Source organism: Microcoleus sp. S1D4, from assembly GCF_036700765.1.
Lineage (GTDB): Bacteria > Cyanobacteriota > Cyanobacteriia > Cyanobacteriales > Microcoleaceae > Microcoleus.
The window spans coordinates 550,819-608,489 of sequence record NZ_JAUBPP010000001.1 but is presented as its reverse complement, the minus strand read 5'-3'; the positions used below and the strand labels follow the sequence as shown (position 1 = coordinate 608,489).

Here is a 57,671-nt window from a genome sequence, read left to right as displayed (position 1 = left end):
GACGTGGGCTATCAAGCAAAAGCGCTCAGCCATCAAAAGTTGCTTCATGGGACTCCTCGAAAAAATATTAGATGCAGAAAGCATCCCCTAACAGTTTACAAATCTTTAACATCTTTAACAAAAAACAAAGACGAACTGGGAAAATCAGAATTTTCTGAATACACTGCGATCGCCCCAATCGCGAACCCGATTATACAGAATCCCCACCCCAATTAAAAATCAGCAACTGGGAACCCAGCCGGGCCAACCGCAGAGCGATCGCCAGCGAAGTCAATGGCAGCTAGGAGTTCGCTTTCCCCGACGATCCAGAATTTTGCCGATGCAGTGCGATCGTCCCGCCCGCGGCCTGTCAAATCATGTCAGGTCGATCGACAACAATAAATAAGGTTCGTAGTGCGGACGACCGTCCACCCAAAGTTCGTAGTGGGGACGACCGTCCGCCCTCATGCCCAAGACTTGCATTCGGCACAGATCAGTTTTTATTATGGTAATCAACCATAATATTTGAATTTCTGGTTTTCCCGAATGGATTATTGGTAAAGCCACCCCTCCAAATTTTTGGCATTAGTGCCAGATGTGGGTCAGGATTTAAAACCCTTAGAGCTTTTCTTTTTGTCCTGCGGTTTGGACTTTGACTTGTTAACTTCGCCTAAAGCTTGCTGAAATAAGTTGTTCAGGTGCAGGGGAACGCTGGCAATTTCCGGGAGTTCTGGTTCTAAGGGTTTTTTAAACTCTTGCAGTAAAGAATCTAAATCAGTCTCGATCGCAAAATCAGTCCGCTGCAACACAGTTTGCAAAATTTGTTCTAATTTCGCTGGATTAACTTTCGCTAACCGCTGCCAAATCCAGGCATTAATTGCAGCATCTTCAAGATAGCTGCGAACTAACTTTTCGTAACCAGGAATGGTTGAAAAGTCCTCTGCTGCCAGCATTTCGGTAAATTGAGCGTAGGTAGACAAAAAAGTTTGCCCCCAGCGAGGATGAGAAAGTGCTGTCACCTTTTCGGCTTTTTTGAAGCGATCGGGCAATTCGACTTTCGGCGTTACCATTTTTGAACTAGCATTGCTGTCGAGCATTACCTCAACGGCTTTAGCATCCGCGCCGGCTGCTGCGATGGCCGCGGCTTTGACCTCTTCTCGATCGACTCCAGCATCTTCCACCATATCCGCCAGAGATTTAGTTTCATCAACGCCGATCTCAGCTAGGTGTTTTTTAGTGATTACTTCCTGAAATTCAGCCAACTTTTTATTCAGGTGATATCCCGATAGCGTCACTTCGTCGCTACCAAAAAATTCGGTAAAATCTTCGTCGTACTTTTCTACCGACTTCCAAGCTTGTTCTAACAGTTCCGGCGCGTCACTGTACAGGTTATTTTTGTAATTTTGCTTGAAATTGCCGATCGCCACAGCCAACTTCGGCTTGCCCAATTTCCCCATCTGAATCGCAGGGCCCGAGAGTATCCACCAGTCATCGGTGAGGGGCGCAATCCGAGCCCGCAAGATTTCTCCTAACTTTAAGCGAGACATTTGTTCGAGGAAATTAGCGCTGTTGGGCTTGACAGCGTAGTGCTTGGCCGTCAGCCAGTTCATCAGTTCCAAGCTGTCGGGGGAAATTTGAGTAATCTCAAACAACGCAGGGAAGCTTCTGTGCTGCCAACTTTCTAGCAAACCGAGCTCGCTCTGGGTTAAATCCGGCTGACTTTCGATAAAAATGTCGATCGGCGTTTTATCTCCGACTTTACCTTCAACGGTAAAACTGTCAATCACTTGATTTTGCTGAGCAATATCATAGCGTTCACCAGTAGATCGAGCTGCTGCAAAAGCTTCCAAAGCTACTGCTAAATCTCCTTCAGCATCCATCACAAAGTCAATTAAATTTTGCTTGAGCGTCCAAGCTTTTTCCAACATTTCATCCACAAGTAATACCGATTTTGAATGAGAGGATTTAGATTAACAATTATGGGACTCGATTGCGATCGATCGCCCAGATTGCGAAAAATCGCAGAAATATGCGATCGATGCCCGGTATCGTGTCCGATCGATTGCCATCACAAAACGATTCGTTGAATTGCGTACAAGAGTACCAACTCTGGGAGCGGGCTAAAGTCCGCACTACGAACTTTAGGAGCGGACTCAAGTCCACACTACGAACGAATCTTAGATTTGTCAATCGATCCGAATACGATATGAGTCCTGAATTAGTTTAATTTTATGGCTAATAGTCAAAAAAAAGCGCCAATTTCCAACTCTGCTGTTAATATTTTTTTGGGCGATCCCAGTCGGAAAACCCGCCCTGGAAAAATTTTGCTGACAAATGGGATTTCAACGCAGCATAAAAATACCTCTCCCGCTCTAGAGATCAGCTAAAAATTCCCTATAAATTTGCTAAACTCGCGTTGAAAATAGTTTTTAATTTCAATGTTATCTTGCACCTGTGGCAAAAACTGGGAATAGAACCGAAAATCTAGTATCACAATCTGTATCTCTGGTTCAAAAACCCAGTTTTTATCAGTTGATAAACCTGGAGCGATCGAGTTTACGTGCATCTAAGACTGAAAAATACTTGCTGACTCGCAAACAACGGATACCGCGCCCCCGACGCTCCTCAGTAAATCTCCCAAAATTTTAGATTCTAGTTCCAGATTCCAGATTCACTGCGCTGCAAGTCAATCTAAAATCCCAAATCTAAAATCTAAAATCGATTGTGTTAGCGGCCGTCTTTGTCAATGTCCCCGGGAACAGCGCGTTCCACCCGATCCCAAGCGTCGCGCGTGGCGTGCTTAGCCTTTTCCCACTGTAGGTTCGACTTACCGCGATTTGTTTCGTAGTCGCGTTGCAAATCGTTTTCGATGTCGCTATAGCTTTTACCAGTACCGCCGTAACGGCTGTAACCCTCGTAGCCGGTGCGGTATGCAGGTTGATAATCTTCGTAAGTCGCGCTCGTGTCCGCGTAAGAACGGGTGCTGTAGTTGTTTTGCCAGTAAGTATCTTCTACTGTAGGGTCGATCGACTCTGCGACACCTTTACCCGCCAAACCGCCACCAAATGCGCCCACAACTGCGCCCACAACTGCGCCCACAGGCCCGCCGATCGCACCGCCGATCGCAGCACCCGCAGCACCCGCACTCGCAGCACCGATACCGGTTCCCACTGGATGAGCTCCTGTTTCCCCAGAAATCGGGTCTAGGTTAGCATCTGTTCCCTTCACTGTTTCTTTATCGTTGCTCATGATATTTTTTTCCTTTTATTTAACTGAATCTATGATTAAATCTACCTTTTAAACTTCTATTTATTCATCTTCCTTTGGGATGAATCTGCTAGTTTAAAAAGCCTGGTCAGCGCCACTAAAAAAGTGGTTTGAACGGAATAACTAAGTGGTTTCACAAGTTACTAAAACGACATAGGGTGCGCGATAGCACACCCTACATAGTTAGGTTCAAGCGATTTCAGAACGATGCTCTATTGTGTTCTCACCAAAGCTCCGTATTTACCAGCAACTTGAATTAGATAGATAGAAAATTGTTAATTTATTATTGACCCGTGACCTTTTCGATCAGCTCTTCAGCTTTTTGAACAATGTTTTCTTGCGGGTGCTCTTCGTTGTATTCCTTTAGACTTTCATCATAAACCTTCTCGACCTTTGCAGGATTTTGAGCTGTGTTGACGATATCTTCGTAAGCTGCTTGGGGATTGAGATCCTCAAATTTTTCTGCAGGGTCAGTAATTTTACCTGACTGCTGCGCCTGACTGCTGTATTGACCTGCTGCGTAAGCCGCCTGATTGGGTGCTAGCGCCATACCTGCTAAACCAATGAAAGCCAGCGTACAGATCAGCAAAATGCTTTGACTCAATGTTTGCCCGAGAGCTTTTAAAACCCGCTTCATATCGACATCTCCTGGTATTTTTTCGCAAAAACTATGGTGTTTGTTGTCCCGATCGGGCGATCGCGCGTCCAAAACCTTGGTTAAAGTGCAATCTTTGTTGCAGCTACCGTGTGTCGATCGATCCAAAAGGGCTATTTCTGATGATGTCCAATATATTAAACTCCTGCTTGCTATAATTACTTCTACCAAAAGATAGATTAGTTAAACAAGCAAAACTCATCTAGTTATGAGGGCCCGCAATTCGGCAAAACACTTGATCTAGCGGTTCTCCTACAATTATTGCAAACCCTCACTCTTCTCTCCTCTTCCTTCGCGATAAGAGCGCTTGCGCGCGGCGAAAGCCTAGCGCATCTTCGCGGTTCGTCAAAAAAAGCCCGTTCACCACACATCTAAAATTGCCATTAAAACCCGAACAAACTACACACACACCTGGTCTATGTTGAGGTTTCGACTCTGCATAGCTCTTTCAAATAGTTCGGTAGAAAGAGCTTGTTCTACCGACCAAACGCCAGGTTTTGCCAGTTTGCCTTCTAACATCAATTGAGCGATGCTGCCAGTACCGATGCCCGTAGCTGTAGCAGCATTTGGGTGTAGCGCTGTCGATCGAACTTTAGCCGGTTTACCGTTTTTGAGGCCGCTCACTTGCGATCGCACAGCCACGCCCACACCGCTAAAATTATTGCTAACAGCAGTCATCCCGTAGCTGACATAGGACAAAAATTCAATCACCGAAGGATTTTTCAGCCAGCTATCGGGCCAGTATTTGGCAACAAACCAAGTCAGGTGATTGTAAAGGTCTGGAGACGTACCGAATTTAGTAATAACTGTTTTTACTGGGAAAGTTTCGGGCAAAGTAATTGCTTCCGGCATATCGAACCAGTAAACCCCTGTTTTGCCGTAAGGTTCGGGAAATTCTATCGTTTCGCGATCGGTGTATGGCTTGATTTCCTGCATTTTGCCATCAATCAAAGCCTCAAAAGGAGTTTGCAAACCTAAGAAAGTAGTCCGCATCACCGTGACGCCAGCACCGCCAGAACCGCCGACAACGTAACTCAAATGCACCTGTTCGGCTGTATCTAATTTTTCGATATCTCGGCGCACCATGCTGTTAGAAACTCCCGGAAAAATTCCCGTGTTAATAATCGCTGTCACCCCAGCATTCTTAGCTGTTTCGCGCAATTCTAAAGCTCTGCGAGTAAAACTGCGGCTGTCGCTGACATCAGCATAATTAACACCAGCTTCGATGCAAGTTTTCAATACGCTAGCATCTCGGTAGTGAAATGGCCCGGCACAGTGAACTACGAGGTTAGAGGATGAAACAGCTTGTTGCAAAGCGGCGCTGTCTGCTAAATCTAAAGCTTGATACTGCACCCTATCCGGCGGCAATCCAGGGCTAATAGAGCCTTCAGGGTTGCGCCCAGTAAGAGTAATTTCTGCGTCGGTATGGGTAACAAGGTCTTGAGCAACGCTGCTGCCAATTCGGCCCCGCCCGCCGACAATTAAAACTCGGTTTGTCATCGCTAAAAATAGGGTAACGCTAATCTGATTTTCTCATTGTTCTAGTCATATTTTCCATCTGCACAAAGGATGAATTTTTGATAAACAGTCGATCGTTAATAGTTGACAGTGACAGTTGGTAGGGGCCGGTGCCTGTGAGTGTCAGCCCGTTTTGAAAGAGCGCGAACCAGCTCCAAGTTTGGCAAAAAATGCTCCCGATTTAGAGAAGGTGTTAAGTTCGATCGCCCTTCGTTTTCCCTTGATGCGTCATCATGCTGAAGAAATTATCTCGCAATAATTATTCTGGCAAATCACTAACTTTATCAGCTCGGAGGAATAATATATTTCCAAGAGGTAACTCTCACTTTTTCTAGCCCTATGCTTTTAGCAATTTCCAAAACTCGATCGTAATCTTTTGCTTCCACGTAGCTTTTAGCCAGATGCTCCAATGCGACATATTTGATTGATTCATCAGTTGCAGAGCGAGCAAATTTGATAATTTTATCTGAATTATTTTCGGTATTTGCATATTGATAAATAATCGACCTTAACAACGCTCTTTGGTCAAATTCGTTCTCTAAGGTTTTAGTAATTGCTATAATTCGATCGCATTCTAATTCTTGGGAGACCATCAATTCCGCGATTACCGCTAATGGATCGTCACCGGCAGAAATAGAAGCTGGAGCCATTTTAATAATCGACTCAAATTGTCCTAGTTCAGCATAGCGGTAAGCAATTGCCCATAACGCTTCGTCTTTGTGATATTCGTTCTCTAAATTTTCTGCAAATTCAAGTGCTTTGTCAAATTGCCCCGCTTTAGCATAACCGCCAGCTATATCGCTCATTGCCTCCCATTTCCAATCATTCTCATCCTCATCATCTGGATCTTTTATCATTCCTGCAATTTCCTTGGCCTGTTCAAATTGTCCGGATGCGACATAATTTTTGACAATTTGAATTAAGGGTGAGTTTTTCCAATCATTATCTATGGTTGCAACAATTTTCAAGGCTGCATCCGATTGTCCGGCTTTTGCATATTCATCAGCGATCCAAGCTAGAGCTAATTCTTTTTCCTCATTGTCTATTATTATTTCAGCAATCTGGATGGCTCGATCGAATTGCCCTATTTTAGCATATTTTCTGGCGAGCCGATTTAAAATCCAGGCTTTGTCACTGTCATTTTCTACCAGTTGGGCAATCTCAAAAGCTGTATCTAACTGTCCTAATTTTTCCTGGACATAGTAGGAGAGATGAGTTAACATCCAAGCTGGATATGGATCGTTTTTGATGACCCAAGCAATTCTGATGATTTGAGTCAATACCTCAGCAGCTTTGCTCGTTTGTTCTGTGTTACCGTAGCTGCGAGAAATAGAAATCAAAGCCATAGCTTTATAATAGTTACTTTCTATTGTTTGGGCAATACTGAGAGCCGAGTCAGCTTGTCCAGATGCTGCAACTTGAGACGCGATCGCACTTAACGCACAAGCTTGAAAATCCTCATCTTCTATGCCTCGTGCCACCAGAACAGCAGAACCGTAGTTTTCTACTTGAGCATAGCTGCGGATGAACGCATTTAACACTTGCTCTCTTACAGAAACTGAGCATTGAGGCAAAGCTTTAGGAATGTCATTCGGGAATGTTTGGGCTATCTGAAAAGCTCTCGCAAAATTTTCTTGAGCTTGCTCGATTTGTCCCAACTTTAGATGATTGTCGGCGATTTCAACCAACTCCAGAGCCTGAAAACGATCTTTTAAAAGTTGGGATGACATTACCTGCACTTCCTCTTGATTTGCTAACTATACAAAGTCATAAATAGGGACTTCCAGCGTGCGACTTGGCTGTTTTCCTTTCCAGATGATTTGCTGTAGTCGCTCTACAGTTTCTGGTGAGAAAAAACGCTCTCCTGTTTCTACACACAATCGGGCTGGCACATTTTCAATAATGATAAAATTTCCATCCATTTCAAGAGTATAGTTAACTCTTTGTTCAATCATGGTTTCTTTCCAGACTTCATTGCTCATTTTGAGTTCTCCTAACTTTGAAATTCATCCACAGTTCAGCGCTCGGTTCGTATAGGGTAATAATTTTTATCAAAGGGCGGGATGGATAACTACACTGGATGTGCAAAGGTCGAGCTGCTAGGGTAAAACCCAGTATCAGGCAGCTTGGACCATATTTGTCGTCTGGATAATCTTCGATAACTTCACCGCTTGAAATAGCGTCGCGCAGTTCTTGCACCCCGATCTGGCGGACGATGCTTTGATTGAGAGCGTGCTGTGAGAACTCAAACTGGCTTTGAACAATTTTATTGCGGATTTCTTCAATCATTACCAGGGTGCATAACAGCTTACGGATTTCCTTTTGATCTAAAACTTAACATTTAATTATACATAAAATCACCCTATTTTTCAACTAAGCTTACCAAAAACAGTCAATCAATAAGGGCGGGGAATGCCCGCCCCCTTAGCTTCTAATTACTCCGAAACACCGACTTAGCCTTCGATTTCAGAGAATTAGCTGCATCAGCCAAAGTCTGCGCGATCGGCTGCTGCGAGTGCATGAAAACGCGAGCCGTATTGCGTCCGGGCATCCCCGAAATCGAGCCGCCAGGGTGCGTACCCGCACCAGTTAAAAACAAACCGTCGATCGGCGTTTTGTAATTGGCCAACTCCGGTAAAGGACGGAAAAATATCATCTGATCCAGCGTCATGTCAACGTGGTAATAATTCCCCTTCAGCGCCCCCAAACGCTCTCCCAATTCGGCCGGACTTTCCACCCGGCGGCCGATAATTGAATTCTTGATATTCGGCGCGTATTCTGCTAATTTGTCAATGCAGCGATCGGCAACTTTGTTTTTCAGCTCGTCCGTCCAACCCGTACCGTGCTGACCGGTTCCCTCAGCATTTTCGATTTGGTAAGGAGCAAAAAATTCAATCCAAGCCGTATGGTGTCCGGGAGGAGCCATTGACGGGTCTCTTACCGTCGGAAACACGACATACATCGACGGATCGGAATCGGGGATTTTGCCGATCGCAGGTTCGTTGTGGGCAATTTCGACGTGTTTCACCGAGTCAGCAATTAAAACAGAACCCATTAAATATTCATCGCGATGGTTCCAGCGATCGAACTTAGGTACTTCGTTGAGAGCTAAATCTATTTTCAGAATAGTCTCGTTGTTATTGACAATTTTGCGATCCAATCTTTCCCGCAAATTCGGATCTGCACTGTCAACATCACTCTCATCCATTAAATGCAGAAACAGACGCTTCGCATCAATATTAGAAATGACACCTTTGGTAGCTCGATATTCTGTGCCGCCTGCAACTCGAACACCGACAGCGCGGCCGCTATCAACTAATATTTTCTCAACGTGCTGGTCGGTCAGTATAACACCCGCATAGGTTTTCACTAAATTGACCAGCGCTTGCACCAATGCACCAGTTCCTCCACGAGGCCGCGCCATGCCGGGATTGTGGCGCATTGCCATCATAATTGCACCGATCGCAATCGTTTTTTGCGAAGGAGGCGCGCCCAATTCTGAAGCGAGTCTCGCTAAGGGTGCTTTTAGAAATTCCTCATCAAACCACTCGTTGAGAATGTCTTCAGCGCTGGTAATCATCGTGCGAATAAAGTCCAGCGTTTTGTCGGGGGAACCGATGACTGAAAATAAGTCTTTGAGTTTGGCAATATCGTAGTTGCCGGCAATATCTATAATAGATTTTGGCGGCGCGTTGAACATCGGCACCATTGCACCTAAAGCGCGCTGCCAAAAGTCTGTATATTCGGCATATTTTTTCGCGTCGCGCTCGTTGTAGCGGGCAATTTCTGCACAAGTTTTTTCTACGGAAGTGTGTGCTAAGAAATATTTGCCGTCTGGATGCGGACAAAAAACCACTGGATCGCAGTAAAGATATTCTAAACCGTATTTTTCCAGTTCTAATTCTTCTACGACCGGCCCTAGATGGATAAATTCGTGGTCGATCGCGCACAAGTTGAATTTAAAATCGGGTAATTCAGGAATCGCAGCTTCGGTAGTCGCCGCGCCGCCGGGAACCGAACGTTTTTCTAACAAAAGGACTGTATATCCGGCTTTGAGGAGATAAGAGGCACAGACAAGTCCGTTGTGACCCGCTCCGATGATAATTACATCATAGGTTTGCATAGATGAAGCTCTGGGGATAGGATATTTTGTTTGATTTTACAAATGTTAACAAGTTGGCAGTCTCTATCAATAGAAATAGATTCATCTTCAGAGATTAGTTTTAGTATCTTACAAAAGATGGAGTTTTTGTTAAATGCTGTTGTGCGATCGCCTTCTTATTTCTTGAATTGACCGATCAATTGTTTGCTTTCAACTGTCAATTGTTGAACCTTCGATCGCTCCTGCCAACTTGCCCATGCATCATACCACAGATTTTGCGATTTACTTGCGTCACACAAAAAATTAATTATCAGTACGATTTCCCAAATAAACTCTTGTTTTGTAAACTAATGAAACAAAGCCTCGATCGCCGCAGTGAGCTTGATAAAGCTCGGTTAAATCCGAGATGATTTTCTGCAAGTGAGGCCCGGAGTTGGGAATGTACGACGCGCTTTTGGCCCGCCCGATCAAACCTGCTAAATCTACATTTTGTCTGTGAGCAAATTCGATCGCGCGCACGTCACTAAAATCTGGACTCGCAAGCAATGGCTCGATCGCGCGAGCTCGCTTTTCGGCCGGATGGCTGTTAGAAGCGCTTTTAACAATTTGAGTGTAACCTAGTGTCAGCGCATCCGCGCGATCGCGCAAATTCCAAACTACAGCCAACCTTCCCGACGACTTGAGAATTCGCCGAAATTCTGGTAAGCTTAAAACAGGATTAAACCAATGAAAAGACTGGAAACACGAGACTAAATCGAGGGATGAGTCGGGCAAATTAGTAGCTTCAGAAGTGCCTTCTCTAAACTCTACCCGCTCGTGAGGTGCAGCCGCTTGTCTCATTTCGGCATTAGGCTCGATCGCTAATACTCGAACACCTCTTTCTGCTAAATGACGCGAAGAAATCCCCGTACCTGCACCGATATCGGCTACTGTTAATTGCGAAGGTTCCCCAAGTCCATCTAAAATCGCCTCAATCGCAGCGGCTGGATAAGTCGGGCGGTATTTGACATAATCGGCGGCGCGATCGGAAAATCGACCTAGCGGATTCATCTCGTATAGCGCAGGTTTAGAATTATAAGAATTCATGTTAATAATTTGACAGTTGGCAGTTTGCCGTTGACAGTTGGCAGTTGGCAGTTGGCAGTTGTCAGTTGTCAGTTGGCAGTTGGCAGTTGGCAGTTGTCAGTTGGCAGTTGGCAGTTGGCAGTTGGCAGTTGTCAGTTGGCAGTTGTCAGTAGTTAGTTGTCAGTAGTTAGTAGACATTTAACTACTAATGACTAAGGAATGAAGATTTAATAACTTAAGCAATTGCTCGTTACTTTCGCTCTGTCTGGTAATGCAGATAGGCGAGGCTCTGCCTCCTTTTATCTGCCAACTTACAGGATAGAGGACTGTAGGAGGTGTTTAAGTTATTAAGTTTTCGATTCTAATTATAAATCAATACGGTTTACTTAAAATTCTCTTAATAGAGCAACGAAGCAATCGCAGTATTATTTGGTTTTCAGAATATTTCAGCACATGGATCGTCTTAACTAAACCGTATTGGATGATAAGTTAGTTCGCGAGATTTAAAACTAGCATTTCTAATGACCAATGACCAATGACTAATGAGTAATGACCAATGAGTAATGACCAATGACTAATGACTAATGACTAATGACTAATGACCACTGACCACTGACTACTGACCACTGACTAATTATTTGAGTTCATTGAGGGCCGCTTCGGCTTTTTGGGCACCATCATTGTTTCCTTGCTGGCGGTAAGTGTCTAGAGCTTGTTGGAAAGCTTGAATTGCTTCGGATGTGCGATCGCGCGCTTTGAGTGCTTGACCCATATCGTAATAAGCTTCTGCTCTGTTTGGATCGATCTGGATCACTCGCCTAAAAGTGATAATCGCTCCTACAAAATCTTGTTTTTGGATTTGAATTTCCCCGATCGCCACGTATGCTTCAACTAAATTCGGGCGCACGTCAATTGCCCGCTTATAAGCTACCACTGCTCCGTCTAAGTCGTTTTGAGATCTGAGAAGTTCGGCGATTTCTACTTGCACTTCGGGATTTCGGGGCTCTAGTTTGGCTGCTTCTTCAAAAGCTGCTAGTCCTTCGGAAGTGTTGCCGTTCCGCAGCAAAGCACTACCTAATTTTAACTGGACGCTGGACTGTTTGGGAGCGAGTTTGGCTGCTTCTTCGAGCACGGTGACAGCACTGGCAAAATTTCCCTGCTGGATCAATACTAAACCCATTGAAGAATAAGCTTGCCAATTTTTCGGATCGAGGGCGATCGCCTCTTGGTATGCTTTAAATGAACCGCTGTAATCTTTTTGCTGAAAAAGTACCACTCCCAGACCGATGCGGGCGTTGACATTTTTGCGATCGAGCGCAGTGGCGCGGCGGTAAGCAGAGGCTGCTGCGGGATAGTTTTGTAGGTTCGCCATAGCATATCCTAGGGCGTATTGAAAATCAGCATTTTTTGGTTCGAGACCGATCGCCTGTTGGTAAAATTCTACAGAGGCTTGATAGTTGCCTTGACGCGCTTCTAAATAGCCAATACCGGAAAAAATGCGCGGGTTTTCGGCATCTAAACGCGCTGCTTGCTGATAAACGTCGATCGCCTTACTGTAATCTCCTGCATTTACCAACTCGCGTCCTTGTCGCAGCAGATCATCTAAATTTGAATCGTTTTTAGGTTGAACTTGAACAGATGTTTCTGCTGATAGCGCTACCTGCGGCGCTGCGATCGCGAATCCCGCTACCAACAGCGTACTTAATACCAAGAGACTTTGTTTGTGGACGGCCATTTGTTTCAAAGAATGTGTGGAATAAAAGAGCGAGTTGCAGCCAGCTTGCTAGCGCTGAGCTGCAAGAAACGGATACAAACCACTGACGCTAGCGTCAGAGTATATCCCAAAATTTTAGAGTTTAGTTCAACCTCCGGTGATTCAAGGTGCTGGAGCATCAATCCAAAATTCTTCAATTCTTTAATCGACGCTCCAGCTTAGGGTTTGGCTGGAATCTTGGAACGGCGAGATGTAGTAAATCTACAGAACTCGACTCACTCAAAATTTTCGCACTTGAGGGCAACTGATGATTGTAACAACAACTGATATCATCCAAGGAGCAGAAATTCAATCTTACTTGGGAATTGTAACTGCTGAGGTGGTCTACGGCACCAACGCCCTGCGAGATTTTTTCGCGGGGATTCGCGACATCATCGGCGGGCGCACCGGCAGTTATGAGGAAGTGTTTCTCAAAGGACAGCGAGATGCCCTCGCGGAACTGGAAAAACGGGCAGGGCGTCTCGGTGCTAATGCCGTCATCGGGGTGGAAGTTGATACTGGCACGATTAATGTAGACTCTTCGGGAGCTCTGCTGCTGATTACTGCCGTCGGAACGGCTGTAAGATTGCGTTAAGCAGCCTTTCCTCTATACGTCGGCGAACTTTGTTTAACTGGATAAAATAGTTATTCGTCATCAGTCATCAGTCATTAGCTAATAGCTTCTGACTGATGGCTGATATCGTTTCTGGTTGCATCGGAATAATAAAATCGAGTCAACAGTTAACACTCAACCATTCAGTTTTTCGCCCCGCCCGTCAACAGTCAACAGTCAACAGGAGTGAAACCGGAATTGATATGATGACTTTTTTGTTTCTTTCTTCAGACAGAGATTCTGGTTATTTCCCCAGGCAGATATAGTTTTTATCAATCTCAGCCAAAATCAATACATAAGTTCTAGATTCTTAAAAATAAAAACACTTCAGAGGAAAAAAAATATGTCCTACGTAAATAGACCTGCCGATAACGTTGTTACTGAACCGGTGGTGGTGAATTCAGTGATGGAATACCACGATCGAGTGCGGTGGGGCCCGATCTTTTCAGGTTTGGTAATTGCGATCGCCACACAACTGGTGTTAAGTGCATTGGGCGCGGCGATCGGCCTAAGCAACATCGCTAATTCAGGAGCACCGCGCACTATTGCCGGCAGCGTCGGTACAGGAGTAGGAATTTGGTCAATCATCAGTTTGCTAATTAGCTTAGGCGTTGGGGGCTGGGTAACAGCTCGCGCTTGCGGCCCGATGAACCGCAGCACGGCACTTTTGAACGGAGCAATTTTGTGGGCAACGACCTTAACAATAGGCTCTTGGCTGTTAGCCAACGGCGTGGCCGGTACTTTTGGCATAGTAGCTGCAAATGCCGGAGAAGTGATTAATCAAGCCCAGCAAGGTGTCGTCAATCTGCCGAACCAAGCGCCTAACGTATCTGCTCAAGATACTCGCAATATTGCTGAAAATGCCGCCAAAGCAGGTTGGTCATTTTTGTTCGGCTCGCTATTGGGTTTAGTTGCTTCAATGGCAGGGGCATCTGCAGGCGCGCGCACTCCCCGGAATTACTCGTAAAAGTTTGGTCGGACATGGAAAGTTCATGTTCATAAAGCACTTTTTCAAGGTGCTTTTTTATTGTTTTAATTCATGTATTCTTCAGTCCGTGCCGGCGGACTTCATTTGTGTAGATTTTGTAGGGCGCGCAATGCGCACCGATTTTGTAGGGCGCGCAATGCGCACCGATTTTGTAGGGCGCACAATGCGCACCGATTGACTTGCTTTAAGTCTGAAAAGTCCCAAAGTAAAATAGCGGTTTGATCCTTTTTATCAGGTTCAAATTTAACAAGTTAGGCAGGGCTGGAATTGCACATCATACATTGAGAAAAATGTGCGCAGTGCGCACCCTACAAATTAAGAGGAAGGTGCGCAGCGTGCATCATACATTGAGAAGAATGTGCGCAGTGCGCACCTACAAATTAAGAGGAAGGTGCGCAGCGTGCATCATACATTGAGAAGAATGTACGCAGTGCGCACCATACAAATTAAGCGGTGAAGTATTTCGCCGCTGGGTGATAGGTGATAATTGCCGTGGTGGATTGTTCGGGATAAAGCTGTTCGCTTTCATCCATGTACAAGTTTATCCGATCGCACTTTAACAATTCCAGTTGCTTGTACTGATCCGCCATGTTCGGACAAGCGGGATAGCCGAAACTGTACCGCGAACCGCGATATCTTTGTGCCAGCATATCGCGAATATTGTCCGGTTCCTCGCTACCAAAGCCCAATTCGCGCCGAATTCGCGCGTGAGTCCATTCTGCTATTGCTTCCGCTGTCTGTACCGCTAACCCGTGAAAGTAGAGATAGTCGGTATATTGATTATTAGCAAATAGCTTTTGTGCGTACTCTGTAGCAATCTCTCCCACTGTCGCTACTTGCATCGGAAATACATCGATTTTACCCGATTCTTTGGGCGCGAAGAAGTCGGCAATGCACAGCCGGCGCGCCGATTTTTGCCGGGGAAATGTGAATGTTGCAGCGGGTGTCGATACATCTTGCCCGTTATTCATAATTTCCGGATCGTACACATACAAAGAATTGCCTTCAGATTGACAGGGAAAATACCCGTAAATTGCTTGGGGATTCAATAGCTTTTCGGCAATAATTTTGTGTTTCCATTCCTCCAATATCGGATAAACTTTCTGGGCTAAGAAAGCATCGTATTCTTCCCGCGATTGATCTTTGGGCTTGCGGAACTGCCACTGACCGGCAACTAAGGCTTGCAAATCTAAGTGCCAGAAAATCTCCTCAAAGGGGATGTCTTCTCCCTGCAACAGTTTTGTTCCCCAGAAAGGAGGATTTGGGCGATCGAGATCTGCAGCAACCGCTTCGGAACGCTTGGTATCAATCACCACCGGAATGTCTGGTTTTCCAGCATCTTCTACAGCAGTTTCTGCCGAAATTTTAGCTGCTTTCACTGTCTTATTTTCTTGCCCTACTTCATCTAAAAATCCTTGCAAATCTTCCCAGTTACCAGCAGATTTGGCTGGCATGAGTTTCTCCATAAAGTGCAAGTCAGAAAACGCATCTTTGCCATAAATTACTTTACCTTGGTAAGTATTTTGGCAGTCTTCATGTACAAACTTGGGAGTCAAAGCCGCGCCGCCCAAAATTACGGGAACGGTGATTCCTTTCTGGTTGAATACTTCCAGATTTTCTTTCATGAATGCGGTGGATTTTACCAGCAAGCCACTCATCGCAATACAGTCAGCTTTGTGCTTTTCGTAGGCTTCGATGATATTGTCAACCGACTGTTTGATTCCCAAGTTAATCACTCGGTAGCCGTTGTTTGATAGGATAATATCAACCAAGTTTTTGCCGATGTCATGAACGTCGCCTTTAACAGTCGCGATCAGGAATGTGCCTTTGGCATTATCCCCGGATTCTGACTTTTCCATGTACGGTTCTAAATAGGCAACGGCCGCTTTCATGGTTTCTGCGGACTGCAATACAAACGGTAGCTGCATTTGTCCCGAACCGAACAATTCTCCTACTACTTTCATCCCGTCTAGTAAGAAGGTATTGATGATTTGCAGGGGCGGATAGGTTTCTAAGGCTTTGGCGAGTTGGATGTCGAGCCCAATTCGTTCGCCGTCGATGATGTGCTGCTTCAGGCGTTCTTCTACGGGGAGGTTTGCGTCTTCTGTCCGATCGCGCTTGGTAGTTTTGCCAGCAAACACCGTTGTTAGGTCGCCCAAGGGGTCGTAAACGCAAATTTCGCCGTCGAACTCCCTCTCGTCGTAAATCAGTTTACGGCAGATTTCTTGGTGTTTGGGGTCGATTTTGGCGATCGGCAAAATCTTGTTAGCGCTGATAATAGCCGAATCCATCCCCGCCTGCATCGCTTCGTGCAAAAACATGGAATTCAAAACTTGGCGCGCCGCCGGATTCAAGCCGAAGGAAATATTAGAAACTCCCAAAATTACGTGACAACCGGGCAATTCTTGGCGGATACGGCGGATTGATTCGATGGTAGCTTTGCCGTTTTTTCGGTCTTCTTCAATCCCGGTGGAAATGGGCAAAGCTAAGGGATCAAAAAAGATTTCCTCGGCGCTAATTCCGAAGGCGACGGCGGCGTTATAGGCGCGTTGGGCGATCGCAAATTTTTGGTCAGCAGTTCTGGCCATCCCATCTTCATCAATCGTCCCGATCACAATCCCCGCACCGTATTTTTTTGCCAACTCCAAAACTTGATAAAAACGCGGTTCTCCGTCTTCATAGTTAGTAGAATTCAGCAAACATTTGCCGCCGGCAACTTTTAACCCCGCTTCCATCTTTTCCCATTCGGTGGAATCCAACATTAAGGGCAGAGTTGCATTAGTCACAACGCGGGAAACTAATTGTTTCATGTCGCGCACGCCGTCGCGCCCGACATAATCAACGTTGACATCGAGAATGTGCGCGCCTTCTCGCACTTGTTCCCTAGCCATTGCTACTAAACCGTCCCAATCTTCGGCATTTAGCAAATCGCGGCATTTTTTGGAACCGCTGGCGTTGAGTTTTTCGCCGACAATTAAGAATGAATTTTCTTGTTCGTAGGGTTGCGCGCTATAAATTGAAGCGGCGGCAGGTTCCCAAGAAAAATCGCGAATTTTTGGTGTAAGAGTTTCGCCAATTTCTGATAGTTGTTGGATGTGATCGTAGCGGGTTCCGCAGCAGCCACCGATGACTTGCACGCCTAAGTCTTCGACGAAACGCATCAAGGCCATTTTTAATTCTATTGGCGTGAGTTTGTAGTGCGCGTGGCCGCCGATGTTTTCGGGTAAACCGGCGTTGGGAATGCAGGAAATTACAAAGGGCGAATGTTCGGAAAGGTATTTGACGTGTTCCGTCATGCGATCGGGCCCGGTGGCGCAGTTTAATCCTAAAATATCTATGGGATAGGGCTGCAAAATGGCTAGGGCGGCGCTGATGTCGGAACCGACTAACATTGTGCCGGTGGCTTCCATTGTGACTGATACCATTAACGGAATCCGCGCACCTTTTTTCTTAAATACTTCTTCAATAGCATTTAATGCTGATTTAATTTGCAGTACGTCTTGACAAGTTTCGACAAGAAATAAGTCAACGCCACCGTCATAAAGTCCTTCTGCTTGTTCGGTAAAAGCGGCGGTTAGCGTGTCGAAATCGATGTGTCCTAAAGTTGGCAATTTGGTGCCTGGCCCGATCGATCCTGCGACAAATCTCGGTTTTTCTGGCGTGTCAAATTCGGCGGCGATTCCCTTGGCGAGTTCTGCCGCTGTTTTGTTGAGATAATATGCTTTGTCTGCTAAATCGTACTCGGCGAGCACGATGGAAGCAGCGCCGAAGGTGTCTGTTTCGATGACATCAGCGCCTGCTTCGAGGAATCCCCTGTGCACGATGGCGACGGCTTCCGGTTTGGTGTGCACGAGATATTCGTTACAGCCTTCGTATTCTTTGCCGCCGAAGTCTTCTGCGGTGAGGTTTTGGACTTGCAGGTTGGTTCCCATTGCGCCGTCGAAGACGATGACGGGGCGCGAGGGGTGGTGGAGTCGATCGAGAAATCTGCTATTCATCGGCGGTAAAAAGACGTAGGTGCTATATATTTACATTTTTATCTATTGTGCAATATTCTCAACAATTATGCCTATCTTGGGGAACTGCTGATGAGTGAAGGATTTAATGTTAGTGACAATAGTTCGTAGGCGCAAGCCGGGGCGTAGCCATCGCACCTGTGATTTTACCGATCGCCTTAGATAATTGTCAAAATTTGGCTGCGGGCGACGCTGCGGAGGAAAAATTGGCCAGTTGCGAGGTTTTTTTTTCGCTTAACTGTTGAGGATTTTTGCAAAAATGCGATCGAGATAATTAAACGAATCATGCAAAAGGGCGATCGAATTATCTTACAGCAAGCCGGGGAAGACATCGCCGCCATTGTTTTGGAAGAAGAGTTTCAAAAACTAGATTACCTGCTGGAAGAACTCAAACCGTCACAATTTTTCCCCGACGAAGAAGCCTATTATGAAGATTGTGGAGCAATTCACTGCATCTACCCGGACGAACTTGTCAAGGACTTTGATAAAATTTTAGCAGATGTCAAGGAATTTGACGACTTGTTTGGTTTGCTGCCAACGGAGGAAATGGGAGAGAATATTCATATTTTCATATCTGTAGCTATTCTGATGTCTGTCGATCGATTTTGGGTATCGGATTACCTAATAGCTGAAAAAGCCAGACTGAAAATGGCATAATAATATTATCTCCGCTCAATTAGTTGCGATTCCTGTAGGAGTTCGCTTCGCCAATATTTATAAATAAAAAAAATAGATCCGGTAAAGCCTCCCCGATCCCTGCGGGCAGGCATTCTTGGCACTATCCTACATATTTGTACTGATTGAGGATTGCTATCAGTAAATCGGCGCGAATATTTATCCTTGGCATCACGCAGGAGGCAGTTCGGCTTGAGGAGAAGCGTGCGATTGACATTTCATTGCACAGTGCTGTTTATTTGCGCCTTTCTACTGAGTGAGAACAGAAGTAATCAGAAAAATCTCAGGAGTGAAGTTCTCACAACCAACCTTTGACTATTAAAAAACCTTAAAAAATGTCATTATTTTTTTCTATTCCTTCTCTGCGAACCTCTTTTCGGCAATCGTTGAATTTCACTTTCGCCTCCTGTAACTTCTAATGCAGCGTCTACTTCTTCTATGATTTCTAAATCAACAACTTCAACACCGCCCTCGCTGATTGTTTCCGCTATCTCAACCTCCTCCAAATCCTGCTGATTTTCGATTAAATGCACCTCTAACCCAGAATCTATAATCGGCAAATCATCAATTTCTTGATTAATTTCAGCTTCTCCAATTCCATCCTCAATTCCCACCTGCGCTAAATTTTCCTGGCTGGCTAGATTAATTTGAGTTTCTCTAATTTCCTTCTCTACAAGCTGCGCCGATAACTGCTGATTTTCCCTTAACAACTGTTCAATTTTAAGCCCTTGAATTCTAAGCTGTTCATTCAAAACACGAATTTCTCGGTTTTGCTGCTGAATCATATCTTCGCCCTCAGCAATCGTGCGATTTCTCTCTAATATCATTTCATTTCTCGTTTCTAATTCTAAAGCGCTCATAGCTGCTTTAATCACATTATAAAAATGAGGCTTAGAAACATCAATTTGTTTAGCATTATGGCGACTTTTTCCCAAAAGCCCAATCTTTTCGCCTTGCTTAACAGCTAACACAAAACCTTGATGATTTTTAATTTTTAATTCTTTAACAAAATCAACTTGAACTAAACTGCAAATATATTTGTGACAATCATAATAAAATTCTGCTTTCATAAAAAAGCACCCCTTTCTGCTACAGTGCGGAAGAATTATACCACGAAGAAGGTTAAATCTAGAATAAAATTTTTAACGCTATGGTGCGCGCCGATCGCCCTACGACACTGTCCAATGTATGAAATGTCAAGAGTTGCTGCTAGAATTCATCAAAAACAAAGAATGTATAGCCGATAATTGCCTTATTTGCTGATATATGCCCTTGTCAATCCGTAACGATAATAAGCTGTTTCTAAATCAACTATTTCATCCTGAACTTGAGGTGCTAATTCAAACAAGCTTAACTGAATTGGCAGATTGTGGTTTTTTGCTTGGTTAAACTTGCTCAAAAGTCTTGCTTCTAAATCCTGGTGCGATTCTAAATTTCCATCGGACAAAATGTGCTTAATTTGCAAATTAAATGCTTTGAGTTTGTGGCAAACTAAAATAGTCCGATGACAAGCGATCGGGTCTTTTTCCGCACACATTAAACTGATTTTAAAGTTTGCTGCGCCTTTGAGCAAGCGCTGAATTCCGGCGGAAAATAGAGGAGTTGCTGCTATGCGATCGTACAAAGCTTTACCGCCAGTATCGTAACAGCTTAAATCTTCCGGCCTCGCACCCAATTCTTTACCTAAAAAAACATATTGAATGCCGGCATCAGACAGAGAAGCGGTAATTTCTGATTTGTTGAAATGAGGTAAATAGCGGCTGAAAGGATGCGATCCTCTTCGAGGGCTTCGCTAACGCACGTCCGCAACCGCCGTAATCCCGTGTTGTTGCAGCAACAAAAGAAACGATTCAATACTCTGATTGGAGTGTCCGATCGTAAATAATTCCATTGCTTCGATCTGGCTATTTTGTTCGTGCCTTGCGGGGGAGAGTTTTTGTCGCCCGATGGTTTCAATCTGCAGACTTCAACTTGTGGGTTGTTTCACCAGCTTTTGAATCAAAATTTGCAAACCCAGCAGCATCAAACCGACAGCGGCGAGTCCAAACACGCCCGTACCCAAAGCCACCATTCCGACTACCAAAGTTCGCACGGCAACACTAATTTTAAGCACGGTAATATTGGTGGAATGCAGCGGCTTGCTAGCAAAACTTAGAGCGATCGACATAGTTAGCGAATACAAACCATAAGCGAAGGCGCTAGCGATCAGCGAACCTATTACGCACCGCAAAACCGTAGGCTGCCGAGAAGATGCAGGCGCTGCATCTCCAGCAGAATTTAGAGGTTGGGAATTAGAATTTGGATTAGTTAAATCAGCCATTGCAATTTTAGATTTGAGATGTGAGATTTTAGCGCTGTGGTTAATTCACCAAAACAAAAATCCGTGTTTGATGGCATTTTATCAGTTATTCGATCTCAATAGACTCTGCGCGAAGTTAGATATATCGGGGTCGATCGCCCTAATTGGCCTTTAACGGGCGATCGCACCACCTGTGAGTTACACCCTCGCAATCGGCGGTTTTGTATCGTTTCCCTCCGAACAAATGCGAATCCCAGTATTGCTAAAATTTGCTACCCAAAAATCCAAATCGGGAGAAGCGATCGCACTTTTCACCCGTTCCACAATCTGCTGAGCCTGCTCTTGAGACTCGCAGAGTGCAAACACCGTCGGCCCGGAACCCGACATCATCGTTCCCAAAACCCCCGCCGACTCAAATGCTTCGCGCAACTGCAACACCTGCGGGTACACGGGTAAAGCCACTTTTTCTAAATCGTTGTGCAGCAATTGACCAATTTTCGATCGATCTTTTTGGGCGATCGCCCCCACCATCGGCCCCGAATGCAGCCGTTCCCGGCGACAGTCCAAATCCTCTGATCCACAATAGGAACTACTGAACTGCTGGCGATAAGTTTGATACGACCATGCCGTAGAAATACTGAGATTGCGGTACTTCGCCAGCACCACAGAAAAACCTCCCAAATCCGGCAGTGGCGACAGTTTATCCCCGCGACCAGTTGCCAAAGCCGTACCTCCACCAATGCAAAAAGGCACATCCGAACCCAAAGTTCCCCCCAACTCTTGCAACTCCGACTGAGTGAGTCCCAATTGCCAAAGCAAATCCATCCCGACTAAAACCGCAGCCGCATTTGCAGAACCGCCGGCGAGCCCCGCCGCCACCGGAATCTGCTTGTGAATCGCAATCTCGACTCCGCCGTATTTGGCCAAAGCATCGGGGAATTGCTGCGCCAGCAAATCCGCCGCCCGGTAAGCCAAATTATTTTTATCAGGAGGAACTTGCGGGTGATCGCAGCGCACGCGAATCGTGTCGGTACCGATCGCCCGCAAGTCAATTCGATCGGTCAAATCTATGCTTTGAAGTACCATCGCCAGTTCGTGATATCCGTCGGGGCGATCGCCTATTATTTCCAAATACAGATTGATTTTTGCCGAAGCTAAGAGAGAATAGGAACGCATAGGTGATTAAGCCGCAGGTGAAAGAAACACCTGGTTGAAATTAATTGATACGAGTCATAGTCCATTTTCTCACAACTCAAAGGAAATATTATGCAGGATCGGCAGTCATTAGTCATTGGTCATTAGTCAGCAGTCATATCGCGTCCAGTCGATCGATCTAAAATTAGTTCGTAGTGTGGAATGCGAGTCCGATCCAAGTTGCGGACTCGCATTCCGCAGTACGAACGAAACGTTTTTATGATTAATCTACCGAATATGATATAATTAGTGATTGGTCATTGGTCATCCGAAAACAAATTATTGCTCAAATTTACCCATTGATCCACGCTCAAATCTTCAGCGCGAGATTGAGGATTTATCTGTAATTTTTCTAACAATTGAAGGAGTTTATCTAAATCGACAGATCCTTTCAAATTATTTCGCAGCATCTTGCGCTTGCTGCCAAATCCCAACTTGATTAAATTCTCCAAATAGCGCGGATTAACCGCCGCAGTTTCTATCTGTCTGGGACGCAACCGCACCACAGCAGAATCGACTTTTGGAGGCGGATAAAAATCTCTAGAAGGCACATCACAAACTAACTCGCATTCTGCTAAATATTGTACCCGCACCGACAAAGCGCCAAAAGCTGTAGAACCCGGTTTAGCGTAAAGTCTTTGGGCGACTTCTTTCTGTACTAACAGCACGATCGCATCAAAGGGTTTAGCAGCAGGCGCAGATATAGTTCCCAGCAGTTTTTGCAAGATCGGGCCGGTGATATTATAGGGAATGTTGGCAACAACTTTATTGGGATTTTGGAATTTTGGAAAGGCTGTTAGTTCAGCATCTAAGTTTATTTCCAAAAAATCGCCCTGTAGCAGTAAAAAGTTGTCGGTTTTGCCTAGTTGCTTGGCTAGTTTTAGGCACAAATCTCGATCGATCTCCACCGCAACAACAGACTCAGCCTCCGGCAGCAAGCGCCGAGTCAGAATTCCAGTGCCCGGCCCGATTTCCAGGACGCGAGAACCATCCAAATTCGCTGCTTTGACAATCTTATCTAAGGCTTTCTCGCTTTTGAGCCAATGTTGAGCAAACTGTTTCCGGGGTCTGGTCGATCGCATTTTTTGAATTGCTGGAAGAAATCTTAGCCTGCTATTCTATCACAACCTCATATTTTTTCCTCACCTACAGTCATGTTGATTTTTGTTAACATGGGTTGAATTCAGCAAAAAGCTTGGGCACTATAAAAAAATAAACGAGAAAAAATAAGTTTATTTCTTCCCAATTCCCAATTCCCAATTCCCAATTCTCCAAAAATGAAATTAGTTCCCCCAAAAAAAACAACTATTGGCAACCTCCAAACCTTTATGGAGTAAGTAATTTATAATTTTTCACTTCTTAAATTCTTAAATGGTATGAAATTCCAACGAGTATTTGGTACATTACCCAAAACCCAAGCCAGCGCGCCCGGAAGAGTAAACCTGTTGGGCGAACACACAGACTACAACGACGGATTTGTACTGCCGACGGCAATTCCCCAGCGCACAACAGTACAAATTGGCTTCAGCAGCGACGAGCGCCACCATTTTTATTCAGCAGAATATGACGAACTCATAAATTTTTCAGACGACGATACTATACCGCAAAAATTCGTCACTTATATCTGTGGCTGCCTCAGACTTTTAGAAAAAGAAGGATACAAAATACCGCCAATAAATCTCTACATTACCTCCAACGTGCCGATCGGCGCCGGTTTGTCCAGCAGCGCCGCCTTAGAAATAGCCACCCTCAGAGGAATGCGCGCTTTACTCAACCTCCCCCTAGACGACGTGCGGCTAGCTCAAATCGGACAGCTAGCCGAAATCCGGTACGCCGGTTTGAACTGCGGCATCATGGATCAAATGGCATCGAGTTTAGCAGACACCAACACCATGCTATTTCTCGACACCCGCAGCCTCAAATATCGCCCGATACCTTTTCCTCCAGACACCGAAATTTTAGTAATTGACAGCGGCGAAAGCCACCAACTAGCAGCAGGAAGTGGCTACAACAAACGGCGTGCTGAGTGCGAGGAATCCGCCCGAATATTGGGAGTTAAAGCTCTCAGGGATATCGCCGATCCCAAAGCAGTCGAAGTATTGCCAGAACCCCTCAGAAGGCGAGCTCGCCACGTCATTACCGAAAACAACCGCGTCCTGCAAGCAGTAAAATCTTTGTCTGCAAAGCGTTTCGGCCAGTTAATGAATGCTTCCCACGCGAGTTTGCGCGACGACTACGAAGTTTCAGTGCCCGCTGCAGACACGCTGGCGGCCATCTTGCAGTCAATCCCCCGAGTCTTCGGTGCAAGGCTGACGGGTGGAGGTTTTGGCGGTGCTTGCGTTGCGCTCGTCGAGACAGGTAAAACGGATGTTATCGCAGCAGAGGCGATCGATCGATACCAGCGTGCGGGTTACAGCGGCCGCGTTTTAGTTCCCGAAGTTAAACTGAATTCTTAATAACCTCTTGCAAAAATAACTAGGGCGGGCTTTCCGGCCCATCCCACAAGAATCATTTTTTATTGTGGGATTTCTCGCCGGCCCTATAAATTGATGAAAAAAACTTTTGCCAGAAATCTATTGTGGATTTGAATCTTGGATTGTTGGTAAAACCCGCCCCGGAGGGGAATTACAATTAATTTATCCGACACGATCGCAATTATTACTTGCGGCCAGAAGATTGACCGGCCGTCGTAGCTATTTCCCCAGCTTCCATAAACTGCTTAAAACGGCGCAAATCGTCAGCAATTTGCTGTTCTGGGACTTCCCCAAATAGCTTAGCCGCTGCACCAGCAATCGCACCGCCCGGAGGGTTGTATTCGATCGCAACTTTGACCTCAGTACCGCGTCCTGCTGGTGCCGGTTGAAAGCGCACAAAACCCGAATTCTCAACATCCGCGCCTTCCACAGACACCCACGCAATTAATCGATTTTCTTCTTCGCGGACAATTTCTGCATCCCATTCTACACTATTGCCGGTCGGGGCGCTGGCAATCCAGTGAGAACGCTTGTCATCTATTACCGTTACGTGTTTGAGATGCTTCATAAACCGAGGTAAATTTTCAAAATCGCGCCAGAAACGGTACAATTCATCAGCCGGTTTGTCGATCGTCACCGTCTTTTCAACTTTAATACTTTGATTGGCATCTGCAGCCGACTGCAAACCCTCTGCAACCCCCAGCCCGCGCGCCGCCAAACCGCCACCGGCAACCGCCAGCAAAGCACCTCTCAAAGAACGCTGCGACAAACCAAACAACACCAGCGCCCCGCCACCAATTAACGAAGCCCAGCGTTCGGTCTCGCCGGTGTTAGTTTGGTTTTCTTTGTCAGAATTTGCGATCGAATTAGAATCCATTGTTTTAAACCTCATCTATTAATCGAAAAATAGCAGCTTTCACGCCGCTAGTCGGGCAGTTCTGCGGCACGATGCCCACCGTTGGGCTATCATTGAATAGTTTGAATTGCTTTCGCATTCAACAAATCTTCTTCCCCCAATTCTGGATCGGCGTGGATTGCTTCACCGCTGAAACTCCTACACTCAGGCGTTTTGTTTTGAAAAAACCCGATTCTTTAAAATCTATCTCTCTTTCCCGCGCTCCTGCGTCTGTCTAAAGTAGTTAAGTAGCTGGACAGAATTAATTTAATAAAATCTTACCTAAAAGTCTGTAAGCGTCCAAAGCCCTTTTGTAATTAATTTTTTCCGATTACTTAGAGTATAGTATCGTCCGTCAGACCCTTACATTTGCTCCGCTATTTCCAGCCAACAATCTGATGCACCATACTGTAACTCTTGCACTCACGCACAAATCCATCTAAAATTATCTGCGTCAATCGATGTTGCATCTGCCTTTCATCTGCGGTTTATGTATTGAACGAAAACTTATGAAGAAGTCTACTACTGATTTGAGACAAAGTTTAGATACAAACCTAAAATTAGGGGTGAGTGCATTTCACTAACCCCTACAAACTTTCTGCGGATTTAACTCTATCCATTAAAGGAAAAATTCCCCAAAACAGCCGCGCAATTGCTCCTAAATATACTTATCGATGCCGATCGTCAAAATCATTAATACTCCTAGAATGTGACCGGCGCTCATTGATGCCAAAAATGCGGGAACGCTAACATTGTTAAACAGAGATGGGAAAGGCAAAGGCATTTTCGGGCCGACGTGGGGATGCCAAATTACGCGGCTCAGAACTAGCAATGCTAAGATATTGCAAACAAACATCACTATCGGCTTTTGCCAGTTTCCTGATGCTGTGTCAGTCAGAGCTGATTCTACTACTGCCAGTAAATTTGAGTTGATCATCGTTGATGCTCCTATTTTTCCTATACAATCAGAGGTTATCGATGAAATTTCTTGCCAAAAAGACAGCAGGGGCGATCGCATCTCAGGAATAAATATCTGTTTTGCTCTTAATATTCACTGCGCCAGCGATCGCGCCCCAACTGCAATCATCAAATCACAGCAATAAATCTTTTAATGCCAGTCAAAAGTAACGCAAGCTACAAACGAACTAAATTATACTCGCTGCTATTTGTAACTTTTAGCCGATCTGGCAGTTGTGGCATTTACTCATACTGCCAGACCGGAAACAATGCTCGTTATTAGCGAGCGATATAGGTAGGCAGAAAGTGAAGGATGTCGCGTAGAACGCTATATCCAGCCAAGTCCCAGAGCAAATAAGCTAAGAAGCCGATCATCGCTAAGCGGCCGTTCCAAAGTTCTGCTTGCGGGTTAAAGCCAAACAAAAAGGCATTGCGATCTTTGCCGTTGTAAGCATTAGTGGTTGTAGGTACGTTAGTAGGACGAGTTTCCATGTTTTTACATTCCTTAACAATGTTTCGCTTATCATAGTAGCGACCTAATTTTTAGTTTGCTATCTGTCTCTAGGCTCAAGATACACACAAGTCTAAAGGAGGATTCTGAAACACAAAAATATGTGTTAAGTTTTGTTAAGGTTTTTTTTAGCGATCGCCTGTATCAGCCGATACAAAAGACAAGTACAAGTTGAGACTGCTGTTGTCAAAGGAAGTGTCTCATGGTAGGAATGGTAAATTTAAACTTCAAACCACAACACGATCGCCCGGAGTTAAGTAAAATATAAGATTCACAGATCGCGAGGGAGAAACAGTTATCGAAACCATCTACGGCAATCTTCAAGGTTTAAAGTCCAGCCAGCTCAAGCAACTCGAAAAGCTTTACCACCAGCGACTACCGGGCGATCGCATCACCACGGCAGAATTCGCCCAGCGCGTCGCAGCCATCAGCACCGAAATCGACAAACCAATCTGCACCTACATCAACCGTCGCGGACAAGTAATTCGCGTCGGCGTAGGTACACCCCGCCAAACCCAAATTTCGCCCCTAGAATTGCCCCGATACGGCGGAGGTCGCCTCAGCGGCATTCGCTGCATCGCCACCCACCTGAAGCCAGAAACCCCAAGCGAAGCAGCTCTCACAGCAATGGCAATTCAGCGCCTAGATGCCCTAGTGTGGCTGACGCTGACCGGCGGAGGATTTCAGCGCCGCGGCGGCGGTGCGACAGGTTACATCCAAGAAACTTATCTCGTTCACCTGATACCTCAAGGAGACCGACCAAATTTTGAGTTTTCCGTGTTAAGCGCTCAGTTACAAAAATCTGCAACTGATGAAACTGATGAAACTGATGAAATAGAAGAGTCTTCAGTTCAAAACTCACCAATCAAAACTCAACACTTTCCCTGGACAATCTCAGAACCGCTGAATTTGGACGACCTCGCAGACCAAGATTTTCAGGAGTTGGTGGAAGGACTAGAAGCAGAGTTTCAAGCTGAGTTTGTCGCTAAGCAGGTGGATGCAGACCAAGACAAGGTTCTGCTGGTGGGTGTAATGACTCAGCAGATGACTCTGCTGGATTTTGAGGACGGACTCGCAGAAATCACGCGGCTGGTGGAAAGCGCCGGGGGTCAAGTTCTGCAAACAGTGCGCCAAAAACGATCGCGCCCCCATCCTCAGACAGTCGTTGGCGAAGGCAAAGTTCAAGAAATTGCTCTCACCGCTCAGACGGTTAGCGCTAACCTCGTGGTATTCGATCGCGATCTGGCACCCGCACAAATACGTAACCTAGAAACTCTCCTCGGCATTCGCGTAGTCGATCGCACGGAGGTAATTCTGGACATTTTCGCCCAAAGAGCGCGATCTAGCGAAGGTAAATTGCAAGTCGAACTAGCTCAGCTACAATACACCCTGCCCCGGCTCAGAGGGATCGGTCAGGCCATGTCAAAGCAGGGCGGCGGCATCGGTACCAGAGGCCCTGGGGAAACTAAACTAGAAACCGAACGGCGGACGATCGCCAAACGCATTACTCGATTGCAGCAAGAAGTAAATCAACTCCTCGCTCACCGCTTCCGGCTACGGCAGAACCGGCACCACAATGACGTACCCTCAGTCGCCATCGTCGGCTACACAAACGCCGGTAAATCGACCCTGCTCAACCTGCTCACCAATTCCGAAGTCTACGCCGCCGACCAGTTATTTGCCACCCTCGACCCCACCACCCGCAAGCTGACAATTCCTAGCGCCGAGGGCGGGGAACTTTTGTCGCTCGTCCTCACAGACACAGTGGGCTTTATTCGCGAACTGCCCCCCTCACTGATCGACGCTTTTCGGGCTACCCTCGAAGAAGTCACAGACGCCGACGCTTTGCTGCACCTCGTCGATCTCTCCCATCCCGCATGGCAAAGCCAAATTCGATCCGTCATGAATATTTTGACAGATATGCCCGTAACTCCTGGGCCTGCTCTTGTAGTTTTCAACAAAATCGATGCCGTAGATGAAGATAGACTCGCTCTCGCACGAGAAGAGTTTCCTCAAGCCGTATTTATTTCGGCCGCCAAAGGTCTCGGATTGGAAACTCTGCGCGATCGATTAGCGCAACTCATTGAATACGCCCTCTATCCTCGGTAAATACTTAAATATTCCTTTTAAGTAGTTGACAGTCAGGAATACACGTACATATACTGAGGACAGTTCCTATCGCAGCATGAGACGATAAAAGAGTAGTCAGATTGTGCATTGCCAAGTACGATAAAGCAGAGCTAGTTTGCGAGGAATTAAATAATTAATTTCAGGAGGTGGCGGTACTCGTAACAACACTCTTTGTTAATGACTGTAACTGCTGGTGGTGGAGATGTTGCCAGAAGATGTTGCTCGATCGCTCCCTGCAAAGCACTAAGTAACGTAGTGCCAACCACGAAGTTCTCGACCTCAAGGTGTAAGAAAATAAGATTATTAAAGTGTTTGGGCGACCTCCCCAAGCGCTATACTATACTATACGGGCGCGAGAAAAGCATCCATCTATTGTAATAACTCTAAAATCCTTACCAACCCCGCAACGCTCATCTCTAGCACTATTTCTAATTTCCGATTTTACCACTTTTTAACTAAATAGTTATGTGTACGCCACTGGCAAAACTAGCAATCGGACTCTCTGCCACAATGGCAACAGGGTTCTTCTATTTGGCTGCCGCCCCTCCGGGTGCAGCACAGGTAGATGTGTGCGGGCCGGGAAACTTTTCAAGCGCCTGTAGCCCTGACAATTCCCCAAGCCCGGAAGCACCATCAAGCCCATCCATAGAATCTCTGCGCTCTGGGACACAAGCATCAGACCAGGTAGAGAAATCGCCAGACCCAGCGCCGGCACAATCGCCGAACTTCACAAAAATATACACCAACAACTCCACCCCGCAGAGAGCAGCAACATCTATCCCAGAACCGGGCACTGTGGTAGCACTCCTAGTGACAGGTGCAGGAATCATCGGTTCCGGCAGAAAACGAAACAAGCAGGTCGGTCAGTCGCGATAGACCGATCGTGCTGCTAATTGTCAAAATCTCTCCGTTTCAAGAAGGGCGGATATTTTGGTATTTTTAGACAAATTTAAAAAAAGTTGTATAAATAATAACATTACAAGTCGTTGGCTGCAACTATATAAAAATAAAAATAAGATTAGTTAAGATTACAATAAAAAAATATTGTTATTGTTTGAGCGCCCGATGACCCCTAAAGTAGAAATTTACACTTGGAGAACCTGCCCGTTTTGCATTCGGGCCAAAGCACTGCTGAAGCGAAAAGGGGTAGATTTTACAGAGTACGCCATCGATGGAGATGCAGCAGCACGGGATAAAATGAGCGATCGAGCCAACGGAGGCCGCACCCTGCCCCAAATCTTCATTAACGACCAACACATAGGCGGCTGCGACGAACTCCACGCACTCGATGCTCGCGGCCAACTTGACCCGCTGCTGGCAACATAAACATTAGTCCATCGCTTGCCAAATTTTCCTCAAACCAATTCATAAGTGCCAACTGAACAATGAAATTTGCATTCATCATCGATTCCCTCGCGCGACTCATTCCAGGACACGATACCAGCGTAGCGCTGATGGAAGCCGCTCAAGAGTTGGGTCACGAAGTTTGGGCGACTCAAGCCAACGAATTAAGCGTCATCGACGGCAAAACCTGGGCTACCCTCTACCGGGTAGCCCTAACCCCTGTAAAAATCGTAGAGGGACGCTGGGAAGCAGCTCAGGTGTGGTACGAAGTAGAACAGCCTACTTTCGGGCCTCTCGAAGCAATGGACGCAGTATTTATGCGGACAGACCCCCCTGTCAATATTCCTTACCTTTATGCTACTTACCTTCTAGACGGCATCGATCCCGCTAAAACTTTGGTAGTTAACAGCCCCAAAGGATTGCGCGCAGCCAATGAAAAAATGTATGCTTTGCAATTTGAGAACTCGATCCCCGAAACAATTGTTTCTCAAAACAAGCGGGTAATTAGGCAATTTGTTGAGAAAAAAGGAGCGGCAGTTCTTAAACCATTAGGTGGGAAAGCTGGCGAGGGGATTTTGTTATTGGAAGCGGGCGATCGCAATCTCAACTCCCTAGTCGAAATCAGCACTCAACAAGGGCAAATCCCAGTGATGATTCAGACATATCTGCCCGCAGCAAAAGACGGAGATAAACGAATCATCCTCTTAAACGGCAAGCCCATCGGCGCTGTCAACCGCATTCCCACAGGCAACGAATTTCGTGGCAACATGGCCGTCGGCGGCCGAGTCGCACAAACAGAAATTACCGATCGCGAACATCAAATTTGCGCTGACTTAGCACCGGTACTGCAACGGGACGGACTGTACTTTGTTGGCATTGATATCATTGGCGGTTATCTCACCGAAGTTAATGTCACCAGCCCTACAGGGATCAGAGAAATTGACTTGCTTGACGGCGTTAGTTTGGGCAAACAAGTAATTGAATGGGTGGAGAAGGAAGAAGGAAGAAGGAAGAAGGAAGAAGGATGAGGGAAAAAGGAAAGCACGACACAGATTAGGACACACATACACTGATTAATTATCGAGCGTCAGGCCGATGTTGAAGTCATTAGTTATTGGTTAGTTGCTACCAATTCCCAATTCCCAATTCTCAATTCCCAATTCCCCATTCCCAATTCCCAATTCCCCATTCCCAATTATTAAATTATGTCAAAAATTGGCGTTGCAATAGTCGGTACAGGTTTCGGTCAAAAAGTGCACCTTCCCGGATTCCAGGCACACCACCGGACAGAGGTTGTGGCTGTTTACCACCGGAATTTAGACAAAGCTCAGGCGATCGCCAGCACCCACAACATCCCCTATGCTTGCAACTCGATCGCAGATATAGCAGCCATCCCAGAAGTAGCGGGAGTCAGCATTTCCACCCCGCCATTTTTGCATTTTGAAATGGCAAAAACCGTCTTGCAAGCAGGCAAACATTTATTATTAGAAAAACCTACAGCCCTCACAGCTTATGAAGCTAGGGAACTTTACCGATTAACAAACAGCGAATCTCAAACTAATGTTAACAACAGTGGTTCGAGAGCAATTGCCACAATGGACTTTGAGTTTCGCTTCATCCCCGCATGGCGAATGCTAGCAGAATTATTAGCAGCAGGATATGTCGGAGAAAACCGTTTAATTAAGATTGATTGGTTGGTGTCTGGGCGCGCTGATGCTGCTCGCCCTTGGAATTGGTACGCGCAAAAAGAGCTAGGCGGCGGAGTTTTGGGGGCGACAGGTTCCCACGTTTTTGATTATCTTAGCTGGCTGTTCGGGCCCGTGCAGAGGCTTTCTGGGCAATTGATTACAGGAATTTCAGCGCGACCAGATCCGAAGGATTCGGGAAATTTAAAACCTGTTGATGCTGATGATTCTTGCACGTTGATGTTGGAATTGGCCGGGGGAACGCCTTGTCAAGTTTGTTTGAGTTCGGTTACTTATCAAGGGCGGGGACATTGGGTCGAAATTTACGGGAGTAAGGGTACTTTGGTATTGGGAAGCGACAATCAGCAGGATTATGTCCACGGATTTCGTTTGTGGGGTTCCCAAGCTGGAGAACCTTTAGCTGAAATTAAGATTCCTCAAAGATTGGAGTTTCCTCAAGTTTATCCAGACGGGAGAATTGCACCGTTTATTCGAGTAGTGGATAGGTGGGTAGAAGCAATAGATGCGGGGAAATCTTTGATACCGTCGCTCAAAGAAGGAGTTTACTCGCAGTTGTTGATGGATTTGACTCAGGAGTCAAATGCTACGGGAACGTGGGTGGATGTACCGAATTTAGATAAATTTTTGGGCAGTAAGTAAAATTAAAAACTCACAAAGTAATCTCTCCCACTCGATCGCGCCCCAAACCCGATAAACTACGATATAGATAAACTCGATCACCCTTATATCCAGAGTTGTAAGATGGCGCGCCCTGAAAGTCCTTGCCTCAGTATAGCGATCGCTCGCCTGAGAACCGCTGGGGCAAACCATTTTGCCACTTGGGTTCTACAAGCTCCCTATCCCAGCGGGTACGTTCACCACGACTGTATGTGGCCCCATACCCTATCCCAATCCTGGAAAGCTTGGCAGGAAATGTTTTCCCCCTCCGGGACAATGCACGAATTGCCCCTACATCCTGATGGCAGTTTCGTCTCGCCGGAAAACAACCAGAATATACTTGCAGAAACTGAAAAACGAACTCCTAAGTCGCTACAACTACCTCCACCGCTCCCCTCTGTGTCGCTTCAGCTCGGTCAAGGGGGGTGGGGCGACAGGGGCGAGCCGAACCTGCAGCAGCCACCTGCAAGCTACAGCAGCCGCCTGATGCAGCATTTGGGGATCGATCTTTGGCGGTGGCTGTTTGAAGGGCCGATTCAGGGCAGTCTGCAGGAAAGTAAAGGTATCGCGATCGGGCAAAATCTACCCCTGCGGGTTCGCATAGATTTGCGCGAACCCTATTTAATTGCTTTGCCTTGGGAAATTATGCAGCCTCAAGCCGGTCAACCGGCAATTTCTCTGTCGCAGCAATTGCTGTTCAGCCGCACTACCAGCAATGTCGAGCCTTTGCCGCCCCTGCGTCCTGCCGAGTCGCTGAACATTTTGCTAGTTTTGGGACAAGCAGAACCAGGCCGCGGTGCTAATTCTGAATTTTCTACGAGCAATAACCGTCATTTGCAGTTGGAAGCTGAAGCACTCGCCCTCGCTGGGGTTCTCGAAAGTGCTTTTCAAACCGACGACAGCGACAAATATTTCGATATTAGCGTTCCGACTCGCGTTGATACTTTGATCGAACCTACTCCGGCCGAACTAATTTCTCGGCTGGAAACGCAAGCTTATAACATTCTGTTCTACTCGGGCCACGGGATACCGGGGCCTGACGGCGGCTTGCTGTTTTTGGCGCCGGACACGACGATGAACGGTACTGAACTGGCTCAGGTTTTAGTTCGGTGTCGCGTGACTCTGGCAGTGTTTAATGCCTGTTGGGGAGCTCAGCCGGCGGTGGAGAGGCTGCACTCGAATAACGGCCAGCAACAGGCGATCGCCCGCAGCAGTTTGGCTGAGGTACTGATCCATCACGGGGTGCCGGCGGTGTTGGGGATGCGGGACTCGATCGCCGATCGCGAGGCCCTAAGTTTTATCCAAACTTTTGCTCGAGCTTTGGCCGGGCGGATGTCGGTCGATCGGGCCGTCGCCGTCGCCAGACAGCAGCTACTGACGCTTTACAAGTTCAATCAACCGGCTTGGACGCTTCCCGTGCTGTATATGCACCCAGAGTTTGACGGCGAACTGACTGAGCCGGTAGATGACCTGAAAACGGAATTGCCTCTAAATTCTTCTACTTGGCTGGGACGTTTGCCGTCTTGTGCTTACTTGCGGGGGCGCGATCGACCAAATGTCAAATCCACCGAATCAACCAATCAGGTTTGGCAGATTTGCGCCGGGATGGTTCGAGTCGGACGCTGGGAAGAAAACGACGTAGTGATTCGAGAACAGTGGGTTTCTCAGAAACACGCCGAGATTTTCTGCCGCAACAGCATCAGAGATAGCCGGGAAGAACCTAGCTACTTTTTGCGCGATTTTTCTCGTTACGGGACTTTAGTTTTGGGGGCCCAGGGATGGGTGAGAGTTCACCACCAAGAACTGCTGTTGCAATCGGGCACTCAGCTAAAATTTGGCAGTTCTCAAGGTCAGATTTTTGAGTTTACTATTGAGGTTCCAAAAAGTTCGGGCTACAGTGAGACTGATTGCGGAACCAATTAAGGTGCGGGTGTAGTTAATGAATGCGATCGAAACAGCAAACTTCTGAGCGTTAAGTCTCAAGTCTGAAGTTAAAAGAGTTACTCACCGCAGGCCGCTCGCAACTATCACTTAGTAGAATCCACTTTCTGTACTTTCCTTGAAGCACTTAGGTATTACATCATGGCTACCCAATCTCCCGATTCTCAATATTTTCGCGACTCTCTCTCTCAGGCCGAAATGGAACTGCTCGCCACAATTGTTCAGACTGATGTTGCCTATCCCTGGAATCCGGCACAGCTTGAATCAGAATCTTATTGGGCGGATTTAGAGCAGGAATTTTCACTGTCTGACTCTTTCAGCGACAGCGATATTGCCCTGAAGTCGGGAGTTTTATTCGCGCAATTAGAACAAGTTTGGCTTTCTAGCGCCCTGCAAAAGTCTTTGGGCGATAAATTTGCTGGCGTTCCTGAAGATTTTTTGACCCGCATCGCTCAAAGCGTCCAAAATGCAACTGTGAAGTATCAATCTTTAGCTGACCAAATGGTAGAGTGCGTGTTAAATATTTTACCTCAGTGGGCTGAGGAAGATTTGCAGGTGTTGGCGCGTCCTTTGGCTTATGCCATGCGAGAGGGTGATTCGTCCGGGGTGGAAGCGGCTGTGGAGACTAAAAGACCTTGGGCGCAATTGTCGGAAATAGAACAGGCGAGAGTTGGTTTGACTGTCGCCCGCTATGCAATTTCGCAATTAGAAATTTCTGATTAGTTTTTTCACGGTTGGGTTTTATGCTGCGATCGCCATAATTTTTCAAATTAATATAAAATTAATCTACCTTGAGTTAGATGTTAAATTTGTCTAGTTGTTAAAACACCTGGATTGCTATAGTTTGATATAGCAATCCTATTCAATTTTTAGACTTGATTAGAACTGATACACAGGCGGTCAGAAACCTGGTTTTTTTGACAAAAAATCTACGTTTTTAGCTAGAAATCGCGTAAAAACGGGTCTTCTGGATTGGCTGTGTAAACTGTATATAGCGGTTCTCACTTTTGTGAAAACCGCTATATCTCTGGCTGGGATTGTGAGGGCGACTGGGGTTTCGGAACGGTGGTTGCAATACTATGTGTTTATAAAAAATTAGGAACTGTAAAAAGACAAGTATAACTGAAGTCAAAAAAAAAGGGGGAAGCTAACAATTCAATGTGATTAAATGTTGTCATTTGTAGGTAATAAGGATAATAAGCAGTAGATTTGGCTGGCAATTGATATCAAATCCGGTAGCATCGGAATGATTCCGATATATATTCTCGGACTTTGTGTACTCTGTGTTCGAGCGCCGGTTAAATCATTCCGATGCAAGCGGAAACGAATATGATGCCTCAACATTCATAAATTGTAGGAGTATATATTGGTAAAAAAGATCGAGCAGGCGCTCAAGGATTATGGGATTCTTTGCCACCCGTTTATGGTCAATATGCCGTAAGTTATACAGACTTTGGGAATGCCTCGGTCACATTTTTTCCTCATAAAAAATACAATACAGTAGGAAAGGAGATTAATCTAACAAACTATATAGAAATATTTAATAATACGATGATACAAAGAATATCGCGATTGGCAAGAAAAACTATTTCATTCTCTAAAAAACTCTCCAATCATATTGGCAGCTCTTTGGCATTTTATTCATGAGTATAACGCCAATTTATCAATGAAAATCCTTAATTTTCCTTGCTATGCAGGACTACCTTTATGCGAATGGCAACGTTATGAAACTTTACAAAAATGGGACATCACGATTATCCCATTTTAACTGGTATTTTATTTTTCCGCGAGTACCTTAGCATCCCAAGTAAGGAAGAACCATTATTTTTAGTCGATTCTATTGCACCTCATAACATCGGGAAGTGCTGTAATTCCCAATTACCGATTCCCAATTAGTCACGAACAATTAATTTTCGGTAGGAGGAGAAGGCGACACTTCGGCGGGAGAAGGCGCAGCTTCCGGCGACGGAGCAGCTTCCGGCGAGGCTTCGGCGGGAGCAGGCGCAGGAGACGGTGAGGGAACAGCTTCCGGCGACGGCGAGGCTTCGGCGGGAGCAGGAGCAGGAGACGGCGACACTTCGGCGGGAGAAGGCGCAGGTTGAGGCGACGGAGCAGGTTGTGGCGACGGCGACACTTCGCCGGATGGTTTCGGTTGAGGCGAGGGCGACGGTTTGGTGGCGGGCGCAGGTGCCGGCGGCGACTGTTTGGCACCCGGCTGCGGTTTGTTTTGGCCGGCGGGTGGCTTCTCAAACTGGGGTTTGACTTCCGCAGGTGCTGGGGATGGCTGGCTTGTCGGACTCGGTTGTGTCGGCGCTAGGGCTGGCGGCTGCTGGCCTGTTGGTCGGGGACTGGCTGGGGCGGTGGATGGCGTTACAGGAATGCCGCGGCAAATTTTTTCGTCGTATTTAAACGCGACAGCTACCTGGTAAAGCTTGTGCGTGCTGGATGCTGGAAATGTCAGAGCTGGGTTGATAATCGCAGTTTTAGCCGTGTTGTCTAGAATACTGTAACCCGTGGGGACGATCGCCTGTGGCTCGGCTTTGAGCAAACCTTGAGGGCTGATAACTGCTCCAAAAACTGCGACTCCTTCGAGTTTTTGCGAGCAAGCAGCAGCAGGATAAGCCACATCCACAGGAGTAGGCCCGGTCATTTCCAAGTCGGGATAAGCTTTTTTGAATTTCTCAAACAAAGCAACATAGGTATTTGCAGCAGCAAGCTGTGTCTCTCTGTCGCGGGGCAAGTTTGAACCGGGAACTCCCTGCTGTTCTAGCTGTTGCTGTCCCTGGTCAAATTGTTGCCTCCTGAGTCTTTCTTCGGGAGTTTCTGCAATCAGATTCCTTTTATTCGGATCTTTTTGAGTCAATTTTGGCCCTCCCTCGATTCCCGAATTCCTGCCGGCAATTGGAAATTCGGGCGTGAAGACTGGAGCTCCGTCTGGAAATAGCGGCAGTCCACCTCTACTAGCTATGATTTTTTTGAGCGTTTCTGCCTCGTCTTCCGAGGGCCCGCCGGGAAGCTGGGGCGCTTCTGTCAGCGATGGTGGCGGTGGGATATTGCGATCGAAATTACCGGGCAAGGGTGGAAAAATTACACTGCCGGGAGGCAGTGGCGGCAGGATAGTGGGTGTTGTGGGGGATGGGATTTTGAGAGTTGGGGCTGGAGTTTTGGGAAGCGGCGGGGCTGTTGGGGCTGTTAAGGGGTCGAGAGAGGGAGGGAGAGGGGAAAAGAACCCTGGAGGGGGCATTCCCGGAGGCATGGCGGGCAAGTTAATGCTTGGAGGTGCGGGGGGTAAAGGCGGGGCTAACTTGGGCGTGAGGGGAACAGGAACAGGGGCGACGAGCGAAAACGGTGTATTGGAGGGCTTTGGTGGTATAGTTTGTGGCAAGCGCCCCGCTTGGGCCGGAGTTAATTGTACGAAGCCGACGGAACCGGGGATATTTTTGTTTGAGGAATTTCCACCATTCATTAAGTTTGAAATCGTCGGGGCACCTACTCCGAGGATTCCGTGAACGCCGACAGAGGCTAGGGCTGCCCACCAAAAAGGCTGGCGCACCGGTTCAGAAAGGGTGTTGGCTAGGGACGAAGAGTCTGTCATGACCATAGGGAATAAGTAATTGGTAACTGGTAATTTGGGAATTGATAATTTGGAATAGGAGGTTAATAGTTATTAGTTGATATTTTTTTATTTTTACCGATTTAAAAGCGGTTGTTCTGGAATTCAAAGGTATAATTTTAGCACGGTCGGCATTGAAATTGCCCGATCGACTTTGAGGACGATTCTGCTGTTTTTAGGCTGGAGGCTGAATGCTGTACCGGGTTTCTCAGTTATTGCTGAGAATCGTATTCGGGGCATCAGGCCATCTGGCGGATTCATAGAACTATTGCTGCTGGAGGTGATGGCACAGACTGCGCTGTTGTCATACCCCTGCTGTGGGCTGAACCAATTAAACACGATCGCTCGCACAGATTTATCGGCGTAACCGAATTGGAAACGCCATCACAAAAACTCACAACTCAAAATTCGGGGCTGTAGCTGGAATCTCAAAACTACTCCCTCGATTCACCAGCGATAGCGGTAATTTTTAAAAGGAGCTCCCTCAATGCTCAGCAAGTCGATCGGATAAATAGGAGCCCCGCTTGCCAGATACTGAAACATCTCCCGAACTTCCTCTCCCCGCAGCGACAACTGGTCTAATTCTTTGAGAGAATACCAACCAGCACACAAAGTATACTCGTCCGGCTTGCTCTTAGGCGGTGTTTTATCTTCAGGACGAGCCACAAAAATGACTCGGAGGCGCACGTTCCCCCTAGGCATCACCGTATGCTCTACCCTGAGAATTCCTTCCACGATCACAGAAATGCCCGCTTCTTGGACGGTATTGCGAACAGCAGCATCGAGCAACGTCTCCCCTTTTTCCACCCGCCCTGCTGGGAGATACCACTGTCGATCGTACTTGCGCTCTTGTACCAGTAGAAAACGGTCTTCTAAGTGAACGACAACTAGGGTAAAATACAATGTTGGAATCGGCTCGCGAGCCATAGAAGTAGATATTCCCCAAGCAAAAAGTTTAACCAGCGACAGGTGTTAGCCATCCAAAGAGTGCTTCTTCAAGCGTTTGTGAACTTGAAAAACATATCGTAGCATCCCCTGGCCACCAATCCAATAATCTCAAATCTCAAATCCTACCACCCCGCGCCACCAATCGCCAATCTCAAATCTAGAATCGATGAGCCACCAATCCTAAAATCTAAAATCTAAAACTTGTTCGATCGCGAAGTCGAAGAATCTAAAATCGATCGTGCCATTGTCAACTGTGATTTTGCCTGAATATTTTGCTGCTGCTTCGGACTAGCGGGAATTAGAAAAATCTCTAGTCGATCGAGGTTTTCCAACTGTAACAGTACCTCGCTTGCAAGCGAGATGGGTTGCCGACTTTTGGCGGGCGGTAGATAGTGCCCATTTTGTGGCATATCGATCGCGCGGGAACATCTGGTGTTTTGCATTTATAGTGCGAGTTCGCGACATCTCGCACTACAATCAAAAAAATGCTTTTTGCAAAACACCAGATGCTCCCGATCGCGCGGTTAAACAAATATTACAGCAATACGGCTGCCAACAGATATATATCATCGATGAAACTTCGCGTACAAGTCACAAACCATCTTTAAAAGCATCTGCGTTAATCAGTGTTTATCTGCCTCACATTTGCGGTTGTTCTATCGCTCGAAGTCTCAGGTTAATGCCCCTAACGCGAAACTGGCGGTGGTGGCAAAATTTCAGCCTCTTTTACTATTTCTGCTTCTTTCAAAACAGGCTCTAAAACCGGATCGGGAATCGGCACTTTCTCGACTACCTGATGCTTTTCTAAAGTTAAGCGAGACTGCGACCCACCAGATAATCTTTTTAGCAATTTCGGTGTTGGATCGTGCAGCAAATAAATAATTCGATCGCCCGCTTCCCAAATTTGGGCGGCAGACACTACTTGCAAGTATCCCTGTCTTTCCACTAGCAACGGCGCTAATTCCCCGCCTTGCACCAAAGCTTCCAAGTGAGCAATCTGAAACTTCAATCCCTCACTTCTTAACTCGGTTTCTCCCAATTTTACTTCGCTGTTGTTCAAATATTCATTCCAATCCTTCAGCGGCAAATCGGAGACAAAAGCTTGATTTATTTTATTCTGATTTGCGGGCGCATTTCCCTGCGGATCTTTGGGAAACATTGCTAAAACCCTCGGCGGTGCAAATTCCTCGGCTGCTCGTTGAGCTAACACTAAGTTTACTTCACCGTTGTTAGTCATTGCCAAAAAAGTTCCCATCGAATCAAGTCCAGCTTCTTCTAAAATGCTGTGATCCAGAGCACTGCTTAAAAACACTCGCAAACCTGCTTTTTCTGCTTGTTCGCAAGCTTCCGGGTCAGTGTCGATAATGGCGACAGATTCTCCGCGTTCTTGAAACAAGCGAGCAATTAATCTGCTCAAAGGATTTGATCCCACAATCATGGCACCGGTAGCTGATTTTAAGGTGATGTCCAAAATTTTAGCGATCGGGCCTGCAGTCAATCCCTGTAAAAAAACTGTGATAATTATTGTGAGGAAAACTAAGGCTTTAATTGAATCCCCGCCGGTGACTCCTCGCTGGGTGAGCAAAATTGCAAATAAAGAGGCGATTGAAGCGGAAATAATTCCCCTCGGCGCTACCCAACAAGCAAATAATTTTTGCCTCCAGTTTAGCCCGCTGTTGATGGTGCAAAGCCAAATGTTAATCGGTCTCACTATCCACATTAAAGCTAAAACTGTAAACACACTCCCCCAACCGAGGGCGACCACACTTTCGAGGGATAAATCAGCCGCCAGCAGCACGAAAAGTACGGATATAGAGAGGACTGTGAGCTGACCTTTAAACCTCCTCAGCAGCCTTTCTTCCGGCACTGAAGCGGCTCTGAGCACTATGCCCGATAGTACGGCCGCCATCAGTCCCGATTCACTGGTGATTTGTTCTGAAATCGCGAATAATCCCCACAAACCGGCTAAAACTACTAAATTTTTGAGGTCTTCTGACAGGAATTTCGCTCGTTTGAGAATGAGGCCTAGCAGCCAACCTCCGGTAACTCCGATAACTGTGCCAACACCAAGCCGCACCATTAAATCTCTGAACAAAATCAGCAAGTCGGTATTGCCGTTTAAAACCACGTTCAGTACCAATACTGCCAGAATCGCCCCAACGGGATCGACTAAAACACCTTCGCCTTCTAGCAAGGCGGCGACTTTTTTGTCAACGGATACTTGTTTGAGCAAAGGGCCGATGACTGTCGGGCCTGTGACGACTACTAGAGAAGCATACAGAAAGGCGATCGGCCAGGGAAATTCCCCCAGCCAGTGCGCGGCCATTCCGCCACCAATTAGCGTAATCAAAGTGCCGAAAGTAACTAAATTGCGGATGCTTCCAGAAACTTTGCCCAAGTCTCGCAATTCTAAATTCAAGCCGCCTTCAAACAGAATTAAGGCTACGCAAAGGGATACCATAACTTCCAAGCCGTTTCCCAACAGACTGGGATGCAGGATTCCCAAGCAATCCGGGCCTGCTAAAATGCCGAACAGCAGCAAAAATACGATCGCCGGAACTTTCAGATAAGCGGCCAGAACTTGAGCGCTGATGCCACAGGTGACGGTCATGACCATCAACAGGGTGATGTTAAAGGGGGTTTCCATAGATCTAATTATGACAGGCTGCCCTATCCGTTTTCAAAGTGCGATCGGGGGTTATGTGATTACAGGCGCTAGATTTTGCGCCCCTACAAACTCGGCACGACCCTAGATTTTTGCTAATAAGATTAAAAAACCTTAATATTGGCTATAACTTTATCAGATAATTCTCTTAGCGTCAAAGATGCCAGTAGCTCCTTCTGAAAGTAGATTCCCAAAGGCTGAAAGTTGAAGGCTTTTAGGCTCAATGGCTAAAATTAGGTTATAATTCGGCAAATATTTGATAATTCCTGAGAATTACTAATTCCCAATCTGTACCTCGCACAAATAAGATTGATTGGTATAGTAGTTCTAGCAAAAAATGAGGCATCCAGCCAGCTATTCCTCAATCCCTCAATCCCTCAATCCCTCAATTCCCCAATCTAAAACTTGTACGATCGCGACTTGTGAGCCAGCGTCTTGTCCTGAGCGTAGTCGAAGGGAGCCGAAGCAAGCCGAAGTATCTAAAATCCACTAACTTCTCACATTCTTAAAAAAGGGTATAGTTAGGAATTGGGTGCTCTGAAAAAATGGTTTAATCTCTGTTTTTTCAACGCTTGAAAGGTAGATATCAGTTAAATCGGACAATTGGGACAGCAGGCTTGAGTTGCAAAAACATTTGATTGATGGATAAACCGCAGATTTCAAGCCGATTAACACTAATGGACGCAGATATTTTTGTGTCGCAGCTCATCTAAAGTTTTGTCTTGGTCTGCGAAACCGCGAGCGAGTTTACTGAAATCTATATAATCACAAATTAGTGTTTTGAGGTAAAGCATTTGTCCGCAAATTTTGAGTAAAGCATCCTAAAATAGAGGTAAAAACTTGACTTTGCAGTCAAATTAAGGCACTATTTGGACTAGGACTAGCTTGATAACGCTCAGTCCCTAATTGTTTTTTTGCAGGGGAGATTGTGCAAGTGAACTTCGATCGCATAGAACCGGGCATTGGTCAAGAGTCTGTTTGGGATTACCCTCGTCCCCCTCGCCTTGAGGAATTGACCAAACACGTACAGATTGTTTTTAATGAAGTGACGATCGCCGACACGCGACATCCTCAGCGGGTGTTGGAGACAAGTCACCCTCCAGTCTACTATATCTCCCCCGAAGACATCCAAATGCAATATTTGCACAAAACTTCACGGGGCTCGTGGTGCGAGTGGAAGGGACAAGCAGGTTATTACACTTTGACGGTGGGAGAAAAGGAAGTAGTAAATGCTGCTTGGTTTTATCCCGAACCAAATCAGATTTTTGTAGCTATTAAAGATTATGTGGCTTTTTATCCTAGCAAGATGGATGCCTGTTATGTGGACGGAGAATTAGTGCAAGCTCAACCAGGAGATTTTTACGGCGGTTGGATTACTAAAGATATTGTCGGCCCGTTTAAGGGAGGAATGGGAACTTGGGGTTGGTGAGAGAATTAGTTTTGAGTTTGGGCATTGGGGATTGGGAATTGGGAATTGGGAATTGGGAATTGGGAATTGGGAATTGGGCTATCCTCACCACGCGATCGAACCGCTATAGTGGTGCTAACAACCTAGTTTTTGCCAAAAAAATCGGTTGAAAGCCTTCTCATTGTCAGGCGAAAGAAACAATTAATTGGGTGCATCTGGTGTTTTGCATTTGTAGTGCGAGCGTCCCCTCGCACTGTAAAAAAAATCCTTTTTGCAAAAATGAGATGCTCCCCGATTAATTTCCCTCGCAGGCCATCTTAAAAGCGATCGACTATCGGGTAACTGTCGTTTCGTCAACCCGAAGACTTGCTTGGGCTGCACTCTTCTAAAAATTCGCTGGCTGAAGTCGCCCTCAACAGTCAACTCTTGAAGAGTATGGGGGTTAATATTCTCCAGTGAAATTTCACAGTTAAATACGATCCATAATTTAACTGTTATACAATTACATGAATATCAATTAATGAATCAATAGACTCCTGAGATAAGCGACATTTTTTTATTTTAATTCACAATACAACCAGTTATAGTATATTAAGTTAATCTCGAAAAAATGTTGACAGTAGATTTGTTCCTGCTTTATAGTTGATTTTGGATATGCGCTGTGTTTGCTAAATTTATCACGCCACCCCTAGAACCCGAAAAACTACCTAAAAATTTATCTTTAGAGTCTACTCTTAAAGATCTAGCTGTATTTAATGTTCAGGTTCAACATTCATGTATTGCCAAAGATGTATCTCGGTTGTTTCAGTCTCACCCGCTGCTTCCGGGAGTTATCTTGACCGTAAATGGCGAATTTTTAGGAATGATATCTCGCCGGCGATTTATGGAACGCATGAGTCGCCCTTACGGAGTAGATATATTTGCTTGCCGACCGATTGTGGCTTTGTATCAAATAGCTAAAACCGATATTTTGATTTTACCAGGAGTCGCCCTAATTGTCATGGCAGCTCAGCGAGCAGTGCAGCGACAGCCGGAACAGCTTTACGAACCGATTGTCGTGCAGTTAGAGCCTCAAGTTTACCGACTGTTAGACGTGCATCAAGTGTTAGTAGCTTTATCTCAAATCCACCAACAAGCTACTTGGTATATTAGCGAACTTTATTATAATTTATCTGTCACGCAATCGGAGTTAGAAGCAGCAAATTCTCAATTAACAGCAGCTAATTTGGAATTGTATCGCCTTGCAAATTCAGATGGTTTAACTCAGGTTGCTAACCGACGATGTTTTAATGAATACTTAGAGGAAAAATGGCAAAATCTGGGAGAAGAAGCAGCAGAAATATCTTTAATTTTATGCGATATTGACTTTTTTAAGACATACAACGATACTTACGGACATCAGGCGGGAGATGCTTGTTTGCAACAGGTAGCCAAAACTATTGTTGAGGCGGTAAAATTCTCAGCGGGGGAAGTTTTGCGGGAGACGCTGGTGGCTCGTTACGGAGGTGAAGAATTTGCGGTAATTTTACCCCGAACTTCGTCTGAAATAGCTGTTTGGATTGCAGAGCAAATTCGAGTCAGGGTGAAAAAACTTGAAATTAAAAATATTAAATCGCCAAACTCTGGTTATGTTACACTGAGTTTGGGAGTATCGAGTACGGTACCTCAACTGGAAATTTCAAAAAAAGATTTGATTGAATCTGCAGATCGTTCGCTTTATGAAGCTAAAGGCCGAGGGCGCGATCGAGTAATGTTAGGTAATATCAAATTAGATAAGTAGAAGAGGTTGAGTTCAGGAACATTTGGCTTATGGAATTGCAGGAATGGCAAAACTTGAGCGACGAAAAAAAAAATCGCTACTCACAGGAATTAGCAGCACATCTGCCACAGTCAGTAATTTTTAAAGGTTTGCGATTTTACCCTGATGGTGGCAGCGAACTCTCTATTGCCATTTTCGAGTATGGAGGAGCTTTATTTTCTCTGATGCCAGGGGGTGAGGTTCAAATTGGATGCGAAGTCGGCAACTTTCGCCCGACAGACGAGCAAATTGAATCATTTCAAGATACTGCCGAGGTGTATGAGATCGATCGAGATATATACTCTTACGTCCAAAGCGTCACTACACCTCCTCGAAAGGTGACATTTTCGCCGATGCTTGTAGAAATTAAACCAACAAAAATCGGTCTTGAGGCAATTAGTTCGGAGTCACTTAAAATCCAGAATTTATTAAAAGAGTTTCCAGACAGGCAGAGGATGATATGTAACGATAGATACGGATTCGATCGTGCTGAGGATGGCTCGATTGAGGCTTGGCAAATTACGAGCAAAACGCATGAAGAACTCGCGACTGAATTGGCGACTGAAGGACTGCGCTTGCTAACTTTCGACGAATGGGAGTATGCTTGCGGTGCCGGAAGTACCACTCTATTTCGCTGGGGAGACTTAAATCCTAGCGATTGCTACCCAACTGACAAGGCAGCCGACTGGAAACTCCACTTGCAGCCCAACCTTTTCGGACTCCACATCGCTCAAAATCCTTACGATGGCGAGGTAATTAGCGACAAACATACAGTCCGAGGCGGAGACGGCGGATGCTCCATTTGCGGTGGACATGGCTCTTTTTTTGGTTGGTTGCCACTAGCAACTGCCTACTGGGAACCCGATGCACTTGAGTGGTTGGATGAAGACATTAGGGGAAACCTCATGCGCCGCATAATTCCATTACCCTAACGCTGATTCTGGCTTTTTCTTCCCTATTCTTCCTTCGTGTCCTTCGCGTCTTCGCGGTTCAATCATACTAATTCTTCCTGCCCAAAAGTAGATATTTGCAACCGATCGTCCCAGTTTACAAAGTCTCGCACCAAGCACGCTCAGCCGTCCAGTGCCTGTCCGAAGATTCATAAATCCTCACACCTTCCAATCCTGCAGTTTCCATCATTGTCTGTATTTCAGCCAGAGTAAAAGCCGCGTGCAGCGAATCGCTGAATAACTGTTTTTGATGCGAGTTGCAATCTCCCGCATACATCTCAACTAAATTATCCCTGATTGCTTCATCTTCAGGCCTGAACAAATCCCGCAAAAATATTGCTCCATTCGGTTTTAAGACTCGTCGAACTTCGCGCAAAAACGGCAGCGGATCGGGCAAATGGTGGATAATGCTGTTAGAAATCACCATGTCAAAATAACTGTCTGGATACGGCATTGCCTTAGCATCAATTAATTCGAGACTAATTTGCGATCGCACATTCGCCTCAGACACATTTTCCAGTCCTAATTTCAGCATATTTGCCGACATATCGATGCAAGTCAACTCCCAAGCAGGGCGCATTTGAGCAATGGCGATCGGGATTCTCGCCGTACCAGTCCCAGCATCTAAGATTTTCCCAGACATCGGCCCTAATTCGATCGCACTTTTAGCAAAAGCCGCATTCACCTCAGTAAAATCCATCGAGTCATACTCAACAGCTTCTTCCCAAGAATCCATAACCTCCGGCTCTAGAACGCGCTGCATAAAACCTGTCCTACTGTCTGACATTTCCACCAGATACGAACCGAGCTTCGCCTGCAAAATTTCGACCAACTGCGGTTCCATATACTCGTAATTATCGGCGATTTGCAGACAAATAACTTTTTTGCCTTTAAGACTTGCGGGAAACTTGCTAGCAAGTCGATCGCCATGCTTCTTCTCCATCACAAATATCAAATCCGCCCAACCCAGCAAACCCTCAGTCACTCTAATTCTGGCACCTTTTTCCGTTCCAGCCGATCGCACACTCAAGCCGCCAACATTCTCGCATATCTTCTCGGCAGTTAAACTTCTCCACTTATTCCGGCTGCAAACAAACAATATCTTGGTATTATCCACAAATTTAAAAAGCAAAATTCCATCTTATAACGGCTCGATCGCGTTGTGAGGTATGCCCTGTTTTGCCGATGCCCTATGCCCTATGCCCGATGCCCGATGCCCAATAAGCGACACCTAATCTTTCTGATAAATGCTGCATCTGCGGTGAAAAATCCTCATCCAAATTCCCCCCACCGCACCTTGCATATCACAAAAACTGTATCTTGTCAAATCCGCCTAAATTTTCGTTATAATTCTTAAACTATAAAATGCGTATTTTGCATAGCAAAGTTGTATGAATCGCATTAGTTGAGATCGTTTATTCTACGATTTTAAAAGGTTTCAGCGTCTAAGTACAAAAAATAGTTATAGCACCCCTTGAGTATCGGAATTGTATAATAGCTCAAACGGCGCAAATTCGTCAAGTAAATGAGAATGGAATCAATAGTCAAGGGGGCCTATTTTTGGGGTTTTTCGGAGATTGATTGAACATTTAAAACAAGATTAGTTGTTTGATTATTTTTGCTTATCCAACAGCCTTGAGTTGTGCCGATCGCCCTCATCGCCCTCAAAAATAGAAATACGCTCGCTCTCTGCTAGAATTGATAAAACGAAGTCGTTATGAGTTTGACTAAAAGCTATGACCGAACAAACCGTAGAAAACTTAGTGATTATCGGCTCAGGCCCCGCAGGCTACACCGCAGCCATCTACGCCGGGAGGGCCAACCTGAAACCCGTAGTGTTTGAAGGCTACCAAGCGGGAGGCGTCCCCGGCGGTCAACTGATGACCACCACAGAAGTCGAAAACTTCCCCGGCTTTCCCGAAGGCATCACCGGGCCGCAACTGATGGATCGGATGAAAGCTCAAGCAGTACGCTGGGGTGCTCAATTATACACCGAAGATGTAATTTCTGTTGATTTAACGAATCGTCCATTTACAGTGCGATCGGAAGACCGAGAAATCAAAACCCACACCATAGTAATCGCTACAGGCGCAACAGCAAAAAGGTTGGGTCTGCCTAGCGAACACGTATTTTGGAGTCACGGCATTTCTGCCTGTGCGATTTGTGACGGCGCTACCCCAATTTTTAAAGGAGTTGATTTAGCAGTCATCGGCGCGGGCGATACCGCAGCGGAAGAATCTATTTATTTGACAAAATACGGCTCTCACGTAAATATGCTGGTGCGGCGCGATCGAATGCGCGCCAGCAAAGCCATGCAAGACCGAGTGCTGAGCAATCCCAAAATCACCGTGCACTGGAACACCGAAGCTGTAGATGTTTTGGGAGTGCCGGGGAGCAAAATGGATGGGTTGAGAATTAGAAATGTCGAGACTGGCGCTGAAACAGATTTGCAGGTGAAGGGATTGTTTTACGCGATCGGTCACACTCCCAACACTCAACTGTTCCAAGGTCAGCTAGAACTCGACGAAATAGGTTACATCGCCACCAAACACGGCACGGTAGAAACCAGCGTCGAGGGAGTTTACGCCGTGGGCGACGTGCAAGACCACGAGTTTCGCCAAGCCATTACTGCAGCAGGTAGCGGCTGCATGGGGGCGATGCTAGCAGAGCGTTGGCTATCGGTCAATGCTTTAACCCAGGAATTCCATCAAACCGAGGAATCCGAGCAGCCAGCCTCTGCGCCGGAAGCTCCAAAAGTCCGCAAAACCGATGAGAATTTTGATATCGAAGACACGCGGCATGAAGGAGGTTATGCTTTGCGGAAGTTGTTCCACGATAGCGATCGACTAATTGTGGTTAAATACTCCGCTCCGACTTGCGGCCCTTGTCACAGTCTCAAGCCGATTTTGAGCAAAGTCGTAGATGAGTTCGAGGGCAAAATTCACTATGTAGAAATCGACATTGAAGAAGATCCAGAAATTGCTGAAAATGCTGGCGTGACTGGTACGCCGACGATTCAGTATTTCAAAGACAAAGAATTGGTAGTCGAACTCAAAGGAGTTAAGCCGAAAAGTCAGTACCGCGAGTTAATTGCCAGTAATTTGTAGGACTTATATCGTTTCCGATAGCATCGGAATTATATATTTTAATCATTGATAGTGCGAGCGTCCCCGCGATCGATCGAAGTTGATCGCTCTTCGGGGAAGCTCGCATTATATAATTCCAATGCTACGAGCTTTGATATTACTCGCGGGTTGCCAGAAACCGGGTTTTTCACGAAAATACCTGTTGTAGCTCGATAACCCACAAAAAAACCCGGTTTCTTGAGTCGCAGCGGGTAGTTAGTATTCGGCGACTAAGGGAGAGAATTTTTGACTATTGCGGGTTTTTTAGCCTAGGTGCTACTAAAATCGAAAAGTCTCATATTTGTCGATCACAATTATGGCAACCGCGCCCGACACTTAGAAAATTCTTAATTGCTAAAACCCTTTCATCCCTATTCCTGATGACGTTGTACGGAAGCTCAGAGGCGACAGCACTAATGACTGATGACTGATGACTAATGACTGATGACTAATGACTTCTTCCTTCTTCCTTCTTCCTTCTTCCCTCTTCCTTCTTCCTTCATAAATATGACTCAAAGCCGCCTCCGACTGCCGCGATTGCTCAATGTTGCCTCAAAGTCCAGCTTGTCAATGAAAATGATGTGGGCGGGTTTGACAATAACTGCCGTGTTTGTATTGGTAGCCACTTTGTCTCCGGCCATGCAAGCTTGGGGATGGCTGCAAAATCCTACCGATGCTTTGATTAATCCGATTCACGAACCGCCGTCCGCGAATTATTGGTTTGGTACCAGCCGCAGCGGCTACGATGTTTTTTCCCGCACGCTGTTTGCTTCTCGCGCTGCTTGGCAAGTGGTGATTTTAGCCACAAGTTTGAGCTTGTTTATCGGCGTACCGCTAGGTTTGCTTAGCGGTTATTTGGGCGGTAAGCTCGATCGAGCGCTGTTATTTTTAATGGATACAATTTATACTTTGCCGGGGCTGCTGCTGTCCTTGACACTGGCGTTTGTAGTAGGAAGAGGAGTATTCAACGCTGCGATCGCCCTGAGCATTTCCTACATCCCTCAATACTACCGCGTAGTCAGAAATCACACCGCCAGCATCAAAACCGAATTATTTGTCGAAGCCGCGCGAGCAATGGGTGCAGATACTCAGACAGTGCTTTCGCGCTACCTCTTCCTCAACGTCATTCAAAGCGTACCCGTGCTGTTTGCCCTTAACGCCGCCGACGCCATTTTAACATTAGGAGGCTTAGGATTTCTCGGTTTGGGACTTCCAGAACAAACCCCAGAATGGGGACACGACTTGCGTTTAGCCTTGGATGCTTTACCTACAGGCATTTGGTGGACAGCATTATTTCCCGGTTTGGCAATGACTTTAATGGTAATCGGACTATCTTTAGTAGGAGAAGGATTGAACGAATTTGTTAACCCTCGGCTGCGAAATCAACAATAATTTGTCTCGCGGTTAAATTAATTTCCCGTCAGGAATTTAATTTTTTCTTCTTCTCTTTTCTTCCTTCGCGCTCTTTGCGTCTTCGCGGTTCGTTAAATAAGTATTATTTAACGTTCTGGCGGATCATAATCAGGTGAATTACTCGCCAGTTAATTACTAATTATCCAATTACCAATCTAAAATCGCCATACACAATCTATATGAGCCACAGCTAAGGAATGAAAATTTAATAACTTAAGGAATTGCTCGTTACCAGGCTCTACCTCCTTCGCTCTCGCAACTTACAGCATAGATGACTGTAGGAGGTGCTTAAGTTATTAAGTTTTCGAGCCTTACCTCACTCAGTGGAAAATTGCTATATCGTCAAAGTGCTATCACTCATCCAAACTTTGGGAGTGGTGACGGAATAGTTTTTATATCAATTCCAGTTGCACTTCTTATTATTGTTGACTGTTGACTCGATTTTATTATTCCGATGCAACCGGAAACGATATTATCTACAAAAAACACCAATCAGTTGGAAAGGATACTGACAAAATCAACTATATATAATCATATAATACCATAATATTAACAATAAACTTATTACAAAAATCATAAATCAACTTGACAAACATCTGCGTTTACATACCGTCAATCTATCTATCAAAATATTATCAAATAAATCAAAAATTTTGCTCAAAAATAAAAATTATTTCATTATACCTCTTCCATTTCCAACCTCGCCTATCGTGAAAAATATCTGCGTTTATCTGTGTTTATCTATCTTACATCTGCGGTTTGTATATCGATCCCCTGACTTAAGCAAGAAGTCTCTACTTCCCAAAAACGATCGACTCTAACTTGAGCAAAGCGAAGCAGGTAGTCGTGTCTCAAGTGAAAGGGGTAAAATTTGCCCGCTGTGACTTGCACCATTCAGAAGCTTATAGTGCTAAATCTGTAGTGTTCATTTTTAAGGCGATAGTTACTTATGTATGTATTAATTGGTGGAGCAGGAATGATGGGGCTGGATTTAGCCCAGCAGTTATTAAAACTCGGTCACACAGTTGCGATCGTCGATACCGACCCCCTTGCGTGTCGCTTTGCCCGTGAAAAAATTGGGGTGATGGCATTTGAGGGCAGCGCAGTCAGCACAACGGTTCTCCTCGAAGCAGGAATCAAACAAGCAAACGCAGTCGTTTCAGCCCTCAGAGATGATGCCTTGAATTTAGCGTTGATCACCTTGTCCAGAAGCTATGGCATTTCCCATATTGTGGTGCGAATGCGCGATCGCGAATTTTTGGAAGCCTATCGCCTCGCTCAAGCCAGCCACATTATCAGCACCACTGATTTAGCAGTCGCAACAATGGCAAATGCGATCGAATACCCGGAAGTTGAGTCGATGATGCACTTTGAGCAAGGACAAGTGGAGGTGCTGAAACTGCCCGTTCCAGGCGATTGTTATGTGGCCGGTCGCACCGTTGCTCACATTGCTCAAGACCCCCGTTTTCCAACGGGTTCGCTGATCATTGGTTATCAATGCCATGCCTGCGCCAATTTGGAGATTCCAAACGGCAACACCGTTCTGGAAGCAGGTTCTACGATCCTGGTTGTTACCCGTCCTGAGCTAGTTCACCCCATGATTGATTATTTGGGCCTTCGCGCTAGTCATCTTCCAATTTTAGAAGTTTCTCATCCAAATCTTTGATGTAGGGATCAACCAGGTTTTCGGGAATGATGCGCTTCCGTAGCGCATCGCTAACGGCCCCCTTTTCCGCTAAAAGCAATCGCCGTCGAATAGTATCTAACCCAGCCCGATCGCCCTTTGTGTGACTTGCTCGATGTTGATTGTAGAATTCGCGCAGCACACGCTCGGACTGTGCCACCCGTGCCTGATAGGATGCCCATAGCTCTTCGTAGACTGCCTTGGGCAATACGCCTGATTTCAGCAAACTATCTAGCTCGTCTTGAGCGGCCTTGCAAGCAATCAACTGAATCTGTAACTGTCCAGCTTCCTGCATGATATCAGAAACACGGCTAATTTTCAGCCGTTTGACAAGCCAAGGTAAACTTAATCCCTGCCCAACCAGAGAGAACAGAACGGCACCGAAAACTAGCGCAATAATGTTATCCCGTCCTGGTACAGTCAGCGGAATACTTACAGCCAATGCCATTGAAAGAGAGCCTTTAATGTTTCCTAAAAACAAAATATGCTGCCAGCGTAGGGGAATCGGACGATCGAACCACCGCAGACCAGCTAACAACGGATAGACCGAAAGAATCCGTCCCAGTTGATAGGCTAGGATGACGAACATAATAGATGGCAAAATGCTCCACAAAGTGCCTGGGTTAATTTCGATGCCGATGAGCAGAAAAATAAAGGTGTTGACACTAAACCCCGCATATTCCCAGAAACTCAATAACGTGATTCGATCCGAGGCAGACGAACTGCGAGGAAGCCCAAGGTTGCCAAAAATGAGTCCGGCGATGACCACAGCCACCGCACCTGACACTCCCAAAAATTGCCCGATCTGGAAGGTTCCTAATGCTAGAGCGACGGTTAGTAAGAGACTACTCAACCGATCGTTTAAACGAACAAATATCGGTAGGCTCAAGTAGCCGAAGATGGCACCGACGAGTCCCCCACCCAAGGCGACTAGGAGCAGTTCCTTCAGGCCTTGCACTGCGGTGAGAGATCCTGTCGCATAAATGACCAAAACCAAATTGAATGAAATCAGAGCAGCCGCATCGTTGAACAGGGTTTCTCCTTCGACAATGGTGGATAATCGCGAAGGTACACGGATATCCTTAAAAACCGCAATCATCGAGACAGTATCAGTGTTTGCCAAAATGACTCCGATCAGCAATGCGGGAATCCAGTCTAGCCCCAGTCCAAATTTAACCAGAACAGCGATAATTGCCGAGGAAAAGATCGAGCCTGGGCCCGCTAGAATTGCGATCGCTTTAAAGGTGCTGCGGAGACGGCTGATATCCGTATTGATTGCCGCTTCAAAAATCAGAATGGGCAAAAAAAGATTCAACACTAAAGAAGGGTCTAAACCAATTCGACGCGACAAGAGTTCTGTAATTGGCAGACCTGCTAGCACTAAACCCGTAACATAGGGAATTCGCAGTCGCTGAGCGATCAGGGCAACCGCTGTTGCAATCATCAGCAGAATGATTAGGATAATGACTAATTCAGGAATGTTCCCTGCCGCTTGGCTATCTGTTGCAGGATTGTTGCCCAAGGGGGTCTGTTGCGCTATAATCCACTCCATCATTGATACTCCTCCAATAAACTCGCTTTCCTCACAGAAATTGAGAGCTTAGCTACTGTTTGAGTCTACAGGAGACAGTTCACTTTTTTATGTACCTGCAATGTATGTAGTGTATTTAGACGAATGCCGATGAAACTGAAACAACTTCTATCAGTTGGTTGGACGCTCTAGGCGATCGTCTCAGGGAAAACCCATCTTAGTAGTTCAAAAACCTGAAAAAGAAACAGAAAAGCAACGAATAAATTAAAAATTTAAGGGATATGCAGCATCAATAATCAGCAGGTACAATTAACTTTGCCGGCGTTCTCAAGACAGATGTGGAGCGGAAATTTATCCTGATAGCGAAATACCCTAGCTATCGAGCCGCATGATTTAAACCAGAGTGGGGTATCGACCCCGGATACCTGCTTTCGGAGGAAGGGCTGTAAATAAATGTAACAAAAATCTTCACATAGCACCAGAGTCCTATTGTTTAACAGCTTTGAACGAACTCGGCAGCTTTTGGACGATCGCCAAACAGCAAGCACATCACTACACTCGGTAAGTTTCTTTTTTTTTAAGCGATCCTCCGCCCTCCCTTGTAGCAAAGTCTGCTGGGGTTTTGTTCTATCTGCTGGAAATCTTCCACACAACACCAGTAATTTTACTTAAAATTGATGAATTTGCTTTGTCAAAGCTTCACACTGTTAGGATATATTTAAAGTAAATGTGAAGTTGTGCTTTCGGGAAATAGCGAATTGTCTTGCTTGTGAAAATGGGCGTTAGCGAAGCCCTCGAAGAGGATCGCGCAAGTGCGAGCCGAAAGCCAGCAAATTTTAGAGACATTTGCTGCCGGGAGTTGCGCGACGGGTTAACTCTCAGTAGAATTTATCCGGGTGGTTTTTGCCACGCTCTGCCATAAACTCGTGTCCCACTGCTTAAATGAGAATGTGACGCTAATAACTTAATGTGATTTAATGTCGAAATTAAACCCAATTTCTGGGATTTGAGCTAACTTAACAAAGAAAGCCCCTGTTGCACTATTAAACCCGCAACGCTTCATTGGGGGAAATCGTCGGTTTCTACTTCAGAGCGGCCGACTTACAACTCAAGTTCGCAAGCTTTATTAGATCGCAGATTGTGTATGATTCAATTCAGGGAAACAGGGTAATGATGGGTGCATCTACAAAGATTTTATTGGTTTCAATTCCAGCAAATCAAAAATTGTCTGCTAACTCTCTGGCAGACTGCGCCGCAGCCGTTCACCCACATCAGCACAAAAAAACAGCGCCGTTCGATCGTACCCAGGTTTTTAGGGGCCTTTCTCAGGATTGATCGGAATCGGCCATGAGTCACTATTGTCAAGCTAAGCTGACAAAGTTTTCCGAGTTCTTGACAAAAATTGAAAATAACTTCCATTTTTTGTGAGAACGGCTACAATCGGAAGGGTCTTTGCCAGATCCGATTCTCACCATTTGGTGCTACGACTCTCTGCTGTTGCGTTGGAAGCAGCAAACTTACATCCGAGATGGCGAAAATTAGCCGTGCAACTATCATGTCTGACAACATCGTCACTCGCACGCTGCCGGCTTTCTCAAAAGTTCGACACCTCAAACACAAAAGTTAGAGGGCTCAGTACCAGAAAACTGGTACGGGTAAAAGATCGAAGTACCGGGTAAAAAAAAGCCAGTATTTTGACCTGCGTGCGATCGTCGCATCTCTGGCATTCGTTTTTCTGGGTAAGGTATCGCAGATGAGGCGATAACTCGCTGTGAAAGAAAAAGCTGCACCCTCAATATAGGTTGCAACGTTAAAAATATGCGATAGATTGAATGTACTCGCTGCTTCTTTCAACCAGAAGTCGAAATTTGACTTGTAAAACTGGTGCTGTTTCGGTCAATGCTTCATTTAGCAAACTGAAAAGCCCACTATTTCTTACTGCGGAAATGCCAATACTGGCTAACTTGTCTAAACTACAAACAGACACTATTCCACTGTTATTTATTCTTTAATTCAGGAGCATGAGGAAGGCGGCATGACCCAGGCTAACACCGTACTCGAAACCACAATCACACCCGAAATGGAAACCATCGAGTTGCTTAGGAACGCCAAAAGCGTTCTACCCGAAAGCGAGTTGGAACTTTTTATCGACGAAGACGACGATCGAGAAGATTTTCTAGACAGCCCATCTGAAGAAGACGATACTAAAGTTGGCAAAGGTGTCAAAGCCCGCCGTCGGGCCCAAGCCAAGAAAAAGCATTATACAGAAGACTCTATTCGTCTTTACCTCCAAGAAATTGGTAGAATTCGACTGCTGCGAGCCGACGAAGAGATTGAACTCGCCCGCAAGATTGCCGATTTGCTGGAATTAGAGCGAGTTCGAGAACAACTCCTCGAAGAGTTAGACCGCGAACCCAAAGATAACGAATGGGCTAATGCTGTAGATATGGCACTGCCGGCATTCCGTCACAGACTCCACGTCGGTCGGCGGGCTAAGGAGAAGATGGTACAGTCAAACCTGCGTTTGGTGGTGTCGATCGCCAAAAAGTACATGAATCGCGGTTTGTCTTTCCAAGATTTGATTCAGGAAGGCTCTTTGGGTCTGATCCGGGCCGCTGAAAAATTCGATCACGAAAAAGGCTACAAATTTTCCACCTATGCAACTTGGTGGATACGTCAAGCCATCACCAGAGCAATCGCCGATCAATCCCGGACTATCCGCCTACCGGTTCATCTTTACGAAACCATCTCGCGGATTAAGAAAACTACCAAACTTCTTTCTCAGGAAATGGGCCGCAAGCCTACGGAAGAAGAAATCGCGACTAAAATGGAGATGACGATCGAGAAGTTGCGTTTCATTGCTAAATCCGCACAGTTGCCTATTTCTTTAGAAACTCCGATCGGCAAAGAAGAAGACTCGCGTCTGGGAGACTTTATTGAATCTGACGGAGAAACGCCAGAAGATCAAGTCTCTAAAAACTTGCTAAGAGAAGATTTAGAGAGCGTTTTGGATACTCTAAGCCCTAGAGAACGAGATGTATTGCGACTGCGTTACGGCTTAGATGACGGACGGATGAAGACCTTGGAGGAAATTGGTCAAATCTTTAACGTCACTCGCGAGCGGATTCGTCAAATCGAGGCTAAAGCGCTGCGGAAGCTGCGCCATCCCAACCGCAACAGCATCTTAAAAGAATATATCCGCTAGAGTATTTGTCTGGCATCACCCAAAAGAGTGATTGGCTCTTTTGGGGATCGAACCATAGCTTTTTTGGAAGCGATGGTTGTTAAACTTTTTGTGTTCGCTGCACTGCGAGTCATATCAATTCCGGTTGCACTCATACATGATGTTAACTGTTAACTGTTAACTGTTAACAGTGAATTTACTATTCCGATGAAGAGAGGATTTGATATCATATTATGTCGGGTCGATTAGCATCACAAAAACGGTTCGTAGTGTGGTCAATCGAACGGATATGAGATAGCTATTTGCTGCTGGTAAATTGCGCTGCTAAAAGCGCGCGGGCAAAATTTTGGGAGTTCTTTTGGGGACTCCCAAGCTTTCTATTGTCTAAACAATCTCAAGTGAAAAATTAGATTAGTTTAAAGCATTTTGCTCGCGCACTGCAGTTCAAAAACCGGGTTTCTCGATCGGAGTCACTCGAAGAGCAGCTACTCGCGTCAAAGAAACCGGGTTTTTTAATCTTAGTCAGATCGAGAAAAGAATGGCGTCCCAATCCTCCAATCTCCAATCTAAAATCGTACTAGATCACGCCCCAGAAGTGAAGCAGGCCTTGACC

52 protein-coding genes and 1 pseudogene (2 of these 53 only partly in view) are annotated in these 57,671 nt (G+C 45.9%); 22 read left to right on the top strand and 31 right to left on the bottom strand.

The genetic code is table 11. The features are described 5' to 3' along the window. The 6 genes from cruF to QT998_RS02400 form a co-directional block, all read right to left on the bottom strand. Positions 1–48: the 5' portion of a gamma-carotene 1'-hydroxylase CruF gene (cruF, locus tag QT998_RS02425; protein WP_333087883.1), read on the bottom strand. Its footprint begins 891 nt before the window's first position; 48 of the gene's 939 nt are visible here — the first part of the coding sequence; its start codon is at positions 46–48; the stop codon falls past the left edge of the window. 164 nt (positions 49–212) lie between these two features. Then, positions 213–353, bottom strand: a complete 141-nt coding sequence (locus QT998_RS02420; protein WP_333087881.1) for a hypothetical protein — start codon at positions 351–353, stop codon at positions 213–215. Positions 354–581: 228 nt separating this feature from the next. After that, a complete protein-coding gene (locus QT998_RS02415) occupies positions 582–1,907 on the bottom strand; it encodes a hypothetical protein (RefSeq protein ID WP_333113729.1) in 1,326 nt (441 codons plus the stop codon). A gap of 799 nt (positions 1,908–2,706) precedes the next feature. Then, entirely contained in the window at positions 2,707–3,228 is a 522-nt protein-coding gene (locus tag QT998_RS02410; RefSeq protein ID WP_194012943.1) for a hypothetical protein, read from the bottom strand. Positions 3,229–3,529: 301 nt separating this feature from the next. Next, positions 3,530–4,009 carry a hypothetical protein gene (locus QT998_RS02405; RefSeq protein WP_333087879.1) on the bottom strand — a complete coding sequence of 160 codons (480 nt, stop codon included), beginning with the start codon at positions 4,007–4,009 and terminating at the stop codon, positions 3,530–3,532. 291 nt (positions 4,010–4,300) lie between these two features. Next, on the bottom strand, positions 4,301–5,401 hold the full coding sequence (locus QT998_RS02400) for a saccharopine dehydrogenase family protein (protein WP_333113229.1): 1,101 nt from the start codon (positions 5,399–5,401) through the stop codon (positions 4,301–4,303). Between the two features lie 151 nt (positions 5,402–5,552). On the opposite strand from QT998_RS02400, the gene QT998_RS02395 reads away from it, so the two are divergent. Then, positions 5,553–5,678: a hypothetical protein gene (locus tag QT998_RS02395; RefSeq protein ID WP_255513389.1), complete on the top strand. Its 126-nt coding sequence runs from the start codon at positions 5,553–5,555 to the stop codon at positions 5,676–5,678. 25 nt (positions 5,679–5,703) lie between these two features. On the opposite strand, the gene QT998_RS02390 is transcribed toward QT998_RS02395, so the two are convergent. The 5 genes from QT998_RS02390 to QT998_RS02370 form a co-directional block, all read right to left on the bottom strand. Then, positions 5,704–7,149 (bottom strand): tetratricopeptide repeat protein, encoded by a 1,446-nt coding sequence (locus QT998_RS02390; RefSeq protein ID WP_333113232.1) that lies wholly within the window; start codon positions 7,147–7,149, stop codon positions 5,704–5,706. Positions 7,150–7,176: 27 nt separating this feature from the next. Continuing rightward, on the bottom strand, positions 7,177–7,401 hold the full coding sequence (locus QT998_RS02385; protein WP_194066635.1) for a YgiT-type zinc finger protein: 225 nt from the start codon (positions 7,399–7,401) through the stop codon (positions 7,177–7,179). Next, entirely contained in the window at positions 7,391–7,708 is a 318-nt protein-coding gene (locus QT998_RS02380; RefSeq protein WP_333113235.1) for a DUF4258 domain-containing protein, read from the bottom strand. The genes QT998_RS02385 and QT998_RS02380 overlap by 11 nt, the downstream gene beginning before the upstream one ends. A gap of 142 nt (positions 7,709–7,850) precedes the next feature. Continuing rightward, the gene (gene crtO / locus QT998_RS02375) at positions 7,851–9,542 is read right to left on the bottom strand and encodes a beta-carotene ketolase CrtO (protein WP_333113238.1); all 1,692 of its coding nucleotides are present in this window, start codon (positions 9,540–9,542) and stop codon (positions 7,851–7,853) included. 282 nt (positions 9,543–9,824) lie between these two features. Next, the gene (locus tag QT998_RS02370) at positions 9,825–10,607 is read right to left on the bottom strand and encodes a class I SAM-dependent methyltransferase (protein ID WP_333113241.1); all 783 of its coding nucleotides are present in this window, start codon (positions 10,605–10,607) and stop codon (positions 9,825–9,827) included. A gap of 9 nt (positions 10,608–10,616) precedes the next feature. Between QT998_RS02370 and QT998_RS02365 the strand changes: the two genes are divergently transcribed. Continuing rightward, positions 10,617–10,763, top strand: coding sequence for a hypothetical protein (locus QT998_RS02365; RefSeq protein WP_333113244.1), 147 nt, complete (start codon positions 10,617–10,619; stop codon positions 10,761–10,763). A gap of 457 nt (positions 10,764–11,220) precedes the next feature. On the opposite strand, the gene QT998_RS02360 is transcribed toward QT998_RS02365, so the two are convergent. After that, on the bottom strand, positions 11,221–12,321 hold the full coding sequence (locus QT998_RS02360; protein ID WP_333087867.1) for a tetratricopeptide repeat protein: 1,101 nt from the start codon (positions 12,319–12,321) through the stop codon (positions 11,221–11,223). Positions 12,322–12,607: 286 nt separating this feature from the next. On the opposite strand from QT998_RS02360, the gene QT998_RS02355 reads away from it, so the two are divergent. Together QT998_RS02355 and QT998_RS02350 are read left to right on the top strand one after the other, a co-directional pair. Then, positions 12,608–12,934: a YbjQ family protein gene (locus QT998_RS02355; RefSeq protein WP_194011360.1), complete on the top strand. Its 327-nt coding sequence runs from the start codon at positions 12,608–12,610 to the stop codon at positions 12,932–12,934. 361 nt (positions 12,935–13,295) lie between these two features. After that, the gene (locus QT998_RS02350) at positions 13,296–13,919 is read left to right on the top strand and encodes a hypothetical protein (protein WP_333087865.1); all 624 of its coding nucleotides are present in this window, start codon (positions 13,296–13,298) and stop codon (positions 13,917–13,919) included. Positions 13,920–14,386: 467 nt separating this feature from the next. Here QT998_RS02350 and metH read toward each other — a convergent pair whose 3' ends face one another. Continuing rightward, a complete protein-coding gene (metH, locus tag QT998_RS02345) occupies positions 14,387–17,938 on the bottom strand; it encodes a methionine synthase (protein WP_333087864.1) in 3,552 nt (1,183 codons plus the stop codon). A 303-nt stretch (positions 17,939–18,241) separates the two neighbouring features. On the opposite strand from metH, the gene QT998_RS02340 reads away from it, so the two are divergent. Next, positions 18,242–18,613, top strand: coding sequence for a type II toxin-antitoxin system Phd/YefM family antitoxin (locus QT998_RS02340; protein ID WP_333113247.1), 372 nt, complete (start codon positions 18,242–18,244; stop codon positions 18,611–18,613). A gap of 359 nt (positions 18,614–18,972) precedes the next feature. On the opposite strand, the gene QT998_RS02335 is transcribed toward QT998_RS02340, so the two are convergent. The 5 genes and pseudogenes from QT998_RS02335 to rsmA all read right to left on the bottom strand — a co-directional run bounded on the left by QT998_RS02335 (position 18,973) and on the right by rsmA (position 23,206). Continuing rightward, positions 18,973–19,701 (bottom strand): hypothetical protein, encoded by a 729-nt coding sequence (locus QT998_RS02335; protein WP_333113249.1) that lies wholly within the window; start codon positions 19,699–19,701, stop codon positions 18,973–18,975. A 182-nt stretch (positions 19,702–19,883) separates the two neighbouring features. After that, a pseudogene (locus tag QT998_RS02330) lies at positions 19,884–20,390 on the bottom strand (DUF488 domain-containing protein); the annotation flags it as partial. A 207-nt stretch (positions 20,391–20,597) separates the two neighbouring features. After that, positions 20,598–20,951: a DUF3082 domain-containing protein gene (locus tag QT998_RS02325; protein WP_333113251.1), complete on the bottom strand. Its 354-nt coding sequence runs from the start codon at positions 20,949–20,951 to the stop codon at positions 20,598–20,600. Between the two features lie 177 nt (positions 20,952–21,128). Beyond that, positions 21,129–22,106, bottom strand: a complete 978-nt coding sequence (gene ispE / locus QT998_RS02320) for a 4-(cytidine 5'-diphospho)-2-C-methyl-D-erythritol kinase (RefSeq protein ID WP_333087856.1) — start codon at positions 22,104–22,106, stop codon at positions 21,129–21,131. A gap of 275 nt (positions 22,107–22,381) precedes the next feature. Beyond that, positions 22,382–23,206: a 16S rRNA (adenine(1518)-N(6)/adenine(1519)-N(6))-dimethyltransferase RsmA gene (gene rsmA / locus QT998_RS02315; RefSeq protein ID WP_333113253.1), complete on the bottom strand. Its 825-nt coding sequence runs from the start codon at positions 23,204–23,206 to the stop codon at positions 22,382–22,384. Between the two features lie 294 nt (positions 23,207–23,500). Here rsmA and galK point away from each other — a divergent pair, with 294 nt between their 5' ends. Further along, entirely contained in the window at positions 23,501–24,580 is a 1,080-nt protein-coding gene (gene galK / locus QT998_RS02310) for a galactokinase (RefSeq protein WP_333113254.1), read from the top strand. Between the two features lie 202 nt (positions 24,581–24,782). Here the strand turns inward: galK and QT998_RS02305 are convergent, their stop codons facing one another. From QT998_RS02305 to QT998_RS02290, 4 genes are all read right to left on the bottom strand, one after another. Next, positions 24,783–25,475: an SRPBCC family protein gene (locus QT998_RS02305; RefSeq protein WP_333087851.1), complete on the bottom strand. Its 693-nt coding sequence runs from the start codon at positions 25,473–25,475 to the stop codon at positions 24,783–24,785. 676 nt (positions 25,476–26,151) lie between these two features. Further along, complete coding sequence (locus QT998_RS02300) at positions 26,152–26,430, bottom strand: photosystem I reaction center subunit PsaK (protein ID WP_333087850.1); 279 nt, start codon at positions 26,428–26,430, stop codon at positions 26,152–26,154. A gap of 299 nt (positions 26,431–26,729) precedes the next feature. Continuing rightward, entirely contained in the window at positions 26,730–26,942 is a 213-nt protein-coding gene (locus tag QT998_RS02295) for a chlorophyll a/b-binding protein (protein WP_194066620.1), read from the bottom strand. A 394-nt stretch (positions 26,943–27,336) separates the two neighbouring features. After that, entirely contained in the window at positions 27,337–27,474 is a 138-nt protein-coding gene (locus tag QT998_RS02290) for a hypothetical protein (protein WP_228049827.1), read from the bottom strand. On the opposite strand from QT998_RS02290, the gene hflX reads away from it, so the two are divergent. Next, positions 27,412–29,070 carry a GTPase HflX gene (gene hflX, locus QT998_RS02285; RefSeq protein WP_333087893.1) on the top strand — a complete coding sequence of 553 codons (1,659 nt, stop codon included), beginning with the start codon at positions 27,412–27,414 and terminating at the stop codon, positions 29,068–29,070. The genes QT998_RS02290 and hflX overlap by 63 nt on opposite strands. Before the next feature lie 146 nt (positions 29,071–29,216). Here the strand turns inward: hflX and QT998_RS02280 are convergent, their stop codons facing one another. Then, positions 29,217–29,357 (bottom strand): hypothetical protein, encoded by a 141-nt coding sequence (locus tag QT998_RS02280; protein ID WP_333087847.1) that lies wholly within the window; start codon positions 29,355–29,357, stop codon positions 29,217–29,219. Between the two features lie 199 nt (positions 29,358–29,556). Here QT998_RS02280 and QT998_RS02275 point away from each other — a divergent pair, with 199 nt between their 5' ends. The 6 genes from QT998_RS02275 to QT998_RS02250 all read left to right on the top strand — a co-directional run bounded on the left by QT998_RS02275 (position 29,557) and on the right by QT998_RS02250 (position 35,462). Next, the gene (locus QT998_RS02275; RefSeq protein ID WP_333087845.1) at positions 29,557–29,967 is read left to right on the top strand and encodes a PEP-CTERM sorting domain-containing protein; all 411 of its coding nucleotides are present in this window, start codon (positions 29,557–29,559) and stop codon (positions 29,965–29,967) included. Between the two features lie 189 nt (positions 29,968–30,156). Beyond that, positions 30,157–30,417 carry a glutaredoxin 3 gene (grxC, locus tag QT998_RS02270; RefSeq protein WP_333087844.1) on the top strand — a complete coding sequence of 87 codons (261 nt, stop codon included), beginning with the start codon at positions 30,157–30,159 and terminating at the stop codon, positions 30,415–30,417. A gap of 59 nt (positions 30,418–30,476) precedes the next feature. Then, positions 30,477–31,463 carry a glutathione synthase gene (gene gshB, locus QT998_RS02265; RefSeq protein WP_333087842.1) on the top strand — a complete coding sequence of 329 codons (987 nt, stop codon included), beginning with the start codon at positions 30,477–30,479 and terminating at the stop codon, positions 31,461–31,463. A gap of 177 nt (positions 31,464–31,640) precedes the next feature. Continuing rightward, positions 31,641–32,780: a Gfo/Idh/MocA family protein gene (locus tag QT998_RS02260; protein WP_333087840.1), complete on the top strand. Its 1,140-nt coding sequence runs from the start codon at positions 31,641–31,643 to the stop codon at positions 32,778–32,780. Positions 32,781–32,882: 102 nt separating this feature from the next. After that, positions 32,883–34,721, top strand: a complete 1,839-nt coding sequence (locus QT998_RS02255; RefSeq protein WP_333087838.1) for a CHAT domain-containing protein — start codon at positions 32,883–32,885, stop codon at positions 34,719–34,721. Between the two features lie 159 nt (positions 34,722–34,880). After that, positions 34,881–35,462, top strand: a complete 582-nt coding sequence (locus QT998_RS02250) for a hypothetical protein (protein WP_333087836.1) — start codon at positions 34,881–34,883, stop codon at positions 35,460–35,462. A gap of 1,183 nt (positions 35,463–36,645) precedes the next feature. On the opposite strand, the gene QT998_RS02235 is transcribed toward QT998_RS02250, so the two are convergent. Then, positions 36,646–38,334, bottom strand: coding sequence for a hypothetical protein (locus QT998_RS02235; RefSeq protein WP_333217905.1), 1,689 nt, complete (start codon positions 38,332–38,334; stop codon positions 36,646–36,648). A 76-nt stretch (positions 38,335–38,410) separates the two neighbouring features. On the opposite strand from QT998_RS02235, the gene QT998_RS02230 reads away from it, so the two are divergent. Further along, positions 38,411–38,719 (top strand): hypothetical protein, encoded by a 309-nt coding sequence (locus QT998_RS02230; protein WP_333113260.1) that lies wholly within the window; start codon positions 38,411–38,413, stop codon positions 38,717–38,719. Positions 38,720–38,799: 80 nt separating this feature from the next. Here the strand turns inward: QT998_RS02230 and QT998_RS02225 are convergent, their stop codons facing one another. The 3 genes from QT998_RS02225 to QT998_RS02215 all read right to left on the bottom strand — a co-directional run bounded on the left by QT998_RS02225 (position 38,800) and on the right by QT998_RS02215 (position 41,947). After that, positions 38,800–39,279, bottom strand: a complete 480-nt coding sequence (locus QT998_RS02225) for an NUDIX domain-containing protein (protein WP_333087834.1) — start codon at positions 39,277–39,279, stop codon at positions 38,800–38,802. A 215-nt stretch (positions 39,280–39,494) separates the two neighbouring features. After that, the gene (locus QT998_RS02220; protein WP_333087833.1) at positions 39,495–39,743 is read right to left on the bottom strand and encodes a hypothetical protein; all 249 of its coding nucleotides are present in this window, start codon (positions 39,741–39,743) and stop codon (positions 39,495–39,497) included. A 242-nt stretch (positions 39,744–39,985) separates the two neighbouring features. Continuing rightward, the gene (locus QT998_RS02215) at positions 39,986–41,947 is read right to left on the bottom strand and encodes a cation:proton antiporter (protein WP_333113262.1); all 1,962 of its coding nucleotides are present in this window, start codon (positions 41,945–41,947) and stop codon (positions 39,986–39,988) included. Between the two features lie 952 nt (positions 41,948–42,899). Here QT998_RS02215 and QT998_RS02210 point away from each other — a divergent pair. The 4 genes from QT998_RS02210 (at position 42,900) to QT998_RS02195 (ending at position 46,103) form a co-directional block, all read left to right on the top strand. Beyond that, positions 42,900–43,394, top strand: coding sequence for a DUF427 domain-containing protein (locus QT998_RS02210; protein WP_333087830.1), 495 nt, complete (start codon positions 42,900–42,902; stop codon positions 43,392–43,394). Beyond that, positions 43,391–43,543, top strand: coding sequence for a hypothetical protein (locus tag QT998_RS02205; RefSeq protein ID WP_333217903.1), 153 nt, complete (start codon positions 43,391–43,393; stop codon positions 43,541–43,543). The genes QT998_RS02210 and QT998_RS02205 overlap by 4 nt, the downstream gene beginning before the upstream one ends. Before the next feature lie 491 nt (positions 43,544–44,034). Next, positions 44,035–45,153 (top strand): GGDEF domain-containing protein, encoded by a 1,119-nt coding sequence (locus QT998_RS02200; protein ID WP_333113267.1) that lies wholly within the window; start codon positions 44,035–44,037, stop codon positions 45,151–45,153. A gap of 29 nt (positions 45,154–45,182) precedes the next feature. After that, on the top strand, positions 45,183–46,103 hold the full coding sequence (locus tag QT998_RS02195; RefSeq protein ID WP_333113269.1) for a hypothetical protein: 921 nt from the start codon (positions 45,183–45,185) through the stop codon (positions 46,101–46,103). Positions 46,104–46,218: 115 nt separating this feature from the next. Here QT998_RS02195 and QT998_RS02190 read toward each other — a convergent pair whose 3' ends face one another. Further along, entirely contained in the window at positions 46,219–47,238 is a 1,020-nt protein-coding gene (locus QT998_RS02190) for a methyltransferase domain-containing protein (protein WP_333113272.1), read from the bottom strand. A gap of 619 nt (positions 47,239–47,857) precedes the next feature. Here QT998_RS02190 and trxB point away from each other — a divergent pair. Further along, on the top strand, positions 47,858–49,228 hold the full coding sequence (trxB, locus tag QT998_RS02185) for a thioredoxin-disulfide reductase (RefSeq protein WP_333113274.1): 1,371 nt from the start codon (positions 47,858–47,860) through the stop codon (positions 49,226–49,228). A gap of 372 nt (positions 49,229–49,600) precedes the next feature. Here trxB and QT998_RS02180 read toward each other — a convergent pair whose 3' ends face one another. Beyond that, a complete protein-coding gene (locus tag QT998_RS02180; RefSeq protein ID WP_333087823.1) occupies positions 49,601–49,762 on the bottom strand; it encodes a hypothetical protein in 162 nt (53 codons plus the stop codon). Here QT998_RS02180 and QT998_RS02175 point away from each other — a divergent pair. Both QT998_RS02175 and QT998_RS02170 read left to right on the top strand, forming a co-directional pair. Then, a complete protein-coding gene (locus tag QT998_RS02175; RefSeq protein ID WP_333087822.1) occupies positions 49,754–50,638 on the top strand; it encodes an ABC transporter permease in 885 nt (294 codons plus the stop codon). The genes QT998_RS02180 and QT998_RS02175 overlap by 9 nt on opposite strands. Positions 50,639–51,608: 970 nt before the next feature. After that, positions 51,609–52,325, top strand: a complete 717-nt coding sequence (locus tag QT998_RS02170; RefSeq protein WP_333087821.1) for a potassium channel family protein — start codon at positions 51,609–51,611, stop codon at positions 52,323–52,325. Here QT998_RS02170 and QT998_RS02165 read toward each other — a convergent pair. Next, positions 52,282–53,865, bottom strand: a complete 1,584-nt coding sequence (locus tag QT998_RS02165; protein WP_333217901.1) for a cation:proton antiporter — start codon at positions 53,863–53,865, stop codon at positions 52,282–52,284. The two genes, QT998_RS02170 and QT998_RS02165, sit on opposite strands and share 44 nt — an antisense overlap. A gap of 2,044 nt (positions 53,866–55,909) precedes the next feature. Here QT998_RS02165 and rpoD point away from each other — a divergent pair. Then, positions 55,910–57,079, top strand: a complete 1,170-nt coding sequence (rpoD, locus tag QT998_RS02160) for an RNA polymerase sigma factor RpoD (protein ID WP_333087819.1) — start codon at positions 55,910–55,912, stop codon at positions 57,077–57,079. A gap of 556 nt (positions 57,080–57,635) precedes the next feature. On the opposite strand, the gene QT998_RS02155 is transcribed toward rpoD, so the two are convergent. Beyond that, positions 57,636–57,671 carry the final stretch of a chlorophyll A-B binding protein gene (locus QT998_RS02155; protein ID WP_194066599.1) on the bottom strand. Its footprint extends 117 nt past the window's final position, so 36 of the gene's 153 nt are visible here — the last part of the coding sequence; its start codon lies beyond the right edge, outside the window; it ends in the stop codon at positions 57,636–57,638.

What these genes read in the sequence shown, in the direction of transcription:
- QT998_RS02415 (WP_333113729.1), bottom strand. Translation starts at nt 1,907, where the DNA reads ATGTTGGAAAAAGCTTGGACGCTCAAGCAAAATTTAATTGACTTTGTG.
- QT998_RS02410 (WP_194012943.1), bottom strand. Translation starts at nt 3,228, where the DNA reads ATGAGCAACGATAAAGAAACAGTGAAGGGAACAGATGCTAACCTAGAC.
- QT998_RS02400 (WP_333113229.1), bottom strand. Translation starts at nt 5,401, where the DNA reads ATGACAAACCGAGTTTTAATTGTCGGCGGGCGGGGCCGAATTGGCAGC.
- QT998_RS02390 (WP_333113232.1), bottom strand. Translation starts at nt 7,149, where the DNA reads ATGTCATCCCAACTTTTAAAAGATCGTTTTCAGGCTCTGGAGTTGGTT.
- QT998_RS02385 (WP_194066635.1), bottom strand. Translation starts at nt 7,401, where the DNA reads ATGAGCAATGAAGTCTGGAAAGAAACCATGATTGAACAAAGAGTTAAC.
- QT998_RS02380 (WP_333113235.1), bottom strand. Translation starts at nt 7,708, where the DNA reads ATGATTGAAGAAATCCGCAATAAAATTGTTCAAAGCCAGTTTGAGTTC.
- crtO (WP_333113238.1), bottom strand. Translation starts at nt 9,542, where the DNA reads ATGCAAACCTATGATGTAATTATCATCGGAGCGGGTCACAACGGACTT.
- QT998_RS02370 (WP_333113241.1), bottom strand. Translation starts at nt 10,607, where the DNA reads ATGAATTCTTATAATTCTAAACCTGCGCTATACGAGATGAATCCGCTA.
- QT998_RS02360 (WP_333087867.1), bottom strand. Translation starts at nt 12,321, where the DNA reads ATGGCCGTCCACAAACAAAGTCTCTTGGTATTAAGTACGCTGTTGGTA.
- QT998_RS02355 (WP_194011360.1), top strand. Translation starts at nt 12,608, where the DNA reads ATGATTGTAACAACAACTGATATCATCCAAGGAGCAGAAATTCAATCT.
- QT998_RS02350 (WP_333087865.1), top strand. Translation starts at nt 13,296, where the DNA reads ATGTCCTACGTAAATAGACCTGCCGATAACGTTGTTACTGAACCGGTG.
- metH (WP_333087864.1), bottom strand. Translation starts at nt 17,938, where the DNA reads ATGAATAGCAGATTTCTCGATCGACTCCACCACCCCTCGCGCCCCGTC.
- QT998_RS02340 (WP_333113247.1), top strand. Translation starts at nt 18,242, where the DNA reads ATGCAAAAGGGCGATCGAATTATCTTACAGCAAGCCGGGGAAGACATC.
- QT998_RS02335 (WP_333113249.1), bottom strand. Translation starts at nt 19,701, where the DNA reads ATGAAAGCAGAATTTTATTATGATTGTCACAAATATATTTGCAGTTTA.
- QT998_RS02325 (WP_333113251.1), bottom strand. Translation starts at nt 20,951, where the DNA reads ATGGCTGATTTAACTAATCCAAATTCTAATTCCCAACCTCTAAATTCT.
- ispE (WP_333087856.1), bottom strand. Translation starts at nt 22,106, where the DNA reads ATGCGTTCCTATTCTCTCTTAGCTTCGGCAAAAATCAATCTGTATTTG.
- rsmA (WP_333113253.1), bottom strand. Translation starts at nt 23,206, where the DNA reads ATGCGATCGACCAGACCCCGGAAACAGTTTGCTCAACATTGGCTCAAA.
- galK (WP_333113254.1), top strand. Translation starts at nt 23,501, where the DNA reads ATGAAATTCCAACGAGTATTTGGTACATTACCCAAAACCCAAGCCAGC.
- QT998_RS02305 (WP_333087851.1), bottom strand. Translation starts at nt 25,475, where the DNA reads ATGGATTCTAATTCGATCGCAAATTCTGACAAAGAAAACCAAACTAAC.
- QT998_RS02300 (WP_333087850.1), bottom strand. Translation starts at nt 26,430, where the DNA reads ATGATCAACTCAAATTTACTGGCAGTAGTAGAATCAGCTCTGACTGAC.
- QT998_RS02295 (WP_194066620.1), bottom strand. Translation starts at nt 26,942, where the DNA reads ATGGAAACTCGTCCTACTAACGTACCTACAACCACTAATGCTTACAAC.
- QT998_RS02275 (WP_333087845.1), top strand. Translation starts at nt 29,557, where the DNA reads ATGTGTACGCCACTGGCAAAACTAGCAATCGGACTCTCTGCCACAATG.
- grxC (WP_333087844.1), top strand. Translation starts at nt 30,157, where the DNA reads ATGACCCCTAAAGTAGAAATTTACACTTGGAGAACCTGCCCGTTTTGC.
- gshB (WP_333087842.1), top strand. Translation starts at nt 30,477, where the DNA reads ATGAAATTTGCATTCATCATCGATTCCCTCGCGCGACTCATTCCAGGA.
- QT998_RS02260 (WP_333087840.1), top strand. Translation starts at nt 31,641, where the DNA reads ATGTCAAAAATTGGCGTTGCAATAGTCGGTACAGGTTTCGGTCAAAAA.
- QT998_RS02255 (WP_333087838.1), top strand. Translation starts at nt 32,883, where the DNA reads ATGGCGCGCCCTGAAAGTCCTTGCCTCAGTATAGCGATCGCTCGCCTG.
- QT998_RS02250 (WP_333087836.1), top strand. Translation starts at nt 34,881, where the DNA reads ATGGCTACCCAATCTCCCGATTCTCAATATTTTCGCGACTCTCTCTCT.
- QT998_RS02235 (WP_333217905.1), bottom strand. Translation starts at nt 38,334, where the DNA reads ATGACAGACTCTTCGTCCCTAGCCAACACCCTTTCTGAACCGGTGCGC.
- QT998_RS02225 (WP_333087834.1), bottom strand. Translation starts at nt 39,279, where the DNA reads ATGGCTCGCGAGCCGATTCCAACATTGTATTTTACCCTAGTTGTCGTT.
- QT998_RS02220 (WP_333087833.1), bottom strand. Translation starts at nt 39,743, where the DNA reads ATGCAAAACACCAGATGTTCCCGCGCGATCGATATGCCACAAAATGGG.
- QT998_RS02215 (WP_333113262.1), bottom strand. Translation starts at nt 41,947, where the DNA reads ATGGAAACCCCCTTTAACATCACCCTGTTGATGGTCATGACCGTCACC.
- QT998_RS02195 (WP_333113269.1), top strand. Translation starts at nt 45,183, where the DNA reads ATGGAATTGCAGGAATGGCAAAACTTGAGCGACGAAAAAAAAAATCGC.
- trxB (WP_333113274.1), top strand. Translation starts at nt 47,858, where the DNA reads ATGACCGAACAAACCGTAGAAAACTTAGTGATTATCGGCTCAGGCCCC.
- QT998_RS02175 (WP_333087822.1), top strand. Translation starts at nt 49,754, where the DNA reads ATGACTCAAAGCCGCCTCCGACTGCCGCGATTGCTCAATGTTGCCTCA.
- QT998_RS02170 (WP_333087821.1), top strand. Translation starts at nt 51,609, where the DNA reads ATGTATGTATTAATTGGTGGAGCAGGAATGATGGGGCTGGATTTAGCC.
- rpoD (WP_333087819.1), top strand. Translation starts at nt 55,910, where the DNA reads ATGACCCAGGCTAACACCGTACTCGAAACCACAATCACACCCGAAATG.